Below are 55575 nucleotides of genomic sequence, written 5' to 3'. Positions count from 1 at the left end.
CAGGTAATTCGCGTTCTTTCATCCACCCCACGGGGCAGTCATTGCCCTGGCGGGCGGTGCTGCTCTCTCTTTATCGAGGACATCACCATGCCTGCTTCCGCCTCATCCAAACCGCTGTACCGCATCGACGAGTGCCCCGACCTGATGGCCGACGCCTGCGTTGGTGACGATCAGGGCAATCTGATCTTCCTGTCCATCTGGGCGCGTGACACCGCCGTTCAGGAGTTCCTCGCACGCCTCACCCTCGGGCGCGACGAGCAGGGACTGGACCAGTTCCACGTCATCACCCCGGAAGGCGGCTCGCTGCCGCTGTTCGTCGGCAACGTCGAACGCCTGGAGAAGCGAGCCACGCGCGCCTACCGGCGCACGCTGTTCGGGTCGCTCTCCAATGTGTGGCTGTTCGACAAGCGCTGCGTGCAGCCCGACAAGGCTAACGCCAGCGCACTGGCGCTTTTGCCCCGCGATTCCACGCACCGGCTCGATCGGCTGTGGACGCTGGTGCAGGACACCTGCCCGTTGCCTCTGCTCGACCACTGGCGCGCGACCGTGCTGGAACTGCTGCAAACCCGCCAGATGCTGGCCGGCCTCCCGTTCGCTCTTGGACCGCTGGAGGGCCACCGGCTCGCCATCGACGTGCCGGCGCTGACCACCGCGCTCGGTGATCTGATTCGCAGCGGAACGCTCGGCGCTTCCGACTACGAGCTGGCCTCGAACGCGCCCCTGCGGCACGTCGCCTGAAGCCTTCACCACGGGCATGTGCGTCAGCACATGCCCGCTTTCCTTCATCCCATTCCAGGAGAAATCCCATGGCTCTCATGTTTCCGCGGCTTGCCCGCAATTTCATCAAGAACGGCTATTTCCCGACCGATGAACCGACGTTGGAGCGGGTGCTGTCCGCACTGGCGCCGGCCAACGGCCCCATGTGCATCATCGATCCGTGCGCCGGTGAAGGCGTGGCGATCGCCGAGGCCGCCCATGTCCTCGGGCGCGAGCAGGCCAAGGCCTTCGCAGTCGAATACGACGCCGAGCGGGCACGCCATGCCCGCAGTCTGGTCGACCACTGCATCCACGGCGACTTGATGGATACGCTGATCTCCCGCCAGACCTTCGGCCTGTTGTGGCTGAACCCGCCGTATGGCGACCTGAGCAAGGACGTCAACGGCAACATCGGCTACCAGGGTCAGGGCCGCGCCCGGCTGGAAAAGCTCTTCTACCAGCGCAGCTTGCCGCTGCTGCAATACGGCGGCGTGATGGTCTTCATCGTGCCGTCCTACGTGCTCGACGCCGAGCTGGTCGGTTGGCTGACCAGGCACTTCGCCGAGCTACGCATCTACCAGGCGGTGGACAAGCAGTTCCGGCAGGTGGTGATCTTCGGTCGGCGCATTCGCCAGCGCGACCAGGCATCGGATGCGGTCAAGGCCACGCGCGGTCTGCTGTTGCAGATCGGGCAAGGCGATGCCGAAGCCGAGGAACTGCCGAGCGAATGGCCGTTCCTGCCGTATACCGTCCCCGCGGCTCAGGCCGAGCCGGAGCACTTCTACCGCGTGACGATGGAACCGGAGCAGTTCGCCGATGAAGTCGGCCGGCTGCAAGGGCTCTGGCCGTCCGTGGACACGCACCTGGGCGCCGCGCAGAAAGCGCTGCGGCCTCCGGCGCGTGCGTTGTCGCACTGGCATCTCGCCCTGGCCCTGGCCGCAGGCGCGATCTCCGGCGTGGTGCGCTCCAGGAATGGTCGCGTGCTCGTCGTCAAAGGGGACACTCACAAGGAGAAGACCCTCCAGCAGGAGTTCACCGAGCGCGACGACGGCTCCGTAGCCGAGACCCGCATCCTCACCGACAAGTTCGTCCCTGTCATCCGAGCCTGGGACATGACGCCAGGCTCCGCCACGCGGGGCGAGGTATTGACCATCCGCTGATCGCGGCTCATCAACGACGGCTCGCCGTCGCTCTCATCCACCCAACCGGGGTCTACCACCCCGCTGGGGTGCCGTGGCCCCTCCATTCTCCAGGGAGCACACCATGGCAACCCAAGCATCTCCCATCGCCCAGACCTCGAACCGGCGCTTCTCGCCCGGCCAGATGGTCATGACCTGCGGCGTCGATGAACTGGTCCGGCAGGGCCGGCTCAACCCCGCGCCGTTCCTGTTTCGCCATCTCCATGGCGACTGGGGTGACCTCGACGACAGCGACCGGCGCCAGAACGACGCCGCGTTGAAGTCCGGCGAGGATCGCCTGTTCTCGTCCTACCAGGTCGAGCCTGACCTGAAGCTCTGGATCATTACCGAATGGGATCGCAGCGTCACCACGCTGCTGCTGCCCAGCGAGTACTGATCCTCTCCACGCACGACGGCCAAGCGCCGTTCTTCTCTTCCCACACCGGGGCATGCCATCGCCCCGTGGGGGTGGTGCATGCCTCATTTTCATCTGGAGCATCACCATGTCCCTTGATCTCGAAACCGCCGCCGCCCAGACCTCGCCCGTGCAGGGCGAACTGCTCGACGCAGAACCTTCTCCGCTCACCCTGAGCCTTCAGGACTTCGTTGCCGAGTTCGGCGACGAACTGCTCGATTCCCTCAACCGCGCCAACCCGCCGGTCTACTCCGGCACACCGCAGGCGCACCGCCAGCTCATCGTCGCCAGCCTCAAGCGCAAGCTGTTCCCGGCACAGGCCGAGGTAGTCCATGCCGCCGCCGAACTGCTGATCGATCGTGGCGAACGCGCTGCGGTCGTCAACGGCGAGATGGGCTGCGGCAAAACCACCGTCGGCATCGCCACCGCCGCCGTCCTCAACGCCGAAGGTTACCGCCGCACGCTGGTCCTCTCGCCACCGCACCTGGTCTACAAGTGGCGGCGCGAGATCCAGGAGACGGTGGCTGGCGCCAAGGTCTGGGTGCTCAATGGCCCGGACACGCTGGTCAAGCTCATCAAGCTGCGCGAGCAGCTCGGTGTGCAGCCGTCCGGTCAGGAGTTCTTCGTCCTGGGCCGCGTGCGGATGCGGATGGGTTTCCACTGGAAACCCGTCTTCACCCGGCGGCGCACCCGGCACGGCGACGTGGGCATGTGCCCGGACTGCGGGCACGTCATCACCGACCTCGACGGCGAGCCGGTCAACCCGATCGAACTCGAAGCCGAGGAATACCGCCGCAAGTGCAGCCATTGCGCCGCACCGCTGTGGACGCTGATCCGTCCGAGGGGCTTGTCCGCCAGTGACCAGTCCTCCGCTGTGCTCAAGGCGCTCAAGCGTATCCCGACCATCGGGGAAGTCACCGCACAGAAGCTGATGCAGAAGTTCGGCGATGCGTTCCTGGCGTCGATGCTCGGCGACAACATCCACGAGTTCATCAATTTGATGGATGGCGATGGCGAGCTGGTTTTCTCCGACCGTCAGGCCACGCGCATGGAACGGGCGATGGCGAACATGGAGTTCGGCTTTGGCGAGGGTGGCTATCAACCCTCGGAGTTCATCAAACGCTACCTGCCGCAAGGCACGTTCGACCTGCTCATCGCCGACGAGGCGCACGAGTACAAGAACGGTGGCAGCGCCCAAGGGCAGGCCATGGGCGTGTTGGCGGCGAAGTCGCGCAAGACGTTGCTGCTCACCGGCACGCTGATGGGCGGCTACGGCGACGACCTGTTCTATCTGCTGTTCCGCGCCTTGCCTGGGCGGATGATCGAAGACGGCTACCGCCCGACCAGGAACGGCAGCATGACGTCAGCAGCCATGGCGTTCATGCGCGATCACGGTGTCCTCAAGGACATCTATTCCGAGAGTACCGGCACCGCGCACAAGACAGCCAAGGGCACCAAAGTATCGGTGCGCACAGTCAAGGCGCCGGGCTTTGGCCCGAAAGGGGTGCTGCGCTGCATCCTGCCGTTCACGATCTTCCTCAAGCTCAAGGACATCGGCGGCAACGTCCTGCCGCCGTATGACGAGGAGTTCCGCGAGGTGGCGATGGATCCGGCGCAAGCCGCGGCCTACCGCGACCTGTCCGGGCGGCTGACGGCCGAGTTGCGTCAGGCTTTGGCGAAACGCGACACGACGCTGCTCGGGGTGGTCCTCAACGTGCTGCTGGCCTGGCCGGATACGTGCTTCCGGTCGGAAACAGTGGTGCATCCGCGCACGCGCAACACCCTGGCGTATGTCCCGGCTCAGTTCAACGAGCTGGAAGTGATGCCCAAGGAACGCGAGCTGATCGAAGTCTGCAAGCAGGAGAAGGCCGAAGGTCGAAAAACCTTGGTGTATTCGGTCTACACCGGCACGCGCGACACGACTTCACGCCTGAAGATGCTGCTGGAGCAGGAAGGCTTCAAGGTGGCGGTGCTGCGCGCGAGCGTGGATGCCTCCCGCCGCGAGGACTGGATCGCCGAGCAGTTGGATCGCGGCATCGATGTGCTCATCACCAACCCGGAGCTGGTCAAGACGGGGCTGGACCTGTTGGAGTTCCCGACGATCGTGTTCATGCAGTCGGGCTACAACGTCTATTCGCTTCAGCAGGCGGCCCGCCGCTCGTGGCGCATCGGGCAGAAGCAGCCCGTGCGTGTGATCTACCTCGGCTACGCGGCAACGTCGCAGATGACCTGCCTCACGCTCATGGCCAAGAAGATCATGGTCTCGCAATCCACCTCTGGCGACGTGCCGGAATCCGGGCTCGACGTCCTGAACCAGGACGACGATTCCGTCGAAGTGGCGTTGGCCCGCCAGTTGGTCACTGCCTGATCGTCAAACCCATCGTGGCGGCCCTACGGTCGCCGCATTTTTCCTCACCTCACCGATGCGTCCATGCCCCTCGCGGGCATGGCGTCATCGCTTTGTTCTCCCAAGGAGCATTCCATGAACCACAACACCCAACCGGCTACCGATACCGTCAAAGTTCGTCTAACGCTAGACGTGGCCTATCTCCTCAACGGCGAGCCTTCGACCGAAATGGTCGAGCGTCTCCAGCAGATGTGCGAACACGCCATCGGCAACGGCCTGCTGACCGGCGAGACCGCAGCGGAAGTGGACGAGTACACGATCGACGTGTCCGTTCCGCCAGCCCCGCTATCCGAAGCCGAGATCGCCGACTTCATGCGCCTGCGCATCGAGGACGGCAACCTCGCTGCCGAGGACATTCCCACGCGCTTGGCGCGCTACGGCCTGATGGCACCCGACGATTTCGTTTCCGAGATGCGCGAGCGCATGGAAACGACGTTGGATGACTGAGTACAAGGAATTGATCCCATGAAGACCTTTCACATCGCGGTCGCCTGCCGCAACGCATCGGGCATGCCCGACATGCCGATTTTCACCGTCACCGTGACTGACGAGGAATACGACCTCGGCATCCACTACGACAAGGCGCAAGCGCTGGCCGAAGATGCCGGTTAAGAGGAACCCTTCCTCTGCTACGACGACACCGAACAGCCGGTTCTCCTGGCGGCAGTCCGCACGCTGGGTCTGGTACCTGGTGCGGCTTGATCCCAACCTCTACATCTACCTGTTGTACCTGCACGGCCCTTCGGGGCCGTTCTTTTTTGTGAAATCCGACGCTGCGCAGTTCGCTTTGTTTGCTGCCGCGTGAAGCCTGCGCGGCGATGGTGAGGACTCGATGCTTCAGGACGCCGCGCCATGTGCCCCGACCACCCCTTGTTTCGCCATTCCGACCGAGGCCCGCTCCCGGCGCTTCTCGGCCTGCTCTGGTCGCTATTGGCCGGCGGCTGCGCGACGGTGACGCCACCGCAAGCACCGCCGGAACCGCCTGCCGCTGCCGTAGCCGAACCGCCTCCTGAGTTCGTTCCAGTGACCCGCTACGGCCGTTACACCTTGGTCGAGTTGGTACCCGAACTGGCGCAGCGCGACCTGATGCAACAGGTGGTGGAAATTTCCATTCCGTCCGGTTCCGACGCGACCGTCGGCGATGCACTGCGCTACGTGCTCCTGCGCTCAGGTTACCGGCTCTGCGATACCGCGGATGCCAGCACGCTCTACGCCTTGCCGCTGCCCGCCGCGCATTTGCATCTTGGCCCGCTGGCCTTACGTGATGCGTTATTGACGCTCGCCGGCTCCGATGCCTGGGAGCTGTCCATCGACGATGCCGCCCGGCAAGTGTGCTTCGCCCGGCAAACGCCGCCGGTGCTGTCGACCACTCCCGCGACCGAAGCCGTGACCGCGCCGGTTTCGCCCCCTGCCGACACCCGAACCGATCCCCTCGATGCCCTCCAACCGTGGGAGCAGCCATGACCTTTCCGCAAATCCCTGAAGCAGGTCGCCGCACCCGCTGGCTCAAGATCGCCGCCGGCATCTGGCTCCTGCTCATCAGTCTAATCGCCATCGTCCACAGCGTCGGACTCTCCCGCCTGACCGAACAGGGCCGCCGTGACACACAGGCCACGCAGATCAAGGCACTTGCCGGGCAGATAGCAGAACTGGCCCAGCAAGCTGAGGCCGACAAACACCAGCCCAAGCCCGTGAGCCAGGCCGATTTCGCAGCGAGCCGCCAGGTACTCGAAACCCGGCTCGCCAGCGTTGAACAGGCACAAGCCGATGCTGCGCATGCCAGTGACCTGCAAGCCTTGCAGGAGCGCGTCGACACCGTCGAGGCTCGCCAGCAAGAACTCAAGTCAGCGACGCCTACCGTGCGTCGATCACGAGCGCCGGTAGCAACCCAACCCAAGGTGCAGACGCCACCGTTTCGGATTGTCGGCCTGGAACTGCGCGGTGGCGAACGCTTCCTGTCGATCGCGTCACCGGCCACGACCTCGCTCGCCAACGTCCGTCTGCTGCGCGAAGGCGACAGCGATGGCGACTGGCAGCTCCAATCCATCGACGCCCATGCTGCTCTGTTTCTGGTGAAGGGTCAGCCGCAGCGCGTGGCGCTACCGTAGGACGGCCAAGATGCGACAGTCTGCCATCGCCGCCTGCCTGCTCTGCGCGCTGGGTTTGGCGTCCTTGCACGCTCGCGCGCAGTCGGCCTCGACGGCGACCTCCCGCACGAACCTCAGCCAGACGCAGACCAACGCGGATGCCGCGCTCGACGAGCGCCAGGCGCACGACTGGGGCCTGCGTGCCGAGGAATGGGCGCGCTACCGCCAGTTGATGCAAGGTCCGCTGGGGATTTACGCACCGAAACTCGATCCGCTGAGCGCGCTTGGTATCGAGGCACGCAACGACGAGGAGCGCAACCACTACGCGGAGTTGCAGGTTCAGGCCGAAGCCCGGCGCGTGGACAAGACGCTGGCCTACCAGCGTGCCTACGATGCCGCCTGGCAACGACTCTTTCCCGGCCAGCCGCGCGTGAGTCTGCCCGACACCCAGACGCCCAGCGTCGGCAACACGGGGTCTGGCCGGACGGCGGTGTTCATCAAGGCCGACTGCACGCCCTGCGAACAGCGCGTGCGGCAACTCCAGGCCGCCGGTACGCCTTTTGACCTCTACATGGTCGGCAGCCGCGGAGACGACACCCTGATCCGCCAGTGGGCGACGCAGGCCGGCATCGACCCGGCCCGCGTGCGCGCCCACACGATCACGCTCAACCACGACGGCGGACGTTGGCTTTCGCTGGGCCTTCCCGGTGAACTGCCGGCCGTGGTGCGCGAGGTGAACGGGCAATGGCAGCGCCAGTAACGCGGCAATCCCGCCCGCTACGCGCCGCCTTCGGCATGGCGTGGCTGCTCGGCGCCGCCATCCCGGCGCTGGTCGTCCAGGCGCAGGAACTTCCGCCTCCGGCCTATCAGCTCGCCGCGCAACAGGCCGGCGTGCCGTCGCCGGTACTGTACGCGGTCGCCTTGCAAGAGAGCGGCGCGAAGCTGCGAGGCCGGCTGATCCCTTGGCCGTGGACGCTCAACGTCGCCGGTCAGGCCGAACGCTACGCCACGCGCATCGAAGCCTGCGCAGGCCTGAGCCGTGCCTTAGCTCGCGCACCCGCCAGTCGTATCGACGCGGGCCTCGGCCAGGTCAACCTCGGCTACCAGGCACATCGCTATGGCACACCCTGCGAACTGCTCGATCCCTACCGGAACCTGGCGATTGCCGCCGACATCCTGCACGAGCAGCACCTGCCGGGCGAAGACTGGCTGCTCGCCATCGGCCGCTACCACCGTCCCGCCGGTGGCGAAGCGGCAGCCCGCTACCGGCGCAGCGTCCATCAGCATCTGACGCGCGTGCTCGGCCCCGGCGTTCCTCTTCCCTCCGTGGACACGACACCATGAGCCGGATTGCCTTTCTCGCCCTCGGATTGCTTGCGGCAACGACCGTCCACGCGCAGACCACCAGCGCGCCGCTGATCGTGGTCGATGACCGCGGCGGGGTCTCTGCGCTGCCGTACTACCAGGCGCTCAATCCCCAGGATGCTGGCTCCGACGCACCGCCCGCGTCGGCCCTGGCTCCCCATATCGGCAATCCGACCGATGCCGAAGCGGCCATGCTGCCGGTGCGCTCCGCACGGCTGTCGCCGGGTGACGAACCGCGCAGGGTAATCCGCGCACCGGGCCTGACGCCGCTCTTTCTGGTCGGAGACGACGATCGCTCGCGTGCCTGGCTACGGCAGCGGCAAAGGGCATTGCGCGACCTTCAGGCCGTGGGGCTGGTGGTCAATGTGGCCTCGCCCGAAGCGCTGGCGTCGCTACGGCGTCTCGCGCCAGGCTTGATGCTGTCGCCGGTGTCGGGGGACGATTTGGCCGGACGGCTGGGTATCCGCCACTACCCGGTGCTGATTACCGCCACCGGCATTGAGCCCTGACGTGCGTCCGCGATGGCCCAGCCCCATACCATCGAGGTACTGCTGCGGCCAGCGGTGGAGCTATACACCGTTGCCGTGTGCACGGGCGCCGCGCTTCTGTGCGTGGTGGCACCGTGGTCGCTCGCGCTGAGTCCGCTGCTGGGTCTGGCCAGTGCACTCGCCTTCCTGGTCTTCGGCGCGACCCGGCTGTGGGATGCCTGGGTCATCCTGCGCTATCGCCGCAACATCCGCCGCCTGCCGCGCTACGTGATGACCAGCCGCGACGTGCCCGTCAGCCAGCAGCGGCTGTTCGTCGGCCGCGGGTTCCGCTGGGACCAGCGGCACACACACCGGCTGATGCAGACCTACCGGCCCGAGTTCCGGCGCTACGTGGAGCCGACCATGATCTACCGGGTCGCACGGCGCCTGGAGGAAAGGCTGGAGTTCGCGCCGTTTCCGCTCTCCCGGCTTACCAAGGCGTTGACGTGGGACAGCCCGTTGAACCCCGCGCGGCCGCTGCCGCCGGTCGGCGGTCTGCCGCGGTTGCACGGCATTGAACCGCGCGAGGTCGACGTCACGTTGCCGCTGGGTGAACGTGTCGGTCATACCCTGGTGCTGGGCACCACCCGCGTCGGCAAGACCCGGCTCGCAGAGCTGTTCATCACTCAGGACATCCGGCGACGCAATGCAGCCGGTGAGCACGAAGTCGTCATCGTCTTCGACCCTAAGGGCGACGCCGATCTCTTGAAACGGATGTACGTCGAGGCCAAGCGCGCAGGACGTGAAGGCGAGTTTTACGTGTTCCACCTGGGTTGGCCGGACATCAGCGCCCGCTATAACGCCGTGGGTCGCTTCGGCCGCATCAGCGAGGTGGCTACGCGCATCGCCGGCCAGCTTTCCGGCGAAGGCAACAGCGCCGCGTTCCGCGAGTTTGCATGGCGGTTCGTCAATATCATCGCCCGAGCGCTCGTGGAGTTGGGGCAGCGTCCCGACTACCTGCTGATCCAGCGCCACGTCATCAACATCGATGCTCTGTTCATCGAATACGCGCAGCACTACTTCGCCACGCATGAGCCGAAAGCCTGGGAAATCATCGTCCAGCTCGAAGCGAAGCTCAACGACAAGAACATCCCCCGCAACATGATCGGACGCGAGAAGCGCGTCATTGCCCTGGAGCAGTACCTGTCGCAGGTACGCGTCTATGACCCGGTGCTCGACGGCCTGCGTAGCGCCGTGCGCTACGACCGTACCTACTTCGACAAGATCGTCGCGTCGCTGCTCCCTCTCCTGGAAAAGCTCACCACTGGCAAGATCGCGCAACTGCTGGCACCGAACTACTCGGACCTGGGCGATCCGCGACCGATCTTCGACTGGATGCAGATCATCCGCAAACGCGCGGTGGTCTATGTTGGTCTGGATGCACTGTCTGACGCCGAAGTGGCCTCGGCTGTCGGCAACTCCATGTTCTCGGATCTCGTCTCGGTCGCTGGACACATCTACAAGTTCGGCATTGACGATGGGTTGCCCGGCGCCGCGTCAGGCGTGAAGGTGCCGATCAACGTGCATGCCGACGAGTTCAACGAACTCATGGGCGACGAGTTCATCCCGATGGTCAATAAAGGCGGCGGTGCCGGTGTGCAGGTAACGGCCTATACGCAAACGCTTTCCGACATCGAAGCGCGCATCGGCAACCGCGCCAAGGCGGGCCAGGTCGTCGGAAACTTCAACAACCTCTTCATGCTGCGGGTGCGCGAAACGGCAACCGCCGAACTGCTGACGCGCCAGTTACCTAAAGTCGATGTGTACGCAACCTCGCTGGTGAGTGGCGCGACCGACAGTTCCGACCCGCGCGGCAACACGGCATTCACGTCGAATACCCAGGACCGCATCAGCAGCGCCAGCGTGCCATTGATCGAACCGGCGCACATCGTCGCACTGCCCAAGGGGCAATGCTTTGCGCTAATCGAAGGCGGCAACCTCTGGAAAGTGCGTATGCCGCTACCTGCACCCGATCCAGACGAGGTGATGCCGAAGGATTTGCAGGAATTGGCCGGCTACATGCGACAGCACTATGTCGAGGCCGTCGACTGGTGGGAAAATCAGGGCTTACCCGGTTTGCAGGAAAGCGCATTGCCGGACGATCTGCTGGGCGATTTCAAGCAGTTGGCGACTGTCGCCGATGAGGCGGAATCGTGAGCGACCCGGCCGTCGCGGCAAAGCGCGCGCAGCAGCAACAGCAAGGAGCCGTTGCCAGCCTCATCACGCTACCGTTTCGTTTGTTCGGCGTGCTGTGCGGGTCGCTGTTGCTTTGCATCCTGATCGAGTGCGTCGGCATGCACTTCTTCTGGCCGCAGGAGGGTTGGCATCACGCCCAGGCGATGCTCAATCAAGAGCTGGATCAGTTCTCGGCCAACTTCACACGCAGCGCGCTGGTGCAGGAACCTGGACGCACCGCGCACGTGCTGATCGAGCACGCCTACGACTGGCTGTTCGTGAAAAGTGGCCTGCTGGAATGGATACGCAATGCCTCGGCGCAGGCGAGCGCCGGCACCCGCAATCAAGCACATGACTTCCGCTATTACATGGCGCTCGTCTACGTGCATGTGGAAGCCTATCTGATCGCGTCCGTCTACACGGTGCTGACCTTCCTGGTGCGGTTCTTCGTGCTGATGCTGACGCTGCCGCTTTTCCTGCTCGCCGCCTTCGTCGGGTTCGTGGACGGCCTCGCGCGCCGGGACGTGCGCCGCTTCGGTGCTGGCCGGGAGTCCGGCTTCATTTACCACCGCGCCAAAGCGAGCCTGATGCCGCTGGCAGTGCTGCCGTGGGTGGTGTATCTGGCGCTGCCGGTCAGCGTGCATCCGCTGCTGATCCTCCTGCCCGCCGCCGCGCTGCTGGGGATCGCCACCGACATCGCAGCAGCAACCTTCAAGAAGTACCTTTGATGGAGCGCATCTCAGAAAGCCAAGATACTCAAGACGAGGGCTATTGAATACAGCCGTGACTAAAGCGGTGGCGATCTAGTCCCGATTGTTTACGGCGCGGGTTTCCGCGCCACCTCAGCATCGTGCCATCCGCATCCCCGGAGCACGGCACGATGGCTTCCCTTTCCAGCTACCCACCGACCTGGCGCCACGCCTTCGCCGCGGTGCTGCTCGTCGTTTCGGGACTGCCACCGGCTGTCGCCGCAGACGATGCGACCGAGCGCGAGCAGCTCGCCGCGCTCGCGCGCCAGCTCGAACTGGTTAACCGGCTCGCCGAGCACGCGGCCGATGTGTCGCCCCAGGAGCGGGCCCGCTACCACTTCGACTATGCACGTCTGCGTGAGGACGTGAAGCGGGTCCGCGCCGGCGTGCAGGATTACCTCGTTCCCCAGCGCGCCCAGCCGCGCGATCCCGTGCCTCTCGCGGGCGACTACGTGCGCGGTAGTGCCGACGACGGTAAGGAGGCGTCGAAGCCATGACGCCTTCCGCCGATCAAGTCACCGCCTTTCAGGCCAACGGCGGTTTCACTCCCGCGGCTGTCTCCACGGTCGTGCTCAGCATCGTGTTCGCCGTGCTCCTGCTGTGGGGCGTTTGGGCCATGCGAACCGCCTACGTCGGCTGGGCCGAGCAACGCCTCTCCCAACGTCAGTTCCTCGGTGTCGTCGTGCGATTTCTCGCGATGTACGTGGTGCTGACCTTCTTCCTCCTGTCCTGATTCCTCGAAAGGCCGTACTGCCATGAGCACTCATCTCACTCTCCATCGCACCGCCACGCGCGTCATCGCGCCATTCGTCCCGCTGATCTTCGCCGCCATGCCGCTGTCGGCGTTTCCAGCCGGCCTGCCGACCATGGAAGATCCCTCGCGCGGCCAGGGCAGCGGCATCATCCAGACGCTCCAGAACTACGGCTACGACATCGTGATGCTGATCGCGCTGCTCGTCGTCGCCTCGATGTTCATCGGCGTCTGCTACCACGCCTACACCCGCTATTCGGAAATCCACACCGGCCGCGCCACCTGGGGACAGTTCGGCCTGACGGTGGCCGTGGGCGCCATCTTGCTCGTGGTCGGCATCTGGCTGCTGACCAAGGCCACCGGTGTTCTGTAAGGACGGCGACTCATGGCCGCCGCATCGGAAAGCCTGCAAGACGGGCTCGTCATTTTCCTGCCGCACCGGCTGAACCGCCAGCCGGTGGTCGTGCGCGGGCTGACCGCCGACGAGCTGTGGATCTGCACCGGCCTGTCGGCTGCGGCCGGACTGGCGCTCGGCCTGCCGCTGGCCTGGGTCACGCGCAGCATCGCCATGGTGCCGACGTTGATCGTGGCCGGCATCGCGCTGGGCGTCTTTGCCGGTGGCGGCTTTCTGCGGCGGCAGAAACGAGGCCGGCCCGATACCTGGCTCTACCGCCAGCTTCAGTGGTGGCTCGCCTTGCGCTACCCAGCGTTGGCGGCGCTGATGGGCGGACGAACCCTCATCACCCGCTCGGGCTGCTGGACCACCCGGCGCTTGGCCAGTGCACGCTCTTCCGCCCGGAGTGCTTCATGAGCCGCTTCCGCAACGAGATCGAATACCTGCAGGCGCATGTCAAGACGCTGCGGCTTGCGGCCGGCGCGCTGTTTGTGGTGGCGCTGCTGCTCGCCTTCGGCTGGTGGAGTGCCCCGAAAAATCTCACGATTCACGTCCCGCCCGACCTGCGCTCGGGCAGCGTGCGCCGCTGGTGGGATGTGCCTCCCGAGAGCGTGTATGCCTTCAGTTTCTACATCTGGCAACAACTTCAGCGCTGGCCCACGGATGGCGAGGCAGACTATCCGCGCAACCTGAACGCGCTGTCGGCTTATCTCACGCCGGGTTGCCGCGCCTTCCTGCAACAGGATTACGAATACCGGCGCAGCAACGGCGAACTGCGTCAGCGTGTGCGTGGCATCTACGAGATTCCCGGCCGAGGCTATGGCGACGACCCGGCCACGCGCGTCAAGGTCATCTCCAACAACGACTGGATCGTGACGCTCGACGTGACTGCGGACGAGTATTACGGCGGCGACCAGGTCAAGCGTGCGCTCGTGCGCTATCCGTTGAAGGTCGTGCGCATGGACATCGATCCTGAGCACAACCCGTTCGGCCTCGCGCTCGACTGCTACGCGGGCATGCCGCAGCGCATCGAAGCCGCGCCGGCTCCAACCCCGGCCAGCACGCCCATCAGTGGGCCGCTCGCCACGCCTGCTAGCTCGCCGGTCACCACCACTACGGCGGACCACCCACAGGGAGACACCCCATGAAGCGCCTTGTCCTGTCGGCCCTGGCCGGCGTCGCCCTGAGCCTGGGGCTTGCCTCCATTGGCCATGCTGTCGAAATCCTGCACTGGGCACGCCTGCCGTTAGCCGTACCGCTCGTCGTCGGTCAGGAGCGCGTGGTGTTCATCGACCGCAACGTGCGCGTTGGCGTGACACCGGACATCGCCGACCACCTGCGCGTACAAAGCGCGGGCGGTGCGATCTATCTGCGCGCGAGCGACGCAATCGCGCCGACCCGGTTGCAGTTGCAGGACGTGGAATCCGGCGCGCTGATCCTGATCGACATTGCCGCCACGCCGGCAAAAGACAGCCAAACTCCGCTGGAGCCGGTGCGCATCGTAGAAGACGAAGCCCCCACGACGCGGTACGGCAGCAAGGTCACGACGCCAGCAGACGATGCCGACGATAGCTCTGGCACGTCCGGCAAGCCCGTCGCCACGCGCGAGACGCCGATTCCCGTCGTGCTGACACGCTACGCCGCGCAGAACCTCTACGCGCCGTTGCGCACGGTGGAGCCGATCGCCGGCATCGGACGGGCCAACCTGCGCCGCGGCCTTGCCCTGGACACCTTGCTGCCGACGCTGCCCGTGCGAGCGCGCGCGCTCGGCGCGTGGCGGCTCGAAGACCAGTGGGTGACGGCGGTGCAACTCACCAATACCGCCGGTCGCTGGCTCGACCTCGATCCGCGCGCGCTTCAGGGCGACTTCGTGGCGGCGACGTTCCAGCACCCGACCCTGGGACCAGCGGGGCAATCCACCGATACCACCGTGCTCTATCTGGTTACCCGCAGCCACGGCCTGGCCGAGTCGCTACTGCCGGCGGTCGCGCCCATCGACCCCATGGTGAACCTGCCGCCCGCGGCGGCGGCCGGCCAGGCCGAAGGAGGTCGCGATGAAAAGTAACGGCCTGCTCAAGTGGCTGATGATCCCAATGGCGCTGGTCATCGTGCTCGTCGGCATCAAGCTCTTTTCCGGTAGTTCGGGCACCAAGTCTTCGTCACCGACGGCGGCCAGCCAGCTCACACCCGAAGAAATGAAGGCGCTGGGGATCGAGGGCGACACGCCACGCGATACTGTCGCCACGCTGGTCGCGCAGGTCAAGCAACTGCGCAACGAATTGCAGACCTCGCTCAACGACAACAAGAACGCCAAGACCGAAAACGACCGCTTGCGCGCCCGCGAGAGCGCGATCGACCAGCGCATCCAGAGTGCGCTCGACGGCGAGCGTAGCCGTCTGCAACAGGACCGCGATCAGGTCTCCAGCGACCGTCAGCAGACACAGGGCCTGTTGCAGGACGTGCAGAAGCGCCTGGACGGTCTCACCGGCAAGGGCAATCAGGCCGATCTACCGGTCGGCCTTGGACTTCAGGACGGCGACGGCAAGAACTTCAGTGCCAGCTCTGGCGGCACGCGCTGGGTGGAGCCCGACGATACCAAGCCCGACACGAAGAACGGCAACAACGGCAAGGGGCCGAGCTTTCCGACCAGTTTCGGTCCCGCGCAGAAGACGCTCGACAACGCGGCGGACACGGTGGCCGATGCCGGGGATAAGGCCGTTGGCAGGCCCGCGAAGCCGGTCTACACCGTACCAACGAACGCCACGCTGATGGGCTCGGTCGCCATGACCGCGCTAATCGGCCGCGTGCCGATCGACGGAACCGTCAACGACCCGTATCCGTTCAAGGTGCTGATCGGCCCGGACAACCTCACGGCAAACGGCATCGACATTCCCGATGTGGCCGGCGCCGTGGTCAGCGGCACCGCCTCGGGCGACTGGACGCTCTCGTGCGTGCGCGGACAGATTCGCTCGGTCACTTTCGTGTTCCAGGACGGCACGATCCGCACCGTACCAGAGGACTCGGGCAACGCCAACGGCAACACCAGCAACAGCAGCAGCCAGAACGGCAGCACCAACACCATTCAGGGCGCCCTCGGCTGGATCAGCGACCCCTACGGTATTCCGTGCGTGTCCGGCGAGCGGCGCAGCAATGCCGAGCAGTACCTCGGTTCGCAGGCGCTCATCACCGCCGCTGGCGCGGGCGCGGCAGCGCTCATCCCCAAGGGCGACAACAACTACTCCTTCGTCAGCGGCGGCAACGGCCAGACGCTCGGCACCGTGGGTATCTCGGGCAACGAGGCAATGGGCCGCATCCTCGCCGGTGGCGTGGAGCAGATGTCGCAGTGGGTCAACAAGCTCTACGGCCAGGCGTTCGCCGCGATCTACGTGCAGCCCGGCGCCAAGGTCGCCGTGCATCTCGACCATCCTCTCAACATCGACTACGACCCCAAGGGTCGTCGGGTCAACCATCGTATCGGAGAAGCCCATGCGCCGGATCTGGACTGATGCCGCGACCGGCCTGCTGGCCGTCGCAATGCTGATCGCGCTTGGTGGCTGCGCGACCAGCAAGGAGAAGCTGCTGCCGCACGGCGACAGCACGATGCTCGATGTGTGGAACCAGGAGACCGGCGGCAGCGCGGGCGGCGGCCAGGCCGCACGCCAGTTGCTCGATGCGCGCCAGGGGCTACGCCGCCCGCTGACCGACGCCGACGTGCAGAACGCACCCGCCGCCAATGCGGCCTACACGCGCAACGCTACCAACGAAATCTACCGCCAGTTTCATCGGCTGCCGAACCCCGACCTCATGATGTACGTGTTCCCGCACCTGGCTGGCACCGACCCGGTGCCGGTGCCCGGCTACACGACTGTCTTTCCGCTGTATCAGCGCGTGCAGTACGCGATGCCGGGCGAACGGCTGGAGGACTACTGATGCGGTGGTCGCTGCCCTGGCCGCGCAAGACCGTCCCGCGCGCCGGCACCGTGGCCGGCGTGCCGGATGCGTGGGAGCGGCACGTTGCCACGCTGAACGCGCATGGGATTCCCGCGCCTGGCGAGGCCTTGCGTCGTGGCAAGCGCAAGCCGGCGACCCAGGCCGACGTCGAGGCGCTCTACGACGTTGCGCCGTCGTTCGTCGATCTATTGCCTTGGGCCGAATACCTGCCCGGCTCGAAGAGCATGCTGCTGGACGACGGGCAATCCGTCGCCGCTTTTTTCGAGCTGCTGCCGATCGGCACTGAGGGCCGCGAGATGACCTGGCTGTGGCGGGCCCGCGACGCGGTGGAAAACGCCTTGCAGGACTCGTTTGACGAGTTCGACGAGCATCCGTGGGTGGTGCAGTTCTACGCACAGGACGAACCGGACTTCAATGATTATCTGGGCACGTTGCAGACCTATCTGCGACCCCGCGCGCAGGACAGCGCTTTCAGCGCGTTTTACCTTCGGTTCTTCGCGCATCACCTGCGCGCGATCGCCAAGCCCGGCGGTCTGTTCGAGGACACGACCGTCACGCGCCTGCCGTGGCGCGGCCAGGTGCAGCGCGTGCGCATGGTTGTTTACCGGCGCACGCCCACAGTTGCCAACGCCCGTCGAGGCCAGACGCCCGAGCAGGCACTCACTACCATCTGCGACCGGCTCATGGGCGGTCTAGCGAATGCAGGGGTGAAGGCCAGGCACCTTGACGCAGCCGCCATCCACGCCTGGCTGCTGCGCTGGTTCAATCCGGCACCGACGCTGCTCGGCGACACGCCAGAGGATCGGGAGCGTTTCTACGCGCTCACCCGCTACCCGGACGAACACGAGGATGGCGAAATCGAGCTGGCCAGCGGCACCGACTTCGCGCAGCGGCTGTTCTTCGGCCAGCCGCACTCGGACCTGCCAAACGGCACCTGGCTCTTCGACGGCATGCCGCATCGGGTCATCTCGATGGATCGGCTGCGCACGCCACCGGCGACCGGCCATCTGACCGGCGAGACGCGCAAGGGCGACGCGCTCAATGCGCTGATGGACCAGATGCCCGAGGACACGGTGCTGTGCCTGACGCTCGTCGCCACGCCGCAGGATGTGCTCGAAGCCCATCTCAACCACCTGAGCAAGAAGTCGGTCGGCGAAACGCTCGCGTCCGAGCAGACCCGGCAGGACGTGCAACAGGTCCGCAGCCTGATCGGCAGCGCCCACAAACTGTACCGTGGTGCGGTAGCGTTCTACCTGCGTGGGCGCGACATGGACGAACTCGATGCACGCGGTCTGCAACTGGTCAACGTCATGCTCAACGCAGGCGTGCAGCCGGTGCGCGAGGAAGACGAAGTCGCGCCGCTCAATAGCTATCTGCGCTGGTTGCCTGCGGTATTCGATCCGTCCGCCGACAAGCGCCAGTGGTACACGCAACTCATGTTCGCACAGCATGCGGCGAACCTTGCACCCGTTTGGGGCCGCAGCCAAGGCACGGGCCATCCGGGGATCACCTTTTTCAACCGCGGCGGCGGCCCCATCACGTTCGATCCGCTGAACCGTCTCGACCGGCAAATGAACGCGCACTTGTTCCTGTTCGGGCCGACCGGCTCCGGCAAGAGCGCCACACTCAACAACATCCTGAACCAGATTACCGCGATCTATCGTCCCCGCCTTTTCATCGTAGAGGCCGGCAACTCGTTCGGCTTATTCGGCGACTTCGCGGCGCGGTTGGGTCTGTCGGTGCACCGGGTCAAGCTCGCACCCGGCTCCGGCGTGAGCCTCGCACCGTTTGCCGATGCGTGGCGCCTTGTCGCCACGCCGAGCCAGGTGCAGACGCTCGATGCCGATGCGCTGGACGAGGCACAGGAGGCCGATGCCACGACCGAAGGCGACGAACAGCGCGACGTGCTCGGTGAACTGGAGATCACTGCGCGGATGATGATTACTGGCGGCGAGGACAAGGAAGAAGCGCGGATGACGCGCGCCGACCGCAGCCTGATCCGCCAGTGCATCCTCGACGCCGCGCAGCGTTGCGTAGCCGATCAGCGCCCAGTGCTCACGCGCGACGTGTGCGACGCGCTGCGCGAGCGAGGCAACGACGCGACGCTGCCGGAAATGCGGCGCACCCGCCTGCTGGAAATGGCCGACGCGATGAACCTGTTCTGCCAGGGCGTCGACGGCGAGATGTTCGATCGGCCCGGCACGCCGTGGCCGGAAGCCGACATCACGGTCGTCGATCTGGCGACCTTCGCGCGAGAGGGCTACAACGCGCAGCTTTCCATCGCGTACATCAGCCTCATCAACACGGTGAACAACATCGCCGAGCGCGACCAGTTCCTCGGCCGGCCGATCATCAACGTCACCGACGAAGGGCACATCATCACCAAGAATCCGCTACTCGCGCCATACGTGGTCAAGATCACGAAGATGTGGCGAAAGCTCGGCGCGTGGTTCTGGCTGGCTACGCAGAATCTGGACGACTTGCCGAAGGCGGCCGAGCCGATGCTCAACATGATCGAGTGGTGGATCTGCCTATCGATGCCCCCGGACGAAGTCGAGAAGATCGCACGCTTCCGCGAACTGAATCCGTCGCAGAAGGCGCTGATGCTGTCGGCCCGCAAGGAGGCCGGCAAGTTCAGCGAGGGCGTGATCCTGTCCAAGTCAATGGAGGTCTTGTTCCGCGCCGTGCCGCCGAGCCTCTACCTCGCAATGGCGATGACCGAACCGGAGGAGAAGGCCGAGCGTTTCGAGTTGATGCAACAGTACGGCATCAGCGAACTGGATGCGGCAGTCAGGGTGGCCGAGAAGATCGACCGCGCGCGGGGTATTGCCTCGCTCCCCCGCGATGCGTTGGCTTGAAAGGAGAACACCATGCGCAAGCACTCGTTCGTGCCATTTGGTCCGCGTGTTCTGGCCGGCTTGGCCGTGGTTGTTCTGTTGGGTACCACCGGCTGGTGGGCAGCTCACCACACGACGACGCGTGAGGCGGCATCGAGCACCACACCTCTATCGGCCGCGTCGACCGATACGCAGTCCCCAGCTCCCGCTGGGCCGCCATGGGTCTATGGTCGTGCCGATGCCCGCTTTACGGTGGTCGAATTCGCTGATCTGGAGTGCCCGTACTGCCGGGCCTACTTCCCGGTGCTCAAAGGCTGGATCGACGCCCATCCCGAAGTGAACTGGCAGTGGCGGCACCTGCCGCTGACGATGCACGATCCTGTGGCTACAGCCGAGGCGCGGATCGCGGAATGTGCGGGCGAGATCGGCGGGCATGACGCCTTCTGGAAAGCCGTGGCGTGGATTTACACGCACACCCGCGGCGACGGCCAGGGCCTGCCGCCCGATGTGCCTTACCCCGACCTCACGCCCGATGTGCAGCGCTGCCTCGGCAGCGACCGTCCCGACTCTGCCATTCGGGATCAAGCTGCCGAGGCAGCGAAGCTCGGCATCAAGGCCACGCCAACCCTGCAAGTGCGCGATCGCCAGTCCGGCAAGACGATTCTGCTGCCCGGTCCCGTCGAGGGGGATGCCTTACTGTCGGCGATCGACTGGATTGCCAGTGGTCACGACACCAGCGCGACGGCATCACCGCCTTGAATGCGGCAATCCCGCTATTCGGTTTCTTGCTGGAGAGCCAAGCAACCCTGCGATTGACTTGAGCCTGTCGTCCCTCCATCGCGTGCCATGATGCCTTCGTTCTCATTCCTGTCATCCCTACATCCGGCCAGCGCGCTTTGCAGCGCGATCGGGCTGTGCGCGGCGCTAGTGTTCTCATCCGCGCAAGCCGCTGACGTCATCGCCTTCACCGACACGCAGCATCCAGTGAGCAACGCGAACGGCATTCGTGTGGTGCTGCTCGATGCACCAGCCAACCTGGAGGCCGCACTCGGCGCACAGCTTCCGGCTGATCCCGCGCAAGCCGAAGCCATCGTCCGGCAACGTCTCGCTCAAGGCGGTGCAGGTTTGCAGCGGCAACTTGCCGATGCCTATCAGGGGATCGCCGACGCTTGGGGGCTGGGCGTCGCCAAGGTTCCTGCCGTCGTGGTCGATCACCGCTATGTGGTCTATGGCGAGCCCGACGTCACCCGTGCGGTCGACCGCATTCATGTCTACCGGAGTACCCAACCATGAGCGGTGGACTGTTTGCCCCGACCCACCGAATGCGGGCCGTCATTGCGGCCTTGCTGCTGGGCGCCGCCGGTTCGACGTTCGCGGTGAACACCGCGACCATCATCGCCTCGGTGCTGTCGCCGGACTGCCTGCAATACCGCGTCGTCGGCATCTGCTACTGGCTTAGCTGTGGCTTGGGCGGTTGCACGGTCCTTACCTCGGTCAAGGTGCGGCATTACATCCCGGATGCTGTGGTGTCGAGCTACTCGAACACAGGCGAGAATCCGTGGATCGAAATGCGGCCCATGAGCCTGCCCAACCCGACCGCCCAAGCCGGTGGTGATGGCACGACCAACCAAGGCAGCGAAAACAACCTTGCCAAGTTCAAGAATGCCGACGTGATCGGTCATCCGGCCGCTGCGGTCTTCGCCCGGTACGCCAGCCAGTTCGGTTATACCTGCACCGGCGCTGGCACTGCCTTCATGCCGTATCTGCTGAGCACACTCGATACGGTGGCTTGGCGCTACGACGTGCCCGAGGCAGTCTACCCCGAGGCGCTGATTCCCGGCATGCGCGAGATCGGTGGTCGCCTAACGATGAATCTGTGGGGCACCGTCTATCCGCGCGGCGGACTGCTGCACCAGACCGACGACTACAAGAGTGGTGCCGTCATCGCGCAGCGCGCGGGCGACGTGGTGACGCGCAGCGGCCAGATCCACGTCTACCAGCCGCTGCTTGCCAGCGCGCACGACGGCTACTGGCCGGCTGGCGCACTGATCGAAAGTGACGCCTCGACGGGAAAGTGGCAGGAACTGACGCCGACGCTCTCGACCACCTGCGCCGTGTTCCCCAACAGCAACGTGCATGTGCAAACCACGCAGGGCGACTACGCCTGGGCGCTGTGGCGTCCGTATGCCTGCTGCCAGCGTCGTGGTCAGACGTTCCTGGGCAGCACCGATTTCATGTGAGGGCCTGTCGATGAACATGCGCATGACGAATCTTGCCTGCCGCGCGAGGCTCTACCTCTGGCGGAGCTTGCTCGCAGTCGCCGGATCGGTGCTGGTGACAAGCGTGGTCTGGGCGCAGCAAACCCGCATTGACAGCAACGGCGCCAGCGTCAACGGCAGCGTGATCGGCGACGACGTGCTCTACAGCGTCGGCGGCGGCCGCGCCGTGTCCATGGGCGGTGCGGGAAATATGCAGAGTCTCGGCGTGGGACTGGGCTGGAACAGCAACCTAATCTGCGGCGACATGAACCTGTCGACCACGCTGCAAAACCAGCTCAACGGCGTCACCAACGGTTTCCAGACGATCATGAGCAGCGTCATCCAGAACGCCACCAGCGCGGTGGCGTCGCTGCCCGCGCTCATCATCCAGCGCGCCGATCCGGGCCTCTACAACCTGCTGACCAACGGTATCCTGCAGGCACGGCTGGATTTCGACCGCAGCAAGATGACCTGCCGCGCCATCGCCAACCGCATGGCAGACATGGCCGGCGGCCAGGCGAGCTGGGACCAGCTCGCCGAAGGCATGGCGCTCAAACAAGCAGTCGGCAGCGCCGATGCCGTCTCCGCAGTCGAACAGGCCGAGACCAGCAAGGGCAACAACGGCGTGCCGTGGGTCGGCGGCAGCAATGCCGGAGGCAGCGGCCAGCGTTCGATCAAGGTCGTCAGTGACGTCACGCGCGCCGGTTACAACCTGCTCAACGGGCGCAGCGCTACCGATACTTCCTCGATCGACACCACGACCTGCGGTAACCGGCTGACCTGCCAGACCTGGTCGTCGCCGCAGGCAGCCTCCGATTGGGCGACGCGCGTGCTCGGCGAGCGCGAACAGCAGACCTGCGAAAGCTGCACGAAAACGCAGACCACGCCGGGCGTGGGGCTGACGCCGCTGATCCAGGAAGAGTACGACACCAAGCTCAAGGCGCTGCAAGACCTGGTTACCGGGGCCGAGCCGACGACGCCGGCCAACCTCGACGCGGCAAGCAGCAACTCGCTGCCGGTCACGCGCGGCGTGATCGAGGCGCTACGCGACGAACCGGATCAGGACATGCTCGGTAAGCGCCTGGCCTCCGAAGTGGCGCTGTCGAGTGTGCTGGAGAAGGCTCTACTGTTGCAGCGCACGCTGCTTACCGGCGCGAAGGAACCGAACGTGGCTGCCAACGATCTGGCGGTGAAGGCAGTAGATTCGGAGAACACCACGTTGGAACAGGAGATCAACAACCTGAAGACGGAGCTGGAGCTGCGGAGGGAACTGGCGGCCAATTCGGCCATGACCCTGATCGGTCGCCACAACACGCGCTCCGACGGTTCGCGCTCGATCTTCCAGGGCGATACGACGCCCGACCGCCTGAACCAGATTCAGAAGCCCCGGAGCGGCACGCCATGACGCGCACGCACGGATGGCGGTTCGGCTGGCTGTTCAACCGCCGGAGCGGATTGGCGGTGCTCTGGAGCGCGCTGGTCATCAGTGCGGCCGTGCTGGTCAATCTGGCCGGCATCCGCATCGTCGGCGGCGTCGACGGCTGGGAGCACTGGCTGGGCACGCATGCCGTCGTCTTTCTGGCCTGGCGACTGTGCCTGTACGCGGGCACAGCCTGGGGCTGGTGGTGGATGCGTCGACGGGTTCAACAGCGCGAAGCCACCAGCGAGACGCGCCAGCGCTTCCTGCGCATTGAGGTCGCCGCCGTGGCGGCCATCGTGCTCATGGAAGGCAGCGCCTGGCTGCAACACGGCTAGGAGGAGGCAGACATGACGCTCTATACGACCGACTACCTGGAGTACTACCTGACTCTGGTGGGCTGGATCGTCAACAATGGCATCTGGAACATCCTCGTTGCCAGCGGCGTGTTCGCACTGCCGTTCCTCGCCATCGTGATCCAGGAATGGCTGCGTGCGCGGGCCGAGGGCGCTGACGAAGGCAACAAGGGAGTCCTGTCCTCGATGCGTATCGAGAACCGGGTGTTCGTGGCGATCGTGGTCATCATGTTCGCCGGCATTCCGTTTATTCCGGTGAGCCTGTCCACGATCCAGTTCGACACCAGCCGGTCGCAGCAATGCCAGGTCAACGTCCCGCAGCCGGCAGACACGGGCTGGGGCACGTCGTATACCGCGCTCAATAACCAGAGCGCGCTGGTTCCTGTCTGGTGGTTCTTCATGCACGCAATCTCGAAAGCCGTCACGGGGGCCGCGGTAGCGGCGATTCCGTGTGGCACGGACCTACGGCAGATCCGCATGGACGTGGACGCTACCCGCATCAATGACCCGGTGCTGGCTCAAGAGGTCGCCGACTTCACGCACGACTGCTATGGACCGTCGCGGGCCAAGCTGTTCATGAACCGGCCAACGCTGTCGGACACGCAGATGAACGACGTGACCTGGATCGGCTCGAACTATTTTCTCAACACGGGTGGCTTCTACGATACCTACCATTCGAGCACGGCACGCGCGGCCTGGCCCTACGACACTACCCGCGACGCCGGACTGGCTCAGGTGGATAGCGGCGGCGGGTATCCGACGTGCCGGCAGTGGTGGTCAGAAGGCGATCAGGGGTTGCACAGCCGTTTGCTGGCTCAGGTCGATCCGGACTTGCTGACCCGCATCGGGAAGTGGGCCGGCTTCCTGTCGCAGGCCGAGGTCGATGACTCGGTGATCCGCGCCATCGTCTCGCCCCAACAGCAGAAGATGAATCAGGGACAGGTCTATACGGACTACGGTGGCCAGATCGACATGACACTGCCGAACGTAACGACGCGTGGTGCAGGCGATGTGGGATTGGCGGTCGGCTCGCTGGGTTTCTTCCCGGCCATGGACGTGGTGCGCGAGGCGCTGCCGATGGTGCTGTCGTTCCTGAAGATGGCACTCGTCATCTGCATCCCGCTGGTTCTGGTAATCGGCACTTACGAGTTGAAGGCGATGGTGACGGTGAGCTGCGTCGAATTCGCGCTGTTTTTCGTGGACTTCTGGTTCCAGCTCGCACGCTGGATTGACAGCACGATTCTCGATGCGCTTTACGGTTGGGGGTTCGGTGCCGGGCGCCCGCATACGAACTTTGACCCCCTGATCGGTCTGAACAATACCTTCGGGGACATGCTGCTGAACTTCGTCATGGCGACAATGTTCATCGTGCTGCCGGGGTTCTGGGTGACTGCGCTAGGCTGGGTTGGAGTGCGTGCAGGAAACTTTGTACAGGGATTGTCCACCGGCACGTCAGATGCCAAGGGTGCAGGCGGCCGCAGTTCAAGCACGCTGATGGGCGCTGCATCGAAGAAGTGATCTTCGTTCAATCATGGTCGGACGCGTGCGGGTCAATCCGCCAGTCGCTCTTGTCGTAGAGTCCGAAGCCATTGGGACCTTCTCTCCACTCAGTCTGTGGCTCTTCCTGATTTGGATCAGAGCGCTTCGCAGCCCAAGCAGCCACAACGGCAAATACCATCAGCAGCGCGAACCAGAAAGCAACATAGAACAGGATGGCCAGAACACCTAGTTTGAAGACCCACAGCAAAGCAGCGGCACCGCCAGCAGGCATACCCCGAGTCACCAACCAGGCCGTGGCTTGACGCTCGCGGCGCGCATAGGCACGCAACATCCCACCCAGCCAGTGGCCAAAGCGTTCTGCATTGCTGCGATAGGTTTTCGTGCTCATGGTCGTCACCTGCTACATACTTGCGTGCTATTCCAGCTTGCTCCAATTCTGCTTGCTTGCCTGTACCAATGCGTTCCATTCGTCTGGCGGATTTCCGCGTCCAAGCATCCTCTCGAACACGGCATATGGGTCGGACTTGCTACCGGACGACCGCAGGGTCTGCTCGTCGTTAACCCAGGCATACACGATGATCTTCGCCTTCGAGTCGTACCGGAAGAACAACCTGTACCGCCTTCCAAGTTTGGCCCGTCGCCAGTGGCGATACGCCGGTCCCATAGTGTTGCCTTGACGATATTCGTCGCGAGAGGGGTCGCTCGGCACCACGTCTTGTATCAACTGAACCAAGGCCCGGAAGAACTTGACGTTGGCATTAGACTCGAAGCCGCCCAGGTCGTTCTCTTGCGCGCGCAGCACGGCCGCACGCAGCTTCATCAACTGCTCGATCAGGTTGTCGTGGAACAACAGTGTCCAACCATGCTGTTGCATCAGATTTCCACGTCCTCATCGAAATCATTGTCCAGAACCACCTTGTGGCCGGCATGCTCCAACATCGTGCGAGCCAGATCCTCCGGCAATCCACGAACGTTCCGGCCTGCTTCGATGTCGCGGGCCAGCAGATTCAGGAATGCAGCAATGGCGGGGTCTTCATGCTCGGCGTCAGCACGGGTGACGACGACTTCGCCGTCGCGCAGATCGAACGCAACCTTGCCGCCGGTGTCCACGCCCAAGGCTTGCCGGATGGATTTGGGCAGCGTGATCTGACCTTTGGAGGTCAGCGTGGCAACTTCGTGAATGGCAGGCATGGCGGCTCTCCTGAAAGCTGTGCCTGCATGGTAAGAAATTTTCCTTACCATGTCAATATACGGTCCCACGCCGTCCTCCTGAATCCGAAAATCCACCCATCGTAGGGCTGTCACAGCTCGCCTTCCGCCCGCAAACCGGCATTGGCGCCCCCACATTGACGGTGGAACTATCTTCCCGGCCGCCCTATACCCCAAAAGGTTGAAGGCCAAAGGGCTGGCAAGGGACAAGGGAACGGGTGGCAAGGGGAAAGGCCCTACCCGAAAAGGCCAAAAGGCTCCCCCTCCAGTTCGCCACCGGGATTCGCCATGCTCTCGCTGTTCCAGCGTAAAAAGGTTCCGCCGATCGCCAGCGCGCCACCGGCACCGCCCATCGAGCCGTCCAAAGGGCTGACACGGCCGGAGCCGGTCTCGTCACTGCTAGCGACACCGCGGCGCCAACGGCTGCTGGAACACATCTGGCAACGTACCTCGGTCTCGCGCAGCCAGTTCATCACGTTGTACCGCGCGCCGCTGGAACGCTACGCCGAGCTAGTCCAGCAGTTTCCCGCCTCGGAGAGCCACCACCACGCCTATCCCGGGGGCATGCTGGATCACGGCTTGGAGATCGTGGCCTACGCGCTGAAACTGCGGCAGTCCCATCTGCTACCTGCCGGCGCCACGCCGGAAGCTCAAGCTGTCCAAGCCGAGGCGTGGACGGCCGGCGCTGCCTATGCAGCGCTGCTGCACGACGTCGGCAAGGTAGCCGTCGATCTGCACGTCGAGTATGGCGACGGCACAGTCTGGCACCCCTGGCACGGCCCACTCCGTCGCCCCTATCGTTTCCGCTACCGGCCTGAGCGAGAGTACCGTCTACACAGCGCCGCCACCGGCTTGCTGTACGTCCACCTGCTCGATCCGACGATCTTCGACTGGCTCAGTGGTTATCCCGACCTGTGGGCGGCGCTGCTGTACGTGTTAGCCGGGCAGTACGAACATGCTGGTGTCCTTGGTGAGTTGGTCATCCAGGCTGACCAGGCATCGGTCGCCCAAGCCCTCGGCGGCGATCCGGCGAAGGCCATGGCCGCACCGAAACACGCGCTACAACGTAAGCTGCTCGAAGGACTGCGCTACTTGCTGAAAGAGGAGTTGAAGCTGAATCAGCCCCAGGCTTCGGACGGCTGGCTGACCCAGGATGCTCTGTGGCTGGTCAGCAAGACCGTCTCTGACAAACTGCGTGCATATCTGCTGTCGCAGGGTATCGAGGGCATCCCTTCCAGCAACACGGCCGTATTTAATGTGCTACAGGACCACGGCGTGCTCCAGCCCACGGCCGACGGTAAAGCAATCTGGCGCGGAACAATTAGCAGCGACGCCGGCTGGTCGCATACCTTTACACTTTTGCGTTTGGCACCAACTCTTATCTGGGAGGGAAGCGAACGACCGGCGCCGTTTGCGGGAACAGTCACCACCACCGGGCCTGCAGTTACAGTTCCGACTGAGAAGGAGGCGGCTTCGCGGTCGGCATATACCATCGAATCAGTTCCCACGTGTACGCAGCCGACCGCAGCTGTGCAAGGCGAAGACCTTGATTCTCTTCTGGAACTACTCGATACGAACAGTGACGTAGTAGACCAACCTCAAGCCGTTGCACGGGAAGCGCCGCAGGACATCGAATCTGAAACCGCCTCGACTGACTCGCCGATCGCCCCCACTTCCGAGACACATGTCAAACTTCTGGGAGTTCCGTCCGGTGAGCATTTCGTCGAGTGGCTAAGGCATGGCATCCATTCCCGTCGGCTCATCATTAACGAAGCCAAAGCACTTGTGCATACGGTCTCTAACTCAGCATACCTGGTAAGCCCGGGGATATTCCAGCGCTATGCACAGGAATATCCTTGGGTCGCAGTCCTGGCGAGACAAGCGAAACAGCAAGACTGGCAGTGGGTACAGAAATCGTTTGAGAGGCTGCAACTTCACCGCAAGCGTCCTGACGGATTGAACATATGGATATGCCAAGTACAAGGGCCACGAAAGACGCGTCGACTACATGGCTACCTCCTGATTCAAACCGTGACTCTGTTTGCTGAGTTTCCACCGAACAATCCATATCTGACGATTGTTGGGGATGAAGGAGCGCGTGACCATGGATCGACGGATTAACCTCTAACTAGTGCGCTGCGGTCGAAACACGACACGCGTATCCCGTGCAGGGATACCTTGCCACCGGAGCGTGTTTGTTTCGACACGATTGTGAGCAACGGAAGAGCACTCAGTTTCTGACGCGCAGAGATGTGGTTGCAGGAGGGACGATATGAAAGCCCGATGGCCACCACTACGGCGACGTTGCAACCTCATCCGCTTGAACGCACCCGGCGAAACGCACCCACTTCCGCTGGAAACTTCCCCGGAAGACGGACAATGAAGCTGCAGCGCCGCACCCTATCACGCGTCGCCCCGTCCATACACGGGATATTTGCGGCGAGGGATCCCGGCACTCTTGGAAGGAAGTGCCAGAATTCCTGCCCCTGGCGGTACGATCCTGTGAGCCGAATTGGGTCAGGCAGTCGCCGCAAGGCGCGGAAACAGCTTCTCGGCATTACCGCGATTGATCGCGTACCGCAGCTTTTCATCCAGCGGCCACGCGTCCAGCGCGGCATTAAACTGATGGCTGGATGGCGCAAACGGAAAATCACTGCCGAACGTGATGTGCGTGGGATCGGCGAACGCTAGCAACGACGGTAATGCCGTCGGAGTCGAGGACAGCGCGGTGTCGAAGTAAAAACGTTTCATGTCGGTCATGATCCCCTCGGGCGTCACTCCGGGGTTGAATTGCGCAGCACCCGTAAACCGGTAGGCTGCGTAAGGCAGAAATCCGCCTCCATGCGACAGAATCACCTTGATCCGCGTGTGCCGACTCATGACCCCGTTGGCGACCATGTGGACTGCAGTGCGCGTGGTATCGAAGGGATAGTCGAGCAAGGGGCTCGGCAGTCCTTTGAGCATCTGGATCGGCGGTTCCGTCGGGTGAATGAAGACAACAGCCGAGCGTGCATCGAGTTCGGCCCACAAAGGTTCGAAATCCGGATCTCCCAGATATTTCCCCGCAGCATTGGATAGCAGCACCACACCGTCGGCGTGTAGTTCGTCGAGCGCATACACGGCCTCGGTAACCGCACCCTCGACATCGGGCAGCGGTATGCAGGCGAACTGGCCGAAGCGATCGGGCCGCCGCTTGACCAGCTCTGCGTGATACTCGTTCACCTGACGCGCCAGGGTACGCCCCTCCTCGTCGCCAGCCAGGTGGACACCCGGTGCGCTCAGGGAAAGAATACCGATAGCGATCGACTCCCTGTCCATCATATCAATGGCCGCCTGAGGGTCCCACGGCGGCGTAGGCCAACCTCCCGCGGTCAAGCCGCGCTCATCCAGCAATTTGCGATAAGCGGGTGGAATCAGATGCTGATGGGTGTCAATTCGGGCGGGTGACGTCATGGCGAAGTTCCTTGAAGGGTGAAGCCGTCCTGAGCCTCTTATCAGGAAGACGGCGAAGACTCAGGCGCATGGAGAAAGGCCTCGATAAGACTGGCTGTCAGCAGTTCCTGGACGCTTTCTGGCGCAATATCCAGACAGAGCTGATGCAACAGCACAGGTGCAGCGCGTGGCTGGTTTACAGCGTTATTAAGCAACGCAAAGAACGCTGCGGGATGACGCACACGTATGACCCCAGCGTCGATGCCGGCCTGGATAAGCGGCAGGCTGGCCTCGTAGGATGGCCGGACCAGCCGCTCGGTAAGGAGTGCCGCCCTTTCGGCGCTTTCGGACGCATGCTGCGCAACGAACTGGCGAACTTCCGGATGTGCAAAGCTGAAGCCGACATAACGGCCAATCAGGATGCTCAACCGCACTCTCACCGGAGCCGTTGCATCCGATACGATCTGCCTGACTTCCGAGATCATTGGTGCGGCCTGCGCCACGATAGCGCCCACACACGCCTCCCAAAGACCAGCCTTGCTGCCGAAATGGATACGAACGAGGCCTGGATCGACATCGGCGACGCGGGCGATGGTGCGCAAATCCGCAGCCTCGTATCCACGTTCCGCAAAAACACATGTCGCAGCGTCCACGAGAGCCTGCCGCCCGTCGGGCATATCCCGACGACGGCGCCCACGCTGTCGCGATCGCGCTCCTGTTTCAGTCTGGCTGTCACCCAATTCGACGCTGCCTCCGCATTATATCTACATTCGAAGATATTTCATTGATCACACTACGTCAACCCCTGCGAGAAAAGCCTGGCGGCGCGGCCGGAGTCGCCATCGTCCGAAAGGGGCGTCAGACGGTGCTTGATTGACTTGGCCTGCGGCTCCGATATAATTACCACTTGGTAATTATATCGGAGCTTGTTTGATGATTCGACGCTCGAAAGCGGACGTGGACGGTGATCCGGCGCGTACCGCCCGTCACGGCCGCAAAGGAAGATGGGCATTACTGTTCGGACGGCCTCACGGAACGACTCGGGCGCGAACCGTGAAGCGCATCATTCTGGTGTCTGCCGTACTTCTGGCTGCTGTAATGGCAGCGTCGTATCCGGCTTTGTCCGGGCACGACGTGCAGAGTACTGACGATGCCTACGTGCGGGCCGATGTGACACCGGTAGCCGCGCGCGTCGAGGGGTATCTCGCCGACGTGCCGGTCCATGACAACCAGCGCGTGCATGCCGGCGACGTACTGGCGCTGGTACAGGATGTGGACTACCGGGAACGGGTGGTCGAAGCACAGGCGAGCGCTGAACGCGCCGACGCCGCCCTGGCCGAGGCCATCAGCCAGAACCGGTATCAGCAAAGTCAGGTGGCGGCGGCCGCGGCAGCCATGCAGGCGACACAGGCGGACCTGGACCGCGCGGCTGCTGACCGCACCCGCTATCACGCCATGCTCCCGAGCGGTTCAGCATCACGTCAGCAGGTCGACGTCATCGACGCGGAGGTCCGACGCCTGAGCGCCAACCTTGCACAACGCCACGCCGAGTGGATGGCTGCCCAGCAGCAGGTGCAGACGGGCAACGCGAGCATCGACGAGGCGAGAGCCACTGTCCAGGCAACGCGGTCGATATTGAATTCAAGAAAGATCGATCTTGGCTGGACGCGCATCACGGCGCCAGTCGATGGCGTCGTCGGCGAACGTCACGTCCGCCCCGGCGTATACGTCCGCGCCGGCACCTTGATCGTTGACGTGGTGCCTTTGCCGCACGTGTGGGTGGTCGCCAATTTCAGGGAGGGCCAGCTGACACACATCCATCCCGGACAGCACGTCTCCATCCGGGTCGACAGCCTGCCGGGTCTCGTATTCAAGGGGACAGTGGACAGTCTCCAGCCGGCCAGTGGCGCCCAGTTCGCCCTGCTGCCACCAGACAACGCGACGGGCAACTTCACCAAGGTCGTGCAGCGCTTTCCGGTGAAGATTATGCTCGACCCCGACCAGAACTCGCAGGCTTCCCTGTTGCCGGGCATGTCGGTCATCGCGTCAGTTGAAACGCCAGGCGGGTCGCGGCCTAGCGGCCTCGTGAGCGGGCTGTCCGGTTGGCTACGGGGGAGGCTGTGAGCGAACGCATGTCTGCCGCCGCAGGCTCGGGTACGGACGGGCCGCCCCCCGAAAGGCCTGTCGCAGGATGGTCGCGACCGTCCCGCCGCCTGCCGCCATGGGACCACCACCGGCTTGCCGCCTGCGTGGCCGCAATCGCTGCGGCCTGGATGACCATGCTCGGTGCCCGCTACGCGGTGCTCGGATTTGCTGACGTGCGTGGCGGCCTGGGCCTCGGCGTCGACGACGGCTCGTGGCTCTCAACGGCCTATGCGGCCGGCGATGTCGGCGGCGTGGTAACCGGATGCTGGCTGGCCACCGCGTTATCCCTACGGCGGGTACTGCTGGGAGCGACATGCCTCTTCACGGCAGCTTCGGGGCTACTCGCGCTCAGTCCTCCATATGCCGTCGTTCTCGTCACGCGCGCCGCCCAGGGACTAGCCGGTGGCGCGCTGTTGCCGATGGCCATCGTCGCGTTGCTGCGCACCCTGCCGCCTCGACATCGTGCGCTCGCGCTGGCCCTCTACACCTCGGCCTCGACACTCGCCCCGCAGGTGGCGGCCGGAATCACGGGCTGGCTGCTGGACAACTGGGGATGGCAGTCTCTGTTTCTCGCCAACCTGCTTCCTGGCATGCTCGCGTGGATTGCGGGCGCTTACGGCCTGCCACGTGAAACCGTGCGCCTGCGGCCCCTGCTTCATACCGACCGCTTCGGACTGCTGCTTTTCGTCGGGGGGCTGGGCATGCTCGCCTGCGGGTTCGATCAGGGCAACCGGCTTGACTGGCTGCATTCGACACCCATTCGTGTGCTGCTCGTTGCCGGTACAGTCGCCGTATGCGGCTTTGCCTCTCACGCGGCAAGCCTGCGGCGGGACCGGCTACTCAACGTCAAACTTCTGTCAAGGCGAAACATCATGCTGGGCGCCTGGGGCGTCGTGCCCTTCGGGCTCGCCGCAACAGGCTGCGGTTATGTGATCCCCCAATATCTCATGCAGGCCCATGACTATCGTCCGGTCGAGCTGGGGCCGGTGCTGTGGGACGCCGCGTGGCCGCAGGTGATCAGTTATGCCGGCGCAATACTGTGTCTGGACAGAAAATGGCTGGGTGGCCCCCGCCGGTTGCTGGCGTTGGGGTTCGTGCTGGTCGCGGCCGGCGTCCTCCATGACAGCCTGAACATCGATAGCGTTTGGATCGCTGGTGATCTGCGCATCGGACAGATCCTTCAGGGACTGGGTCTCCCCCTGATCCTGTTGCCACTGCTGTACCTGTTTGTCGGTGATCTGCTGCCACGCGAAGGACTACATGCGGCCCTGGTGTTCAACGTGATGCGCAGTCTCGGCGGCACGATTGGACTCGCGTGGATCAGCACCCTCGACCGGGTGCGCGAGCAGGCCAGGTCCAACGTCATCATGGACCACGTGAGCACGTCCGCCGCAGCCGTGTCCGCCCGCCTGGATGCCCTCATGACAGCGGTCAGCGCACGAGCAACCGGCAGCGATCAGGCAACGGCGCAGGCTCTACAGCTGCTGGCTGGCAACGTGCGGCTCCAGGCACAGATCCTTGCACATGCCGACACACTGGCTGCGCTTGCCGTGGCAATGCTGTCCGGCGCAGTGCTGGCAGTGTGCATGAGGTTTTACGGGTCCGGGCACCCGGGCACAAATGCCCATCGCGGAGGAAATCCGGCGCCTGGGCTTACGCACGCCGGAGAGCATCCGTCGACAATAGTTTCCAATACCCAGCAAAGGAGTTCCGCTCATGATCAATCTGAATGACGCCCGTCAGGTTCTCGCAGCGGCGCAGGCCGAAGCCGAGCGGATCGACCTCGCGGTGAACATCGCGGTGGTCGACGCGGGAGGCCATCTTGTCGCGCACATCCGTATGGATGGTGCACGCATTGGCGCAATCCAGATAGCAATCGACAAGGCATTTACGGCTCGAGCCTTCGACATGAGCACCGCCGAACTGGCCGGGTACAGCCAGCCCGGCGGGCCGTTCTTCGGCATTCACAGTTCCCATGGTGGCCGTGTCGCGGTCTACGCCGGGGGCATGCCACTGCTTCGCGATGGCATGATCGTCGGGGCCATCGGCGTGAGCGGTGGCTCCGGCGAACAGGACGAAACTATCGCCCGCGCTGGCGTAGCGGCTTTGCACTAGCGCGATCGCGCGCCACGGCCTGCATGGCGGCCGGTGCGCCATGCAGGAAACGGGCAATGGCGGTCTCGATCACCCTGTCCAGATCGTCCGGAACCGGCATGTCATAAACCCACCGGCGCACAGCGAGATAGAACAGCTCGCCGTGCAGGCCCCACGCCACCTCGAGCTCATCCGCCGACAAAGCCTTGCGCGTCGGTGTGTCGCCGGACAGGCTGCGCAATTCAATGGCAAGCGGCTCGATCAGCCGCGTCTGGATCAGGGCAAGATAGCGCTGGCTGATGCCAACGCCCTTGAGTCCTGCAAACACGAAGATCCTCACCCAATCGTAGCGAAAGATCGCGTGCAGGTAAGCCTTGTAGAAGTCGATCAGCCGCGCCTCCAGAGACTTACCAGGCTGCCTGAGCATCGCTTCCCACTCCGGCTGCCAGCGGCTCAGATAAACCTCCTGGTACACCCGGTCGATCAGGGCTTCCTTGGTCGGGAAATAGCGGAACAGATTCTGGTGGGTAATGCCTAGGCGCAGGGCCAGTTCGCGCAGTGTCCCTTCGAAACCGACCTCTGCGAAAAAGCGGACCGATTCTTCAATGATCTCTTTCTCTCGGTCCTCCGGCAACATGCGCCGGCGCCTGGGACGCGCTGGCGTCCCGGATACGTCGCGCGTCGCCACGGGAACGCGCTTGCTTGCGGATTGAATCGATTTAACCATTCCCCCAGCATAGCGACAGATCACCAGCCGGTAAACAAGAGAAACGTACCCAGCACAATGTAAAAATCCATAGATTGCCATCCGGTAAATAAGCCTTGACGGCCATGCGCGTCGAGCAGCATAATTACCAACCGGTAAATAATGGGACCATCCAGCGACCATTTGCCACCAGTCAGTCACCCGTCCTCATCCCTCACCCGAACTTTTGTCCATCTGAAGGAATACATCATGAGCAACATCACTGGAACACCATCGAACGATGACCAGCGCTTCCTGGCCGGCCAGGCTGCCTTTGAGCAGATCACGGGGCTGCCTTCGGGCGCATTCCTGGACGGGCTGAAAGACCTAGCTCCAGCGATTGGCCGGTTTGTCATGGAGTGGGAGTTTGCGGATGTCTATGGCCAGAGTTCGCTCGACCTGCGTACCCGGGAGATCATCATGGTGGCGGTATGTGCCGCACTGGGCGCGACAGCCGCACCCATCCTGAAGCTGCGGATCGCCTCGGCGTTGCGCGCTGGCGTCTCGCGCCAGGAAGTGATCGATACGATCATCCAGATCGGCATCCCTGCCGGTGTGCCCGCAGCCCTGGCCGCGATCCAGCTTGCGGGCGAAGCGTTTGCGGCGACCGGCGCGTAAGACGCCGGTTTCCCGAATTCATGGCATAAGGCAGGCTAACGTGATTCGTTGTGCAAGATGCAGTGCTCGGGCGGTGATGTTGCTGATGGTACCACTCAGCACCATGCTGACTTCCTGTACGGTGGGCCCCGATTTTCATCGGCCTGCCAACGCCATGCCAGCGCAGTGGAAGCCGGTGGCTGACACTGCAGGCACGCCGAGCCAGCCCGTTCCAGCCACGATTGATCCAGACTGGTGGAAGGTATTTGGCGACGCGGAGCTCACGTCGCTGGTTGACCGGGTGACGACTGCCAATCTGGATGTCCGGGTGGCAAGCAGCCGGCTCAGGCAAAGTCGCGCCGAGCGCCAGGCCATCACAGCAGACGCAGAACCCCATGTGGAAGCGGATGCGGCCTACCGGCACGCGCGAGCCAGTTCCACAGGACTGGTCGATCCTTCGGGCGAGCACGGTGAACACGATTACAACGTATGGCAAGCGGGTTTCGATGCCTCGTGGGAGCTGGACCTGTGGGGACGAGTACGGCGTGAAGTTGAATCGGCTGACGCGACCATCGAAGCATCAGCCGATGCGCGTCGTGGCGTCCTGCTTTCCGTGTGCGCAGAGACCGCCCGGAACTATATTCAGTTGCGGGCGGTACAGGCCAGGCAGGCCCTGCTCGACCAGGCCAGTGAAGTAGCGCGTCATCGCCTCGATCTGGCTCGCGTCCGCTTCACGCATGGTGCGGCAACGCAGGTCGAAGTGGCCGATGCGGCGCTGAATGCCGCCCAGATCGAAGCGCGGCTGCCGCCCCTGCAGCAACAGCAGGCCCATCTCGTCAATGCGCTGAGCTTTCTGCTAGGGGCACCGCCACGCGCGCTCGAAAAGGAACTGGATGCACCTGCCCCGCTTCCACCCGTTCCTCCGCAGGTGCCCGTCGGCCTGCCCTCCCAACTGGTTGAGCAACGCCCGGACATCCGGCAGGCAGAAGCTACCCTTCACGCTGCAACAGCCAATGTCGGCGTGGCTGTCGGCGACTTCTATCCCCGTATCACCCTGTCGGGTGACATGGGCTCGCAGGCACTTCAGCTTTCGGACCTGGGAACCTGGGGCAGCCGAACCTTCGCGATTGGACCAGCCATCAGCCTGCCGATCTTCGAAGGCGGACGGCTGCACAGCGTGCTAACGTTGCGGCAGGCCCAGCAGCAGCAGGCCGCCATTCAATACCAGCAGACTGTGCTGCGGGCATGGCATGAGGTCGACGACGGATTGACGGATTATGCTGCCACGCAACGTCGGCTCAACCAGCTGGATCAAACCGTGACCCAGAGCCAGCAGTCCTTCGACGACGCGCAACGCAGATACTCTGTTGGCCTCGTTGACCTGCAGCAGGTACTGGCCGCAAGACAAGCTTTGTTGACAAACCGTGACGCGGCCATATCAGGCGCGGAGGACGTTTCCCTCGCGCTTGTCGCCCTTTACAAGTCACTCGGCGGTGGTTGGCAAGCCGGGACTTGACCGAAAATTTAAATGGCAGCACGTAGCTGCCATCTCAACACCCCGAGTGCGGCTGCTGGTTGCGCATGCCAGAAGATAATTCCTATGCGGAGCAAGTGCGCCACTTTTCGGTTTTCGGCGGTGATTCGAAAAGATGAGGCACCAATAATTTATGCAGCTGATACGACCAAAACCCTTCGAATTACGCTCGCCATACAGAAGTCCCGCACTAAGCGGGCGATCGACTTTTGAAAAATTCTTGCTGGTCTAGAATCCCCTAGATATCAGTGTCAAACCAAACCTTATAGAGCGACTTCTTTGCTTGCATTGCGACACTCAAGGGGTCCTCCTTCTTAAGAGCATCACTGAACACCTCGACCCCAACAGGGCCCTGATAGCCGGCTCTCTTTAGCTTGGACAAAAAGGGCTGCATTGAGAATTTACCCTGTCCTGGGAATACTCGATAGTGCCGCGCGCTCTCAATTAGGCGTGGCATATCGCTAGGCGACACTTCGAACTCAAGATCTGATAGCTGCACCTGATAAATCTTCGCAACGTCTATGCCATCCATATCTGCAACGGTTCATCCACGAGAGCAGATGTGAAACATGTCGACAACGATTCCGAGATTCTCAGCGCCAATCCGTTGAATTCGTTCCCATGCTGCGGGCAAGGTATGATCCAGAACACTCCAAGCCATTGGCTCGTAACATACGCGAATACCGTAGCGTGAAGCCTCGTCGCACAGCCAGCGAAGATCACTATCAACCGTAGATGGATCGCAGTCATCTAACGTCGTTGCAGGGGACTGGATTGCATCTGTTCCAAGAGCAACAGCGCGCTCCAGCATTGCGAGAGCTGCAGACCGTTTTTCCTCACGCAAAGACTTGGGTGCACCGGCAAAGTCTCTTAAAACCATGCAGTCCGTAAATCCAATCTCCAGATTATTTGCTAATGTGCGAACGGCCGTCGCGCCGCCAAAGTAGGAATCCACGTCTTCGTTCCAAATTTCGACGGCGTCAAAGCCAGCATTCTTTGCTGCACGCAGTTTTTCCTCCGTATTTCCTCCCAAAACGATCAGATTCAGAAACATTTCGTTTTGCAAGTGCGAGCCTGCCACTGCCATATTCAGCTCCAAAATAAGTCTATCGAATTTCGCACATGCACAAGGACCGTGCCCTCGCCAACTAGCCGAGCATCATTGGCAACGCGTTACAGCATCCCTTCAATGCGGATTCTTTCGTTTGCGACGTACGACAACCAAAGCCGTTAGGACGACAACAATCAATATTGAAACAGCTACCCGCTATTTTACGGTAGAGACTATGTCCGCAGATTCAAGGGGCTGTTCCAGTGGCTTAAACATAGTCGTAAGACTACCTCATAATTTAAGCGTTACCAGTGTCCGTTTTTTGCGGGGGCCGGCCCACTGCAGACGACGCTGCGCTATAGCAGTGGTACGCACTAAGCCAGTATGCAGTGGGTACTCCGTGCGGAAGAAGCGCAAGAAGGTGACAACCAAGGGCAGGCTGCGCTACCAGATCGCGGAGGGGCCATCTCAAAGCGGAAAAGATCAGGAACACGTGCGAGCTGAAGGGGTCACCGGTACAGGAGGCACGCAAAGGCCAGTCTGCGGGCGAAGTTGGTGCGACCTGATCTCACCCCAGATACGCACTTACCGAACAGAAACTCAACCGGCCGCGCGAACCGGCGACCATAAGGCGATGGCCGACGAGGGGAGTGATCTACCTTGAAAGGCTGTACTGGCCGCCGCGACGGATTGCGGCCCGATAGGCGGGGCGTCCGTGGAGTCGATTGATCCATCCGTCGAGATTGGGTCGATCGTGCCGTAACCCATACACACCGGCAAGCTCTCCGACAAAGCTCATCTGGACATCAGCAGCACTGAATTGCTCCCCCAGAAGGTAACGCCGGCCTTCGAGGGAAGACTCAACGTAGCCCAAGTGATTGGTCAGCTCACTTGTTATTCGCGGGTGCAATGGTGCGCCTGCATCACCGATGCGATCGACATAGAGCTTCAGCAACAGCGGAAGCATCGCGGAACCCTCAGCATAGTGCAGCCACTGCACGTATCTTTCATAATCAGGACTGTCCGGATCCGGCTGGAGGAAACTGCCGTATTTCCGAACCAGATAGTCGATGATGGCTCCAGACTCGTGAATGACGGTGTCCCCATCCACGATCACAGGCGACTTTCCTAGCGGATGGATGGCGGCCAGTTCTGGAGGCGCAAACCGAGTTGACGAATCACGCGTGTAGAACTGGATTTCGTATTCTCGACCGAGCTCTTCCAGAAGCCAGAGAACACGTTGCGATCGGGACTCGTTGAGATGATGGACAACGATCATTGATAGACTCCAACCCCGCAGACGGGGACCATTAAAGTGGGATAGCGATCCACACGATGCCTGTCGAACTGGCTATTCCAAACCAGCTTTGAGCGCATACGAACTGGTCGAAGCGACCCTCATGTGTGGCGGCGCCTGATGCGGGCTACTGTAGCATAAATTACCGTCTGGTAACTTATGTCGGTAACCGGGACATCGCAAGTCATAGGCACTCGCCATTGCTGGACAAACTCAGGGCCTGCGCGGAGAAACGTGGCCGACTCGCCCAATCAGGATGACAGACAGCGGCATGCACCATAGCTTGCCAACGATGGCATCGTCGCTTATAATTTCGTCATTATGCGAAATCTCGAATGCCCATGATCGAACTGGTAGAGCAGTTCAAGGCGCTTTCCAGCGAAGTGCGGCTCCAGATTCTGGAGTGGCTCAAGCAGCCTGAATATAACTTTCCGCCAACCCATGCCCCGAATGGCTGGGCCGAAGGTGTGTGTGTCACGCATATTCAGCAAAAGGTCGAGATGTCGCCCTCAACAGTCTCCACGCATCTGTCGATTCTCCAGCGTGCCGGTCTGGTCGAAACGAGTCGCGTGGGTCAGTGGACGTATTACCGCCGTAACGAAAAGGCCATCGCTCAGTTGGCCCGACGCATTGGAAAAGATCTGTAATGATTGGTTGCCCCCTTTATTTAGCCCATAATTTCGTTAATTTCCGAAATTAAGAATTGTAGCTGCATGATTTCCCGGCAAAAGCAGCCCGCCACTCACCCCATGTACCAATCGAGGACATACACATGACTCAAGACCTGCTTTTCAGTCCTACGCGGCTTGGCCGCATCGAGATCGCCAACCGCATCGTCATGGCACCACTGACACGCAGCCGCGCAGACGACGCCACAGACGTCCCATCTCCCTTCGCCGCCGACTACTATTCCCAACGCGCGAGCGCAGGTCTCGTGATCACAGAGGCAACCCAGGTCAGCCTCATGGCCAAAGGCTATGTTGCGACACCCGGGATCTACAATGACGATCAGGTACGCGCCTGGGCGAAGGTGACAGATGCTGTGCATGCCGCCGGGGGCAAAATTGTCCTCCAGTTGTGGCATGTCGGCCGCAGCAGCCACCCTGACCTCCTGCCGGGACATGCCTCGCCTGTCGCGCCGTCCGCCATTCAGGCGGATTCCATTGCGTTTACGCCTGAAGGTCCAAAGCCTTGCGCAGTGCCGACAGCGCTTGACCACGCGGGCATCCGCGAAACAGTGGCGGACTTCGCCAGGAGTGCCGCGAACGCGCGTCTTGCTGGTTTCGACGGCATCGAAATTCATGGCGCAAACGGTTACCTGATCGACCAGTTCATCCGTGACCGCACCAACCAGCGCACAGACGAGTACGGTGGTTCGGCAGAGAATCGGGCGCGCTTTGCCGTGGAAGTCGCAACGGCGGTTAGCGAGGCCTGGGACGCTGGCAATGTAGGTATTCGCCTGTCGCCTTTTGGCACCTACGGAGACATGGGGGACAGCAATCCGGAAACGACATTCAGCACCGTAATCGAGCTGCTCAATCCGCTCGGCCTCGCCTACCTTCACATGGTCGAGGAGTTTCCGTTCGCCAACATCCAGATGGATTCGGGTCGTCCCGCGGATCAAAGCCAGCACGCCGTCTTTGACCGGCTCCATGCACTTTGGAAAGGTGCCTACATCTCGAATGGCGGCTTCACAGCCGATAAGGCCCGCAGCTATCTTCAACGCGGTCGTGCCACTGCGGTTTCGTTTGGCCGGCCGTTCATCGGCAATCCTGACCTTGTCGAGCGACTGCGCGGCAACCAGCCATTGGCGGCTGCTGACAGCAGCGTCTATTACGGCGGCGGCGCCAACGGGTACACGGATTTCCCCACTTTTTCCGGCTGATCATTTTCGGAATTCCCGAAATACAGAACCCGGATAAATGGGAACTCGGGTGGCGGTAACTGTAGCGGTAACCAGAAACCATCACGGTTTGCTGGCACAGCCAGCTGCCGCCCGCGTTTGTACGCTGCCGGCGAGAGAAGCAGACACGCATACCAAGCAGATAAGCCGTTGAGCGCGAATCTTCCTCTTGAGAAGCGGCTGCTGCTGTCCGGGAAGCGTCCCTGGCATTGCGCAGCAAGCGCTCTATTAATAGCTTTTAACTGTCATCATCAACTTGCCCGATGATTGTAGACGACCGGTCTAGTTTCAGGGTAAGATACAAACCATGACTAATGCCACGAACGACGTCCGCCAACATATCCTCGATACCGCCCGGATCATTATCGCGGGAAAGGGCTTCAGCGCCGTGGGCCTGAACGAGGTTCTCCAGGCTTCCGGCGTGCCGAAGGGTTCCTTCTACCATTACTTCGGCTCCAAGGAGGCCTTTGGCGAAGCGCTGCTGGAGGATTACTTCGCCGATTACCTGGCTTCGCTCGATAATCTGCTGAGTCGTCCTGATCTTTCCGCAGCACAGCGACTGATCGCCTATTTCGAGTACTGGCTGGAGACCCAGGCAGCCTGTGACCCGAAGGGCAAGTGTCTGGCGGTCAAGCTGGCTGCGGAGGTCAGCGACCTCTCCGAGGCGATGCGTTTAGTTCTTGAACAGGGCACCACGCGAGTGATCGCGCGTTTGGCCAGCGCCATCGAGGATGGCGCCAGCGACGGCTCGCTTCCGGTTGAGCTGGATGCCAGTACAACGGCGAACACGTTGTACCAGTTGTGGCTGGGCGCGAGCCTGCGCGCCAAGCTCACGCGCGACCGTGTACCCATGGAGGCCGCGCTGGCTGCTACGCAGGGCCTGCTAGGCCTGTCTTCTCATCTTCGACGCTGCGCCTGACAGACAGAAAAAAGTCCTCGTAGCTTTTGTTTTTTTGCCCAAACTGCATACGACCGGTCTAATTCAATCAGATGACAAACTTTGCTTCCACGCACGCACATGAGTCCGTTTCGGCCGTCCTTTTCAGGAGTCAGCGATGACCACTGCGATCCTGCAAACCCGCATCGTACTTGCCTCACGCCCCTCGGGTGAGCCGACGCCAGACGACTTCCGGCTGGAACAGGAATCGCTGCCTGAGCCAGGCAAGGGCCAGCTCCTGCTGCGCACGCTGTACCTCTCGCTCGACCCGTATATGCGGGGGCGAATGAGCGATGCTCCGTCCTATGCTCCACCCGTAGCGCTAGGCGAGGTGATGACCGGCGGCGCGGTGAGCCGGGTGGAGGTTTCGCACGACCCGGCATTCAAGGTTGGCGACCTGGTCGTCGGCGACACGGGTTGGCAGAGCCATACGCTTTCCGACGGTCGTGGACTGGTCGTGCTCGATTCCCGGACCACGAATCCTTCGCTGGCGCTGAGCGTGCTCGGCATGCCCGGCTTCACCGCCTACCACGGCCTGCTGAACATCGGCCGGCCGCAGCCGGGCGAGACTGTGGTCGTCGCCTCCGCCATCGGCGCGGTCGGCTCGGTAGTTGGGCAGCTTGCCCGGCTAAAGGGCGCGCGCGCCATCGGCATCGCCGGCGGGCCGGAAAAATGCCGCTACGCGCGCGAAGCGTTCGGCTTCGATGTCTGCCTCGACCACCGCGCGCCCGACTTTGCCGAACAACTGGCTACCGCGACGCCGCAGGGTATCGACGTCTACTACGAGAACGTCGGCGGCACGGTGCTCGACACCGTGCTGCCGCGACTGAACGTCGGCGCCCGCGTGCCGGTGTGCGGGCTGATCGCCCACTACAACGACACCGACCTGCCACCTGGCCCGGACCGCATGCCGATGATGCTGGGGCTGGTTCTGCGCAAGCGCCTGCTGCTGCAGGGTTTCATCATCGGCGACCACTACGCCGACGGTTTCGCGGCGTTTCAGCGCGACATGGGCGCATGGGTCGCCGAGGGCAAGGTCTCGGTCCGCGAAGACTTCGTCGAGGGCCTGGAACATGCGCCCCAGGCGCTGATCGACCTGCTCGCCGGCAGGCACTTCGGCAAGGTCGTGGTACGAGTCGGCACCCCCTGAGTCTTTCACTTCGAACCTCCAAAGGAGAGCCGCTATGGCCAATATTCTCGTCATCCTCACTTCGCACGACCAACTCGGCAACACTGGCAGGAAAACCGGCTTCTGGCTGGAGGAACTGGCTGCCCCCTACTATGCCTTCCTCGATGCCGGCGCGAAGCTGACCCTGGCCTCGCCCAAGGGCGGCCAGCCGCCGCTCGACCCCAAGAGCGACGAACCCGACGCCCAGACCGAGGCGACCCGTCGCTTCCTGGCCGACGCTGACGCGGTCAAGGCCCTGGCCAACACCCGCAAGCTGGCCGAGGTCGCCATCGGCGACTTCGATGCAGTGTTCTATCCCGGCGGCCACGGCCCGCTATGGGACCTGGCTGAAGACCCGGTCTCGATCGGTCTGATCGAAGCGGCGGTCAAGGCGAACAAGCCGGTCGGAACGGTCTGCCACGCACCTGGCGTGCTGCGCCACGTCAAGGATGCCGACGGCAAGCCGCTGGTCGCCGGCAAGCAGGTGACCGGTTTCAGCAACAGCGAGGAGGCTGCGGTTGGCCTGACCGATGTGGTGCCGTTTCTGGTCGAGGACGTGCTCAAGGCCAATGGCGGTCATTACAGCAAGGGCGGCGACTGGCAGTCCCACGTGCTGACCGACGGCCTTCTGGTCACCGGCCAGAACCCTGCCTCGTCCGCCGACGCCGCCAAGGCGCTGCTCGCCCTTCTGTGAGGAGATTGAACATGTCCGCTTACGTGGTTTTCCTGCGCGAACGCACCCTCGACGCCACCGAACTTGACATCTATGCGAGGCAGGCTCCAGCCGCGCGCGAAGGACACGATCTGACGCCGCTGGCGTTCTATGGCGATTTCGAGGTGCTGGAGGGACCGGCGATCGAGGGCGGCGTGATCCTGCGCTTTTCCGACATGCAGGCCGCACGCGCCTGGTATCACAGCCCCGCTTACCAGGCAGCACGGGTGCACCGGTTCAAGGGCGCGGACTACCGCGTGCTGTTGCTTGACGGCATCGGCGCGACACCTGCGGCCTGAGTCCCCTAACACGCACAGGATTCTGGAATGACTTCCCATCAGATCGACCCAGCCTCCGCATGGCAGGCCCGCTATGGCGAGGCCGCCGCCCTGCCGCTGCCCCCTGTTCCCGCCGCGCTGGCCGCGCTGCTGGAGCACCGATCAGTGCGCGCCTACACCGATCAACCGGTCGACGACGAGGCACTTCAACTCGCCATCGCTGCCGCGCAATCAGCCTCCAGTTCGTCCAACCTGCAGCCATGGAGCGTGATCGCCGTGCGCGACCCCGCGCGGCGCGCCCGCCTGGCCGCGTTGGCCGGCGGTCAGCGCCACGTGGCCGAGGCACCGCTGTTTCTGGCCTGGGTCGCCGACTGGTCGCGGCTGCGCCGACTCGGTGCCGCGCAGGGTGCCGCGACCGACGGTATCGATTACCTGGAGAGCTACACCGTCGGAGCGGTCGACACCGCGTTAGCCGCGCAGAACGCGGCGAACGCCTTCGAAGCCCTGGGGCTGGGTATCGTCTACATCGGCGGCATGCGCAACCATCCAGAGCAGGTCGCCGCTGAACTGGGGCTGCCGCAGGACAGTTTCGTGGTGTTCGGCATGTGCGTGGGCCATCCCGATCCGGCCCGCCCGGCCGAAGTCAAGCCGCGCCTGGCACAGCCGGCGGTGCTGCATCACGAACGCTACGACGCTGCCGGCGAGGCCGCCGCGGTGGCGCACTACGACCCGCTGATGCGCCGCTTCCAGCAGGAGCAGCAGCGTGACGACCGGCCCTGGTCGCAAGTGTCGGTGCAACGCATCGGCAGCCCCGGCGCGCTGATGGGCCGCCATCGCCTGCGCGAAGCCCTGAACGCGCTCGGCTTCACCCTGCGCTGAATTCCTCGTCCGCGCTCCGGCTCTGCAGGCCGTGACGCCTTCCTCCATCCACTGTCACAAGGAATCATCGAACATGGCATACGCCACCATCAACCCCTACACCGGCGAGACCCTGAAGACCTTCCCGGACGCCACCGACGCCGAGGTGGAACAGGCCATCGCCGCTGCGCACGAAGCCTTCCTGTCCTGGCGCGAGCGCTCGTTCACCGAGCGCGGTGCCATCCTGCAGCGTGCCGCAGACCTGCTGCGCGCCAAGGCTGGCGACTACGCGAAACTGCTGACCCTGGAGATGGGCAAGATCACCGCCGAGGCACTGGCCGAGGTCGAACTTTCCGCGCGCATCTTCGAGTATTACGTGAAGAACGCCGAGGCCCTGCTGGCACCGGAGAAACTGACCGTGGCCGATCCCGCCGAGGGCGACGCGTTGCTGGTACACGAGCCGCTGGGTGTGATCCTGGCGATCGAGCCGTGGAATTTCCCCTACTACCAGATCGCCCGCATCCTGGCCCCGCAACTGGCCGCGGGCAACACGCTGCTGCTCAAGCACGCCTCCAACGTGCCGCAGAGCGCGGATGCCTTCGAGAAGCTGATGCTCGAAGCAGGCCTGCCCGCGGGCGCCTTCAAGAACCTCTATGCGGCGCGGCACCACATCGAGATCATCCTCAACGACCCGCGCGTGCACGGCGTGGCGCTGACCGGCTCGGAAGGCGCAGGCGCGGTGGTCGCCGCCCAGGCTGGCAAGGCGCTGAAGAAGTCCACGCTGGAACTCGGTGGCGCCGACGCCTTCGTGGTGCTGGCCGACGCCGAGCTGGACAAGACCGTGAAGTGGGCGGTGTTCGGCCGCCACTGGAACGCCGGCCAGGTCTGCGTGTCCTCCAAGCGCATCATCCTGGTCGAGGCCATCTACGATGAGTTCCTGCGCCGCTACACCGAGGGCGTGGCCGGGCTCAAGGCGGGCGATCCGTTCGACCCCGCTACCACCCTGGCGCCGCTGTCCTCGCAGAAGGCCGCCGACGACGTCAAGGAACAGATCCGCCAGGCCGTCGCCCACGGCGCGACCGCGACCGAGGTGGGGCCCAAGGTGCCGGCGCAAGGTGCCTTCGTGCAGCCGACGATCCTCACCGGCCTGACTCCGGACAACCCGGCCTACTACTGGGAATTCTTCGGGCCGGTATCGCTGGTCTACCGCGCCCACGACGAGGAAGAAGCGATCGCCATCGCCAACGACTCGCCGTTCGGCCTGGGCGGCTCGGTGTTCACCGCCGACGCCAAACATGGCGCCGAAGTCGCCAAGCGCATCTCCACCGGCATGGTGTTCGTCAACCACCCGACCATGGCCAAGGCCGACCTGCCGTTCGGCGGCGTACGCCGCTCTGGCTACGGCCGAGAGTTGCTCGGCCTGGGCCTCAAGGAGTTCGTCAACCACAAGCTGATCGACGTGGTCGACATCGACGCGCCGTTCTGATGCAAGCGGGCCGGCGGCACGGTACCGCCGGCCGCCGTTTCGCGTCCACGGGCGACGTTCAACGTTAACCGAACTTAGGAAACCCTCATGAGTACATCCGATCTGATCACGCGCCTGCCTGGCGTCGTCGCGGCGATGAAGCAGGCGCACCTGAGCGATGGCCCGGCGGACGCCGAACAGCGGCGGGATCGGCTCGCTCGCGCCGAACGCCTGTTGTCCGATAACCGCGCGCAGCTGGAATCGGCCATTCGCGCCGATTATGGCCACCGCAGCCCCTATCAGACACTGGCCACCGATGTGCTTGCGCCCATCAAGAGCATGCGCCACGCGCGCGAGCAACTCGAACATTGGATGCGACCCGAAGCGCAAGACGCCGGTATGCCGGGCGTGCAGGCACGCGTGGAATACCAGCCACTCGGTGTAGTAGGCATCATCAGCCCCTGGAACTTCCCGATCAACCTCTCGTTCGGGCCACTCGCAGGCGTGTTCGCCGCCGGCAACCGCGCGCTGCTCAAGCCGTCCGAACTGACGCCCCGCACCTCCGATCTGCTGGCCGAGCAGATTCCGCGCTATTTCGATGCGCTCGAATTCGGCGTCGTGCTCGGAGACGCCGAAGTCGGCGCCGCCTTCACCGCGCAACCGTTCGACCATCTCATTTACACGGGCAGCACGGCAGTGGGGCGTCTTGTGATGCGCGCCGCGTCCGAGAACCTTGTACCGGTAACGCTGGAACTTGGCGGCAAATCGCCCGTGCTCGTCGACGTGGACGCCGACATCAAGATAGTGGCCGAGCGGGTGCTCACATCCAAGACATTCAACGCCGGGCAGATCTGCATCGCCCCCGATTATGTGCTTCTGCCGCCGTCCGCACGCGAGGCGTTCATCGAGCACGCCCGCGCGTTCGTTGCGGCCACTTATCCAGATCTGGGAAGCAACACCGATTACACCGCCGTTGTCAACGATCGGCACTTCCAGCGCCTGCAGGTGTTGCTCGATGACGCCCAGGCCAAGGGAGCAACCGTCATCAGTCTTGCACCGGACGGCGAAGCAGATGCCGATCCTGCGACCCGCCTGCTGGCACCGACGCTTGTACTGGATCCCGACGATACGATGCGCGTGATGCAGGAAGAAATCTTCGGGCCGGTCCTGCCGCTGGTGAACTGCCCGGATCTTGACCATGCCATCGACTACGTCAATGCCCATCCGCGTCCGCTGGCCGCGTACTACTTCGGCAGCGACGCAACGCGTCAAAAGCGCTTCACCGAACGCACCACCTCGGGTGCAGCAGTGATCAACGACACGCTGATCCACGCTTTTATCGAGGATCTGCCGTTTGGCGGTATCGGCCCTTCCGGCATCGGCGCCTACCACGGCATCCATGGGTTCCGGCGTTTCAGCCACGCCAAGGCCGTGGTGATGCAGAGCCCGGACGGGACCTCCAGCCTGGCGCTGCGCGCGCCCTATGCCGACAAGCAGAAAGCGGTCGAGGCACAGCTGAGCGAATGATTTTTTCCTGGGCGGAGCACACCGCCCTTCGTAAACCTACGGAGCTGAATACCATGAAGATTTTCTACAAGACCCGCGCCACCGCCGTCGGCGGCCGTTCCGGCCGCACCACGCTGGACGATGGCAGCCTCGCGCTGGATATGGCCATGCCGGGGTCCGGCAAGGCTGGCGTCAACCCCGAGCAACTGTTTGCCATGGGTTACGCCGCCTGCTTCGACAACGCGCTGCCGGTGGCGGCCAAGCAACTGAAGCTGGCACCTACTGCCACCAAGACCTCGGTCGAGGTCGGCATCGGCCAGAACGCCGAGGGCGGCTACAGCCTGGACATCGACCTGTATGTGGAAGTCCAGGGCCTGAGCGAAGCCGACGCGCAGAAGCTGGTGGAAACCACCCACCAAGTCTGCCCGTACTCGAACGCCACCCGCGGCAACGTCGACGTGCGCCTGCACACCAGCGTCGCCTAAGCGACGGTAGGCCTACGAGGAGAAACACCATGACAGTAAAAGCCTATGGCACCCATGCCGCTGACACGCCGCTGGCGGCGCTCGACATTGTTCGCCGCGAGCCGGGGCCGCACGACGTCAAGATCGACATCGCCTACTGCGGCGTCTGCCATTCCGACCTGCACCAGGCCCGCAACGAGTGGGCCAACACGCTGTACCCCTGCGTGCCCGGGCACGAAATCGTCGGCCACGTTTCGGCCATCGGCAGTGCAGTGACCAAGTTCAAGATCGGCGACACGGTCGGCGTCGGCTGCCTGGTCGACAGTTGCCATCATTGCCCGGCCTGCGACGCGGGCCTGGAGCAGTATTGCGAGCACGGCCAGGTCTTCACCTACAATGGCCCGACGCATGATGCGCCCGGCCACACCCTGGGCGGCTATTCGCAGCAGATCGTAGTTAAGGACGACTTCGTCCTGAAGGTTTCGCACCCCGAGGCGCAACTGGCCGCCGTGGCGCCGCTGTTGTGCGCCGGCGTCACCACCTGGTCACCGTTGCGCCACTGGAAGGTCGGTCCTGGCCAGAAAGTGGGCATCGTGGGTATCGGCGGGCTTGGCCACATGGGCATCAAGCTGGCACATGCCCTGGGCGCACACACCGTGGCCTTCACCACCAGCGAGAGCAAGCGCGCCGCTGCGCTGGAACTGGGCGCCGACGAAGTCATTGTCTCGCGTAACGCTGAAGAGATGGCGGCGCACGCCAACAGTTTCGACTTCATCCTCAACACGGTCGCAGCCAGCCACGACCTCGACGCCTTCACTGGCCTGCTCAAACTCGACGGCACCATGACCCTGGTCGGCGTACCCGAGCACCCGCACCCGTCGCCGAGCATCGCCAATCTCATCTTCAAGCGCCGCAGCATCGCCGGCTCGCTGATCGGCGGCATCGCCGAGACCCAGGAGATGCTCGACTTCTGCGCCGAGAAAGGCATCGTCGCCGAGATCGAGATGATCGCCATCCAGCAGATCAACGACGCCTACGAGCGCATGCTCAAGAGCGACGTGAAGTACCGCTTCGTGATCGACAGCGCGAGCCTGGCCGCCGCCTGAGGCGAAACAGCCTAACCGTTGCGGGCCGCTTCCCGGCGAGGCGGCCCGCGCGAAGCAACAGGAGATTCCAGATGAAAGCCATCGTGACACGCAGCCCCGGCGGCCTGGACTGCCTCGAACTACGCGAACTCCCCGACCCCGGCCAGCCTGGTCCAGGTCAGGTCCGTGTGAAGCTGCACGCCAGCTCGCTCAACTTCCACGATCTGCTGGTCGCCAACGGCGGCATCCCCGCCGCCGACGGACGGGTACTACTATCCGACGCCGCCGGCGTCGTCGAAGAGGTGGGCGAAGGCGTGAATGAGTTCAAGCCCGGCGACCACGTCGTCTCCGGCTTCTTTCCGCAATGGACCGACGGCCTGCCGTTCGCCGCGGTCGGCAACTTTCAGGGCACGCCGGGCGACGGCATCGACGGCTACGCCACCGAAGTCGCGGTGCGCGCAGCCGCCGACTTCACCCTGGCGCCGCGCGGCTGGAGCCACGCCGAGGCGGCGACCATCACCACCGCCGGGCTGACCGCCTGGCGCGCCCTGGTGGCCGACGGCCCGCTCAAGGCCGGCGAGAGCGTGCTGGTTCTGGGTAGCGGCGGGGTTTCGGTGGCGGCGCTGCAAATCGCAAAAGCGATGGGCGCGAGCGTGATTGCCACCTCCTCGTCGGATGAAAAGCTCGAACGTCTGCGCTCGCTCGGCGCCGACCACCTCATCAATTACCGCCGCACGCCGCAATGGGGCAAGCGGGTGCTGGAGATCACCGGCGGGCGCGGCGTCGATCACGTCGTGGAAGTCGGCGGCCCGGGCACGCTGGCACAGTCCATTCATGCGGTGCGCGTGGGCGGTCATATCGCGCTGATCGGCGTATTGACCGGCCGAGGCGGCGAGGTGCCGACTGCCGTATTGATGGCCAGGCAGGCACGCCTGCAGGGCCTGATCGTCGGCAGCCGGCGCCTGCAGCAGGAGTACGTGGCGGCGCTGGAGCAGACCGGCATCCACCCGGTGATCGACCGCAGCTTCCCGTTGGAGCAGCTTGCTGAGGCTTTCCGCTACCAGGAGAGCGGCCGCCATTTCGGCAAGGTCGTGGTGGATATCTGATCACCCAAGCCCTGTCCGTCCAGCTGCGCTGGCGGACGCGGCGCCCGGGACGCGCCCGGCTGCATACCGGACCCGGGCGTGGATATTTGAAGAGAGGAATGACATGACCGAACACGTCCTGTCGGTCGCATTGGACGATGCCTACCGGCTGATCACCCATGGTCCGACCGTCCTTGTGTCGGCCCGCCACAGTGGAGTCGACGACGTCATGGCCGCCGCCTGGGCCTGTGCGTTGGATTTTTCGCCACCCAGGCTGACCGTGGTGCTGGACAAGATCACACGAACGCGCGAACTGATTGAGGCCAGCGGTGAATTCGTCATCCAGATTCCAACTGTCGCGCAAGCGCGGCTGGTGCACGAGGTAGGCTCCCGGAGCCTGCATCAGGATCCGGACAAGCTCCAGAACTGCGGCGTGGAGCTCCTGCGCTTCGACGGCTTCGACCAACCCTTCGTGGCCGGAGCTTCGGCCTGGCTGGCGTGCCGGCTCATCCCGGAAGTGCGCAATCAGGAGACCTATGACTTGTTCATCGGCGAGGTGGTCGGCGCCTGGGCGGACGCGCGGGCGTTCAGCGATGGCCGCTGGCGCTACGAGCATGCCGACCCGGTCTGGCGCAGCTTGCATCATGTCGCCGGCGGGCATTTCTATACCATCGGCGATGCCCTGGACGTGCCTTTAACGCAACGCTAAACCTTTGGTCGCCCAGGTGGAGCGGCAACTGCCGCACCTCCGTAAAGTGCCCACCGATTACAGGAGAAAAGCATGAAGTCACGTGCTGCCGTCGCCTTCGGGCCAGGCAAACCGCTTGAAATCGTCGAGATCGACGTCGCTCCACCAAAGGCCGGTGAAGTTCTGGTCAAGATCACCCATACCGGCGTCTGCCACACCGACGCCTTCACCCTGTCGGGCGACGACCCCGAGGGCCTCTTCCCTGTCGTGCTGGGCCATGAAGGCGCCGGTATCGTGGTCCAGGTCGGCGAAGGCGTCACCAGCGTCAAGCCGGGCGACCATGTGATCCCGCTCTACACCGCCGAATGCGGCGAGTGCCTATTCTGCAAGTCGGGCAAGACCAATCTGTGTGTGGCCGTGCGCGCCACCCAGGGCAAGGGCGTGATGCCGGACGGCACCACGCGCTTTTCCTACAACGGCCAGCCGATCTATCACTACATGGGCTGCTCGACTTTCAGCGAATACACCGTCGTCGCGGAGGTTTCGCTGGCGAAAGTCAATCCGCAGGCCAATCCGGAACACGTCTGCCTGCTGGGTTGCGGCGTCACCACCGGCATCGGTGCGGTGCATAACACTGCGAAAGTGCAACCCGGCGACTCGGTCGCAGTGTTCGGCCTGGGCGGCATCGGTCTGGCGGTGATTCAGGGTGCGCGCCAGGCCAAGGCCGGGCGCATCATCGCCGTGGACACCAATCCGTCCAAGTTCGAGCTGGCACGCACCTTTGGCGCGACCGATTGCATCAATCCCAGGGATTTCGACAAGCCCATCCAGCAGGTCATCATCGAGATGACCGGCTGGGGCGTCGACCACTCCTTCGAATGCATCGGCAACGTCAACGTGATGCGCGCGGCGCTGGAGTCAGCCCATCGCGGCTGGGGTCAGTCGGTCGTTATCGGCGTGGCTGGCGCCGGACAGGAGATCAGCACCCGCCCGTTCCAGTTGGTCACTGGCCGACGCTGGCTTGGCACCGCCTTCGGCGGGGTCAAGGGCCGCTCGCAGCTGCCGGGCATGGTCGAAGACGCCATGAAGGGCGAAATCGACCTCGCGCCGTTCGTCACCCACACCATGCCCCTCGATGAGATCAACGAAGCCTTCCACCTGATGCATGAAGGCAAGTCGATCCGCAGCGTGGTGCATTACTGACCCGGAATCCCCCGGTTATTTATTGTTATCCAGTCAATCTGAAGGAGATTTTTATGGCAACTCCAGTCATTTCCGGCGACGGCGTTTTTTCGCACGCGTTCCTCGGCGCCATCGACATCGAAAAATCGGTCGCGTTCTACGACGCCACGCTGGGCGCGCTGGGCATCAGGAATCTGGGCCCGTTCGGCAATGGGTGGGTGCTGTATGGGCGTGACAAGCCGGCCTTTATCATCACCCGTCCCAGCGATGGCGGAGCGCCTTCGTCCAATGGCGTCACGGTAGGCTTTGCCGCGGCCACGCCGGCCGAGGTAGATGCCTTCCATGCCTCCGGCCTGGCCGCAGGTGGTACCGATGAAGGCCAACCCGGCCCGCGCGGCCACCTGCCTGGCGCCTATGCCGCCTACCTGCGCGACCCGGCGGGCAACAAAATCTGCTCGTACACCTTCATCTGAAGATGGAGCGCATCGAACACCGCGCCTGCTTCGGCGGTTGGCAGGAAGTGTACCGGCATGAGTCGCGCGCACTGGGATGCGCGATGAATGTGGGCGCATACCTGCCGCCGCAAGCCGCGCATGAAAAGCTGCCGGTGCTGTACTGGCTATCCGGCTTGACCTGCACCGAGCAGAATTTCATCACCAAGGCTGGGGAGCAGCGCTACGCTGCCGAGCGCAGCATGATTCTGGTCGCTCCCGACACCAGTCCACGCGGCGAGGATGTGGCTGACGACAACGCCTACGACTGGGGCAAAGGTGCTCGCTTCTACGTCAATGCCACGCGCGAGCCGTGGGCGCGGCACTTCCGCATGTACGACTGCGTCGTTGAGGAATTGCCGCAGCTCATCGAGGCAAACTTCAACGCTGACGGTGCGCGTGGCATTAGCGGCCACTCGATGGGCGGCCATGGCGCACTGACCATCGCATTGAAGAATCCGGGACGCTACCGCAGCGTTTCGGCGTTCTCTCCGGTCGTCGCGCCTTCGCAGATGCCATGGGGCGAAAAAGCCTTTTCCGCGTATCTGGGTGACGACCGCAAGGCGTGGAAGCAGCACGACGCAGTCGAGCTGATCGCCAGTGCGCAGGAGCGCCTGCCGTTGCTGATCGACCAAGGCGATGCGGACGAGTTCCTCGATGAGCAGCTCAAGCCGAAATTGCCCGCGCAAGCCGCGCAGGCAGCAGCATATCCGGTCACGCTGCGGATGCAAGCAGGCTACGACCACAGCCATTACTTCACCGCGAGTTTCATTGGCGAACACCTCGCCCACCATGCCCATACGCTGAAGTAGCGCCGCGGACGCGACGCATCGATCTTGGAAGTAAGCCCATGCCATCGGGCTTGCAAGCGACCTACGACATGAAAGGAACATGACATGAAAGCTGCCATCTACGAACAACCTGGAAACCCCTCCGTCCTGCACCTGGCCGAGGTTCCGGATCCGGTCGCGGCGGACGACGAACTGCTCATCCGCGTTGAGGCCATCAGCATCGAGGGCGGTGATCTCGTCGGTCGCCGCGAAACCACACCCAGCGGCCCGACCGACATCCTTGGCTATGCTGCCGCCGGCGAGATCCTGCAGGTTGGACGCGCCGTGACCGGCTTCAAGGTCGGACAGAAAGTCACGGGGTTCAATTTCAAAGGCTCGCACGCCGAACTGCGGGCTGTGCCCGCGGCGACCAGCTGGCTGGTCCCGGATGGTCTCGACATCAAGGTCGCGGCGGCGATCCCAGCGGGTCCGGGCACCGCCGCGTACACCTTGAAACTGGGAGCTCTCAAACCTGCCGAGACGGTACTGATCCAGGGCGCTGCGGGCGGCGTGGGGCTGGCTGCCGTCCAGCTCGCGGCGAAAGTGGGAGCGCGGGTCATCGGCACCGGCACGCGCTCTGAAACGCTCGAAGAACTCCACGGATATGGACTTTCCGATGCCATCGTCGTCACGGCTGACAAGCCTGCTAGCGAGCAGATCCGCGCGCTTCTCGGTGGCAACGCGGTTGACCTGTTGATCGACAATGTTGGCGGGACGGCGCTGGTCGATGGTCTCCATGTGGTGAGGGACGGCGGGCGCGGCGTCATTGTGGGCGTATTCGGAGGCCGCAACCAGCCGATCGACGCAGGACATCTCCTGGTCCATCGGCAGACGGTGATCGGCTGCCTGCTCGGCCCGGTCATGGGCGAACCGGATGTCCATGCGTTAATCGACGATCTGCTCCAGCAGGCTCTGCGAGGCGAACTAAAAGTGCCGATCGATGCGACCTTCACGCTTGCGGAAGCAGCAGCGGCCCATCGCCGGGCAGAGGAACGCGGCCGCATTGGTCGCGTAATCATGGTGCCTTGATTCCAGGTCAGACCTACCGAAACAAGATATGAATGAAGTGAAAACGCCACTTACCAACAGCGCCTTGCAGCATCTCCCATTTTGTAGGTTGCTTGCTTGCCCACAAGCCATTTCCTGTCGGAGGGAAAGGGAGTAAGTCCAACGAAATGAACATAAAGGAGCAGCCCATGGAGCTGCGACACCTACGCTGCTTTGTCGTCCTGGCTGAGGAACTACACTTCACCCGAGCCGCTGAGCGCCTCCACATCGACCAATCTCCACTTTCCCGAGCAATCAGGGAATTGGAGGATGAGTTAGGCACGTTGTTATTTGATCGGGACCGTCGTGGAACTCGACTGACCCAGGCCGGCACCGTATTTCTACAGGACGTGCGCCGTGTGTTCACCACACTGGATCAGGCTCGCGAAAACGTCAAGGCTGTATCCGCCGGTTATCGAGGTAGTCTGCGAATCGCGGTATCCGATGGCGCGATCGACCCACGCTTTTCCGAATTCCTGACACGCTGTCGAGAGGAAGAGCCTGAAATTGAGGTCCGGCTCTCCGAAGTCTCATTCTCGGAACAATTGCGTGGACTACGATCAGGAGACTTCAGCATCGGCTTTGCGCATACCAATAGCGTCGGAAGCGGAATCGTGGCCGAAGCTATGAGCTTGCCCCCGCAAAACGA

60 protein-coding genes are annotated in these 55575 nt (G+C 63.4%); 52 read left to right on the top strand and 8 right to left on the bottom strand.

All coding sequences use genetic code 11. From position 1 onward, the window contains the following. Positions 1 to 87 precede the first annotated feature (87 nt). The 28 genes from B2246_RS01700 to B2246_RS01565 all read left to right on the top strand — a co-directional run bounded on the left by B2246_RS01700 (position 88) and on the right by B2246_RS01565 (position 25141). Positions 88 to 738: a hypothetical protein gene (locus tag B2246_RS01700; RefSeq protein ID WP_150982054.1), complete on the top strand. Its 651-nt coding sequence runs from the start codon at positions 88 to 90 to the stop codon at positions 736 to 738. Continuing rightward, entirely contained in the window at positions 735 to 1916 is a 1182-nt protein-coding gene (locus B2246_RS01695) for a DUF6094 domain-containing protein (protein WP_404842173.1), read from the top strand. The genes B2246_RS01700 and B2246_RS01695 overlap by 4 nt, the downstream gene beginning before the upstream one ends. Positions 1917 to 2019: 103 nt before the next feature. Next, positions 2020 to 2331 (top strand): hypothetical protein, encoded by a 312-nt coding sequence (locus B2246_RS01690; RefSeq protein WP_150982052.1) that lies wholly within the window; start codon positions 2020 to 2022, stop codon positions 2329 to 2331. A gap of 106 nt (positions 2332 to 2437) precedes the next feature. Then, entirely contained in the window at positions 2438 to 4717 is a 2280-nt protein-coding gene (locus B2246_RS01685; protein ID WP_150982051.1) for a helicase-related protein, read from the top strand. 114 nt (positions 4718 to 4831) lie between these two features. After that, a complete protein-coding gene (locus B2246_RS01680) occupies positions 4832 to 5203 on the top strand; it encodes a hypothetical protein (protein ID WP_223505781.1) in 372 nt (123 codons plus the stop codon). A gap of 18 nt (positions 5204 to 5221) precedes the next feature. Continuing rightward, complete coding sequence (locus tag B2246_RS01675) at positions 5222 to 5368, top strand: hypothetical protein (RefSeq protein WP_170292634.1); 147 nt, start codon at positions 5222 to 5224, stop codon at positions 5366 to 5368. A 240-nt stretch (positions 5369 to 5608) separates the two neighbouring features. Continuing rightward, a complete protein-coding gene (locus B2246_RS01670; protein ID WP_150982050.1) occupies positions 5609 to 6220 on the top strand; it encodes a PilL N-terminal domain-containing protein in 612 nt (203 codons plus the stop codon). Beyond that, entirely contained in the window at positions 6217 to 6864 is a 648-nt protein-coding gene (locus B2246_RS01665; RefSeq protein WP_150982049.1) for a hypothetical protein, read from the top strand. The genes B2246_RS01670 and B2246_RS01665 overlap by 4 nt, the downstream gene beginning before the upstream one ends. A gap of 10 nt (positions 6865 to 6874) precedes the next feature. Then, positions 6875 to 7603, top strand: a complete 729-nt coding sequence (locus B2246_RS01660) for a TIGR03759 family integrating conjugative element protein (RefSeq protein WP_150982048.1) — start codon at positions 6875 to 6877, stop codon at positions 7601 to 7603. Continuing rightward, positions 7588 to 8187 carry a transglycosylase SLT domain-containing protein gene (locus B2246_RS01655; protein WP_150982047.1) on the top strand — a complete coding sequence of 200 codons (600 nt, stop codon included), beginning with the start codon at positions 7588 to 7590 and terminating at the stop codon, positions 8185 to 8187. The genes B2246_RS01660 and B2246_RS01655 overlap by 16 nt, the downstream gene beginning before the upstream one ends. Further along, entirely contained in the window at positions 8184 to 8717 is a 534-nt protein-coding gene (locus B2246_RS01650) for an integrating conjugative element protein (RefSeq protein WP_150982046.1), read from the top strand. Before B2246_RS01655 ends, B2246_RS01650 begins: the two co-directional genes overlap by 4 nt. Positions 8718 to 8729: 12 nt before the next feature. Next, positions 8730 to 10892 carry a type IV conjugative transfer system coupling protein TraD gene (traD, locus tag B2246_RS01645; RefSeq protein WP_150982045.1) on the top strand — a complete coding sequence of 721 codons (2163 nt, stop codon included), beginning with the start codon at positions 8730 to 8732 and terminating at the stop codon, positions 10890 to 10892. Beyond that, positions 10889 to 11638 (top strand): TIGR03747 family integrating conjugative element membrane protein, encoded by a 750-nt coding sequence (locus B2246_RS01640; RefSeq protein ID WP_150982044.1) that lies wholly within the window; start codon positions 10889 to 10891, stop codon positions 11636 to 11638. Before traD ends, B2246_RS01640 begins: the two co-directional genes overlap by 4 nt. A gap of 152 nt (positions 11639 to 11790) precedes the next feature. Further along, complete coding sequence (locus B2246_RS01635) at positions 11791 to 12156, top strand: RAQPRD family integrative conjugative element protein (RefSeq protein WP_150982043.1); 366 nt, start codon at positions 11791 to 11793, stop codon at positions 12154 to 12156. Continuing rightward, positions 12153 to 12392 carry a TIGR03758 family integrating conjugative element protein gene (locus B2246_RS01630; protein ID WP_150982042.1) on the top strand — a complete coding sequence of 80 codons (240 nt, stop codon included), beginning with the start codon at positions 12153 to 12155 and terminating at the stop codon, positions 12390 to 12392. Before B2246_RS01635 ends, B2246_RS01630 begins: the two co-directional genes overlap by 4 nt. 22 nt (positions 12393 to 12414) lie before the next feature. Then, complete coding sequence (locus B2246_RS01625; protein WP_150982041.1) at positions 12415 to 12783, top strand: TIGR03745 family integrating conjugative element membrane protein; 369 nt, start codon at positions 12415 to 12417, stop codon at positions 12781 to 12783. 12 nt (positions 12784 to 12795) lie between these two features. Continuing rightward, complete coding sequence (locus tag B2246_RS01620) at positions 12796 to 13221, top strand: TIGR03750 family conjugal transfer protein (protein WP_150982040.1); 426 nt, start codon at positions 12796 to 12798, stop codon at positions 13219 to 13221. Further along, positions 13218 to 13952, top strand: coding sequence for a PFL_4703 family integrating conjugative element protein (locus B2246_RS01615; RefSeq protein WP_286881754.1), 735 nt, complete (start codon positions 13218 to 13220; stop codon positions 13950 to 13952). Before B2246_RS01620 ends, B2246_RS01615 begins: the two co-directional genes overlap by 4 nt. Continuing rightward, on the top strand, positions 13949 to 14869 hold the full coding sequence (locus B2246_RS01610) for a TIGR03749 family integrating conjugative element protein (RefSeq protein WP_150982038.1): 921 nt from the start codon (positions 13949 to 13951) through the stop codon (positions 14867 to 14869). Before B2246_RS01615 ends, B2246_RS01610 begins: the two co-directional genes overlap by 4 nt. Next, entirely contained in the window at positions 14859 to 16310 is a 1452-nt protein-coding gene (locus B2246_RS01605) for a TIGR03752 family integrating conjugative element protein (protein WP_150982037.1), read from the top strand. Before B2246_RS01610 ends, B2246_RS01605 begins: the two co-directional genes overlap by 11 nt. Next, entirely contained in the window at positions 16291 to 16734 is a 444-nt protein-coding gene (locus B2246_RS01600) for a TIGR03751 family conjugal transfer lipoprotein (RefSeq protein WP_150982036.1), read from the top strand. Before B2246_RS01605 ends, B2246_RS01600 begins: the two co-directional genes overlap by 20 nt. Further along, positions 16734 to 19613, top strand: coding sequence for a conjugative transfer ATPase (locus B2246_RS01595; RefSeq protein ID WP_150982035.1), 2880 nt, complete (start codon positions 16734 to 16736; stop codon positions 19611 to 19613). Before B2246_RS01600 ends, B2246_RS01595 begins: the two co-directional genes overlap by 1 nt. 12 nt (positions 19614 to 19625) lie before the next feature. Beyond that, entirely contained in the window at positions 19626 to 20351 is a 726-nt protein-coding gene (locus B2246_RS01590) for a thioredoxin domain-containing protein (protein WP_150982034.1), read from the top strand. A 90-nt stretch (positions 20352 to 20441) separates the two neighbouring features. After that, a complete protein-coding gene (locus tag B2246_RS01585) occupies positions 20442 to 20885 on the top strand; it encodes a TIGR03757 family integrating conjugative element protein (protein ID WP_150982069.1) in 444 nt (147 codons plus the stop codon). Next, positions 20882 to 21832: a TIGR03756 family integrating conjugative element protein gene (locus B2246_RS01580; protein WP_175994345.1), complete on the top strand. Its 951-nt coding sequence runs from the start codon at positions 20882 to 20884 to the stop codon at positions 21830 to 21832. Before B2246_RS01585 ends, B2246_RS01580 begins: the two co-directional genes overlap by 4 nt. A gap of 10 nt (positions 21833 to 21842) precedes the next feature. Further along, positions 21843 to 23255: an integrating conjugative element protein gene (locus B2246_RS01575; protein ID WP_150982032.1), complete on the top strand. Its 1413-nt coding sequence runs from the start codon at positions 21843 to 21845 to the stop codon at positions 23253 to 23255. Next, complete coding sequence (locus tag B2246_RS01570) at positions 23252 to 23605, top strand: hypothetical protein (RefSeq protein WP_150982031.1); 354 nt, start codon at positions 23252 to 23254, stop codon at positions 23603 to 23605. The genes B2246_RS01575 and B2246_RS01570 overlap by 4 nt, the downstream gene beginning before the upstream one ends. A 12-nt stretch (positions 23606 to 23617) precedes the next feature. Continuing rightward, complete coding sequence (locus tag B2246_RS01565; RefSeq protein WP_150982030.1) at positions 23618 to 25141, top strand: conjugal transfer protein TraG N-terminal domain-containing protein; 1524 nt, start codon at positions 23618 to 23620, stop codon at positions 25139 to 25141. 7 nt (positions 25142 to 25148) lie between these two features. Here B2246_RS01565 and B2246_RS01560 read toward each other — a convergent pair whose 3' ends face one another. From B2246_RS01560 to B2246_RS01550, 3 genes are read right to left on the bottom strand one after another with little or no spacing between them, the layout of a single operon-like run. Then, positions 25149 to 25511, bottom strand: coding sequence for a DUF3742 family protein (locus tag B2246_RS01560; protein WP_150982029.1), 363 nt, complete (start codon positions 25509 to 25511; stop codon positions 25149 to 25151). 27 nt (positions 25512 to 25538) lie between these two features. After that, positions 25539 to 25997, bottom strand: a complete 459-nt coding sequence (locus B2246_RS01555) for a type II toxin-antitoxin system YhaV family toxin (RefSeq protein ID WP_150982028.1) — start codon at positions 25995 to 25997, stop codon at positions 25539 to 25541. Next, positions 25997 to 26314 carry a type II toxin-antitoxin system PrlF family antitoxin gene (locus B2246_RS01550; RefSeq protein WP_150982027.1) on the bottom strand — a complete coding sequence of 106 codons (318 nt, stop codon included), beginning with the start codon at positions 26312 to 26314 and terminating at the stop codon, positions 25997 to 25999. The genes B2246_RS01555 and B2246_RS01550 overlap by 1 nt, the downstream gene beginning before the upstream one ends. A gap of 306 nt (positions 26315 to 26620) precedes the next feature. On the opposite strand from B2246_RS01550, the gene mobH reads away from it, so the two are divergent. Continuing rightward, on the top strand, positions 26621 to 28453 hold the full coding sequence (gene mobH / locus B2246_RS01545) for a MobH family relaxase (RefSeq protein ID WP_150982026.1): 1833 nt from the start codon (positions 26621 to 26623) through the stop codon (positions 28451 to 28453). 396 nt (positions 28454 to 28849) lie between these two features. Here mobH and B2246_RS01540 read toward each other — a convergent pair whose 3' ends face one another. Together B2246_RS01540 and B2246_RS01535 are read right to left on the bottom strand one after the other, a co-directional pair. After that, positions 28850 to 29785, bottom strand: a complete 936-nt coding sequence (locus B2246_RS01540) for an amidohydrolase family protein (RefSeq protein WP_150982025.1) — start codon at positions 29783 to 29785, stop codon at positions 28850 to 28852. A gap of 41 nt (positions 29786 to 29826) precedes the next feature. Further along, positions 29827 to 30441, bottom strand: coding sequence for a TetR/AcrR family transcriptional regulator (locus B2246_RS01535; protein WP_150982068.1), 615 nt, complete (start codon positions 30439 to 30441; stop codon positions 29827 to 29829). A gap of 376 nt (positions 30442 to 30817) precedes the next feature. Here B2246_RS01535 and B2246_RS01530 point away from each other — a divergent pair, with 376 nt between their 5' ends. From B2246_RS01530 to B2246_RS01520, 3 genes are all read left to right on the top strand, one after another. Next, on the top strand, positions 30818 to 31888 hold the full coding sequence (locus B2246_RS01530) for an HlyD family secretion protein (protein WP_170292633.1): 1071 nt from the start codon (positions 30818 to 30820) through the stop codon (positions 31886 to 31888). Between the two features lie 149 nt (positions 31889 to 32037). Beyond that, entirely contained in the window at positions 32038 to 33642 is a 1605-nt protein-coding gene (locus B2246_RS01525) for an MFS transporter (RefSeq protein ID WP_170292632.1), read from the top strand. Further along, positions 33626 to 34024, top strand: a complete 399-nt coding sequence (locus tag B2246_RS01520; RefSeq protein ID WP_150982022.1) for a GlcG/HbpS family heme-binding protein — start codon at positions 33626 to 33628, stop codon at positions 34022 to 34024. Before B2246_RS01525 ends, B2246_RS01520 begins: the two co-directional genes overlap by 17 nt. Here B2246_RS01520 and B2246_RS01515 read toward each other — a convergent pair. Next, on the bottom strand, positions 33990 to 34640 hold the full coding sequence (locus tag B2246_RS01515; protein ID WP_150982021.1) for a TetR/AcrR family transcriptional regulator: 651 nt from the start codon (positions 34638 to 34640) through the stop codon (positions 33990 to 33992). The genes B2246_RS01520 and B2246_RS01515 overlap by 35 nt on opposite strands. Positions 34641 to 34958: 318 nt before the next feature. On the opposite strand from B2246_RS01515, the gene B2246_RS01510 reads away from it, so the two are divergent. Together B2246_RS01510 and B2246_RS01505 are read left to right on the top strand one after the other, a co-directional pair. Next, complete coding sequence (locus B2246_RS01510; RefSeq protein ID WP_150982020.1) at positions 34959 to 35366, top strand: carboxymuconolactone decarboxylase family protein; 408 nt, start codon at positions 34959 to 34961, stop codon at positions 35364 to 35366. 85 nt (positions 35367 to 35451) lie between these two features. Then, positions 35452 to 36861 (top strand): efflux transporter outer membrane subunit, encoded by a 1410-nt coding sequence (locus B2246_RS01505; protein ID WP_286881755.1) that lies wholly within the window; start codon positions 35452 to 35454, stop codon positions 36859 to 36861. Between the two features lie 562 nt (positions 36862 to 37423). Here B2246_RS01505 and B2246_RS29130 read toward each other — a convergent pair. After that, complete coding sequence (locus B2246_RS29130) at positions 37424 to 37966, bottom strand: sugar phosphate isomerase/epimerase family protein (RefSeq protein WP_208457155.1); 543 nt, start codon at positions 37964 to 37966, stop codon at positions 37424 to 37426. 619 nt (positions 37967 to 38585) lie between these two features. Then, a complete protein-coding gene (locus B2246_RS01495; protein ID WP_150981811.1) occupies positions 38586 to 39209 on the bottom strand; it encodes a glutathione S-transferase family protein in 624 nt (207 codons plus the stop codon). 362 nt (positions 39210 to 39571) lie between these two features. Here B2246_RS01495 and B2246_RS01490 point away from each other — a divergent pair, with 362 nt between their 5' ends. The 18 genes from B2246_RS01490 to B2246_RS01405 all read left to right on the top strand — a co-directional run. Next, positions 39572 to 39874, top strand: a complete 303-nt coding sequence (locus B2246_RS01490) for an ArsR/SmtB family transcription factor (protein ID WP_208449515.1) — start codon at positions 39572 to 39574, stop codon at positions 39872 to 39874. Positions 39875 to 39999: 125 nt separating this feature from the next. Then, positions 40000 to 41112: an alkene reductase gene (locus tag B2246_RS01485; protein ID WP_175994343.1), complete on the top strand. Its 1113-nt coding sequence runs from the start codon at positions 40000 to 40002 to the stop codon at positions 41110 to 41112. Between the two features lie 325 nt (positions 41113 to 41437). Then, a complete protein-coding gene (locus tag B2246_RS01480; protein WP_150981814.1) occupies positions 41438 to 42049 on the top strand; it encodes a TetR/AcrR family transcriptional regulator in 612 nt (203 codons plus the stop codon). Between the two features lie 136 nt (positions 42050 to 42185). Continuing rightward, on the top strand, positions 42186 to 43217 hold the full coding sequence (locus tag B2246_RS01475) for an NADP-dependent oxidoreductase (RefSeq protein WP_023007044.1): 1032 nt from the start codon (positions 42186 to 42188) through the stop codon (positions 43215 to 43217). Positions 43218 to 43251: 34 nt separating this feature from the next. Continuing rightward, entirely contained in the window at positions 43252 to 43929 is a 678-nt protein-coding gene (locus B2246_RS01470) for a type 1 glutamine amidotransferase domain-containing protein (protein WP_034030322.1), read from the top strand. Positions 43930 to 43940: 11 nt separating this feature from the next. Next, a complete protein-coding gene (locus B2246_RS01465; RefSeq protein WP_023007046.1) occupies positions 43941 to 44246 on the top strand; it encodes a DUF1330 domain-containing protein in 306 nt (101 codons plus the stop codon). Between the two features lie 27 nt (positions 44247 to 44273). After that, positions 44274 to 45104, top strand: a complete 831-nt coding sequence (locus B2246_RS01460) for a nitroreductase family protein (protein WP_034030325.1) — start codon at positions 44274 to 44276, stop codon at positions 45102 to 45104. A gap of 73 nt (positions 45105 to 45177) precedes the next feature. Continuing rightward, positions 45178 to 46569: an NAD-dependent succinate-semialdehyde dehydrogenase gene (locus B2246_RS01455; RefSeq protein WP_058131069.1), complete on the top strand. Its 1392-nt coding sequence runs from the start codon at positions 45178 to 45180 to the stop codon at positions 46567 to 46569. 87 nt (positions 46570 to 46656) lie between these two features. After that, a complete protein-coding gene (locus B2246_RS01450; RefSeq protein ID WP_023007049.1) occupies positions 46657 to 48075 on the top strand; it encodes a coniferyl aldehyde dehydrogenase in 1419 nt (472 codons plus the stop codon). A gap of 53 nt (positions 48076 to 48128) precedes the next feature. After that, complete coding sequence (locus B2246_RS01445) at positions 48129 to 48539, top strand: organic hydroperoxide resistance protein (protein ID WP_023007050.1); 411 nt, start codon at positions 48129 to 48131, stop codon at positions 48537 to 48539. Positions 48540 to 48568: 29 nt separating this feature from the next. Continuing rightward, positions 48569 to 49624, top strand: a complete 1056-nt coding sequence (locus B2246_RS01440) for an NAD(P)-dependent alcohol dehydrogenase (protein WP_023102505.1) — start codon at positions 48569 to 48571, stop codon at positions 49622 to 49624. A 71-nt stretch (positions 49625 to 49695) separates the two neighbouring features. Continuing rightward, positions 49696 to 50709: a zinc-dependent alcohol dehydrogenase family protein gene (locus B2246_RS01435; protein ID WP_023007052.1), complete on the top strand. Its 1014-nt coding sequence runs from the start codon at positions 49696 to 49698 to the stop codon at positions 50707 to 50709. Positions 50710 to 50812: 103 nt separating this feature from the next. After that, on the top strand, positions 50813 to 51397 hold the full coding sequence (locus tag B2246_RS01430; RefSeq protein WP_023112350.1) for a flavin reductase family protein: 585 nt from the start codon (positions 50813 to 50815) through the stop codon (positions 51395 to 51397). A gap of 72 nt (positions 51398 to 51469) precedes the next feature. Continuing rightward, positions 51470 to 52579: an S-(hydroxymethyl)glutathione dehydrogenase/class III alcohol dehydrogenase gene (locus B2246_RS01425; RefSeq protein WP_058131072.1), complete on the top strand. Its 1110-nt coding sequence runs from the start codon at positions 51470 to 51472 to the stop codon at positions 52577 to 52579. A gap of 53 nt (positions 52580 to 52632) precedes the next feature. Then, the gene (locus B2246_RS01420; protein ID WP_150981815.1) at positions 52633 to 53031 is read left to right on the top strand and encodes a VOC family protein; all 399 of its coding nucleotides are present in this window, start codon (positions 52633 to 52635) and stop codon (positions 53029 to 53031) included. Between the two features lie 2 nt (positions 53032 to 53033). Then, positions 53034 to 53861, top strand: a complete 828-nt coding sequence (gene fghA / locus B2246_RS01415) for an S-formylglutathione hydrolase (protein WP_150981816.1) — start codon at positions 53034 to 53036, stop codon at positions 53859 to 53861. Between the two features lie 84 nt (positions 53862 to 53945). Continuing rightward, positions 53946 to 54908 (top strand): quinone oxidoreductase family protein, encoded by a 963-nt coding sequence (locus B2246_RS01410; protein WP_150981817.1) that lies wholly within the window; start codon positions 53946 to 53948, stop codon positions 54906 to 54908. Positions 54909 to 55075: 167 nt separating this feature from the next. Further along, on the top strand, positions 55076 to 55575 hold a 500-nt coding region (locus tag B2246_RS01405; RefSeq protein ID WP_286881757.1), incomplete at its 3' end, for a LysR family transcriptional regulator.

Origin of the sequence: Cupriavidus sp. UBA2010 (genome assembly GCF_002335265.1) — a bacterium.
In the GTDB taxonomy this organism is placed as follows: Bacteria; Pseudomonadota; Gammaproteobacteria; order Burkholderiales; family Burkholderiaceae; genus Cupriavidus; species Cupriavidus metallidurans.
The sequence above is the reverse complement of the archived record's forward strand: the minus strand, read 5'-3'. Positions and strand labels throughout refer to the sequence as shown.

Bases quoted from the DNA above. Each gene is read 5' to 3' on its own strand.
- B2246_RS01655 (WP_150982047.1), top strand. From the start codon at position 7,588: ATGGCAGCGCCAGTAACGCGGCAATCCCGCCCGCTACGCGCCGCCTTC.
- B2246_RS01465 (WP_023007046.1), top strand. From the start codon at position 43,941: ATGTCCGCTTACGTGGTTTTCCTGCGCGAACGCACCCTCGACGCCACC.
- B2246_RS01520 (WP_150982022.1), top strand. From the start codon at position 33,626: ATGATCAATCTGAATGACGCCCGTCAGGTTCTCGCAGCGGCGCAGGCC.
- B2246_RS01600 (WP_150982036.1), top strand. From the start codon at position 16,291: ATGCGCCGGATCTGGACTGATGCCGCGACCGGCCTGCTGGCCGTCGCA.
- B2246_RS01570 (WP_150982031.1), top strand. From the start codon at position 23,252: ATGACGCGCACGCACGGATGGCGGTTCGGCTGGCTGTTCAACCGCCGG.
- B2246_RS01610 (WP_150982038.1), top strand. From the start codon at position 13,949: ATGAAGCGCCTTGTCCTGTCGGCCCTGGCCGGCGTCGCCCTGAGCCTG.
- B2246_RS01440 (WP_023102505.1), top strand. From the start codon at position 48,569: ATGACAGTAAAAGCCTATGGCACCCATGCCGCTGACACGCCGCTGGCG.
- B2246_RS01660 (WP_150982048.1), top strand. From the start codon at position 6,875: ATGCGACAGTCTGCCATCGCCGCCTGCCTGCTCTGCGCGCTGGGTTTG.
- B2246_RS01410 (WP_150981817.1), top strand. From the start codon at position 53,946: ATGAAAGCTGCCATCTACGAACAACCTGGAAACCCCTCCGTCCTGCAC.
- B2246_RS01450 (WP_023007049.1), top strand. From the start codon at position 46,657: ATGAGTACATCCGATCTGATCACGCGCCTGCCTGGCGTCGTCGCGGCG.
- B2246_RS01680 (WP_223505781.1), top strand. From the start codon at position 4,832: ATGAACCACAACACCCAACCGGCTACCGATACCGTCAAAGTTCGTCTA.
- B2246_RS01585 (WP_150982069.1), top strand. From the start codon at position 20,442: ATGCCTTCGTTCTCATTCCTGTCATCCCTACATCCGGCCAGCGCGCTT.
- B2246_RS01650 (WP_150982046.1), top strand. From the start codon at position 8,184: ATGAGCCGGATTGCCTTTCTCGCCCTCGGATTGCTTGCGGCAACGACC.
- B2246_RS01525 (WP_170292632.1), top strand. From the start codon at position 32,038: ATGACCATGCTCGGTGCCCGCTACGCGGTGCTCGGATTTGCTGACGTG.
- B2246_RS01560 (WP_150982029.1), bottom strand. From the start codon at position 25,511: ATGAGCACGAAAACCTATCGCAGCAATGCAGAACGCTTTGGCCACTGG.
- B2246_RS01485 (WP_175994343.1), top strand. From the start codon at position 40,000: ATGACTCAAGACCTGCTTTTCAGTCCTACGCGGCTTGGCCGCATCGAG.
- B2246_RS01665 (WP_150982049.1), top strand. From the start codon at position 6,217: ATGACCTTTCCGCAAATCCCTGAAGCAGGTCGCCGCACCCGCTGGCTC.
- mobH (WP_150982026.1), top strand. From the start codon at position 26,621: ATGCTCTCGCTGTTCCAGCGTAAAAAGGTTCCGCCGATCGCCAGCGCG.
- B2246_RS01460 (WP_034030325.1), top strand. From the start codon at position 44,274: ATGACTTCCCATCAGATCGACCCAGCCTCCGCATGGCAGGCCCGCTAT.
- B2246_RS01515 (WP_150982021.1), bottom strand. From the start codon at position 34,640: ATGTTGCCGGAGGACCGAGAGAAAGAGATCATTGAAGAATCGGTCCGC.
- B2246_RS01480 (WP_150981814.1), top strand. From the start codon at position 41,438: ATGACTAATGCCACGAACGACGTCCGCCAACATATCCTCGATACCGCC.
- B2246_RS01435 (WP_023007052.1), top strand. From the start codon at position 49,696: ATGAAAGCCATCGTGACACGCAGCCCCGGCGGCCTGGACTGCCTCGAA.
- B2246_RS01590 (WP_150982034.1), top strand. From the start codon at position 19,626: ATGCGCAAGCACTCGTTCGTGCCATTTGGTCCGCGTGTTCTGGCCGGC.
- B2246_RS01605 (WP_150982037.1), top strand. From the start codon at position 14,859: ATGAAAAGTAACGGCCTGCTCAAGTGGCTGATGATCCCAATGGCGCTG.
- B2246_RS01470 (WP_034030322.1), top strand. From the start codon at position 43,252: ATGGCCAATATTCTCGTCATCCTCACTTCGCACGACCAACTCGGCAAC.
- B2246_RS01555 (WP_150982028.1), bottom strand. From the start codon at position 25,997: ATGCAACAGCATGGTTGGACACTGTTGTTCCACGACAACCTGATCGAG.
- B2246_RS01565 (WP_150982030.1), top strand. From the start codon at position 23,618: ATGACGCTCTATACGACCGACTACCTGGAGTACTACCTGACTCTGGTG.
- B2246_RS01425 (WP_058131072.1), top strand. From the start codon at position 51,470: ATGAAGTCACGTGCTGCCGTCGCCTTCGGGCCAGGCAAACCGCTTGAA.
- B2246_RS01535 (WP_150982068.1), bottom strand. From the start codon at position 30,441: ATGCCCGACGGGCGGCAGGCTCTCGTGGACGCTGCGACATGTGTTTTT.
- B2246_RS01575 (WP_150982032.1), top strand. From the start codon at position 21,843: ATGAACATGCGCATGACGAATCTTGCCTGCCGCGCGAGGCTCTACCTC.
- B2246_RS01420 (WP_150981815.1), top strand. From the start codon at position 52,633: ATGGCAACTCCAGTCATTTCCGGCGACGGCGTTTTTTCGCACGCGTTC.
- traD (WP_150982045.1), top strand. From the start codon at position 8,730: ATGGCCCAGCCCCATACCATCGAGGTACTGCTGCGGCCAGCGGTGGAG.
- B2246_RS01620 (WP_150982040.1), top strand. From the start codon at position 12,796: ATGGCCGCCGCATCGGAAAGCCTGCAAGACGGGCTCGTCATTTTCCTG.
- B2246_RS01675 (WP_170292634.1), top strand. From the start codon at position 5,222: ATGAAGACCTTTCACATCGCGGTCGCCTGCCGCAACGCATCGGGCATG.
- B2246_RS01670 (WP_150982050.1), top strand. From the start codon at position 5,609: ATGTGCCCCGACCACCCCTTGTTTCGCCATTCCGACCGAGGCCCGCTC.
- fghA (WP_150981816.1), top strand. From the start codon at position 53,034: ATGGAGCGCATCGAACACCGCGCCTGCTTCGGCGGTTGGCAGGAAGTG.
- B2246_RS01580 (WP_175994345.1), top strand. From the start codon at position 20,882: ATGAGCGGTGGACTGTTTGCCCCGACCCACCGAATGCGGGCCGTCATT.
- B2246_RS01630 (WP_150982042.1), top strand. From the start codon at position 12,153: ATGACGCCTTCCGCCGATCAAGTCACCGCCTTTCAGGCCAACGGCGGT.
- B2246_RS01625 (WP_150982041.1), top strand. From the start codon at position 12,415: ATGAGCACTCATCTCACTCTCCATCGCACCGCCACGCGCGTCATCGCG.
- B2246_RS01430 (WP_023112350.1), top strand. From the start codon at position 50,813: ATGACCGAACACGTCCTGTCGGTCGCATTGGACGATGCCTACCGGCTG.
- B2246_RS01615 (WP_286881754.1), top strand. From the start codon at position 13,218: ATGAGCCGCTTCCGCAACGAGATCGAATACCTGCAGGCGCATGTCAAG.
- B2246_RS01505 (WP_286881755.1), top strand. From the start codon at position 35,452: ATGGTACCACTCAGCACCATGCTGACTTCCTGTACGGTGGGCCCCGAT.
- B2246_RS01540 (WP_150982025.1), bottom strand. From the start codon at position 29,785: ATGACGTCACCCGCCCGAATTGACACCCATCAGCATCTGATTCCACCC.
- B2246_RS01495 (WP_150981811.1), bottom strand. From the start codon at position 39,209: ATGATCGTTGTCCATCATCTCAACGAGTCCCGATCGCAACGTGTTCTC.
- B2246_RS01510 (WP_150982020.1), top strand. From the start codon at position 34,959: ATGAGCAACATCACTGGAACACCATCGAACGATGACCAGCGCTTCCTG.
- B2246_RS01445 (WP_023007050.1), top strand. From the start codon at position 48,129: ATGAAGATTTTCTACAAGACCCGCGCCACCGCCGTCGGCGGCCGTTCC.
- B2246_RS01475 (WP_023007044.1), top strand. From the start codon at position 42,186: ATGACCACTGCGATCCTGCAAACCCGCATCGTACTTGCCTCACGCCCC.
- B2246_RS01700 (WP_150982054.1), top strand. From the start codon at position 88: ATGCCTGCTTCCGCCTCATCCAAACCGCTGTACCGCATCGACGAGTGC.
- B2246_RS01685 (WP_150982051.1), top strand. From the start codon at position 2,438: ATGTCCCTTGATCTCGAAACCGCCGCCGCCCAGACCTCGCCCGTGCAG.
- B2246_RS01635 (WP_150982043.1), top strand. From the start codon at position 11,791: ATGGCTTCCCTTTCCAGCTACCCACCGACCTGGCGCCACGCCTTCGCC.
- B2246_RS29130 (WP_208457155.1), bottom strand. From the start codon at position 37,966: ATGGCAGTGGCAGGCTCGCACTTGCAAAACGAAATGTTTCTGAATCTG.
- B2246_RS01690 (WP_150982052.1), top strand. From the start codon at position 2,020: ATGGCAACCCAAGCATCTCCCATCGCCCAGACCTCGAACCGGCGCTTC.
- B2246_RS01455 (WP_058131069.1), top strand. From the start codon at position 45,178: ATGGCATACGCCACCATCAACCCCTACACCGGCGAGACCCTGAAGACC.
- B2246_RS01595 (WP_150982035.1), top strand. From the start codon at position 16,734: ATGCGGTGGTCGCTGCCCTGGCCGCGCAAGACCGTCCCGCGCGCCGGC.
- B2246_RS01550 (WP_150982027.1), bottom strand. From the start codon at position 26,314: ATGCCTGCCATTCACGAAGTTGCCACGCTGACCTCCAAAGGTCAGATC.